Here is a 55,900-nt window from a genome sequence, read left to right as displayed (position 1 = left end):
CCTTGAGCCCGGAGACTCTCACCACGGGCACGGAGTCGCCGCCGTACCCGTGCGCGGAGAGCAGTTCGCGGACCTCGAGCTCGACGAGGTCGGTGAGCTCCTCGTCTCCCGCGTCCGCCTTGTTGAGCGCGACGACGATGTGGTCGACGCCGACCTGGCGGGCGAGCAGGACGTGCTCGGCGGTCTGCGGCATGATCCCGTCCAGCGCGGAGACCACGAGGATCGCCCCGTCGAGCTGCGCGGCCCCGGTGACCATGTTCTTGACGTAGTCGGCGTGGCCTGGCATGTCGACGTGCGCGTAGTGGCGGGTGTCGGTCTCGTACTCGACGTGCGCGATGTTGATGGTGATGCCGCGGGCGGCCTCCTCCGGGGCGCGGTCGATGCGGTCGAAGGGCACGAATGTGCCGGCGCCGCGCTCGGCGAGGACCTTGGTGATGGCGGCGGTGAGGGTCGTCTTGCCGTGGTCGACGTGGCCCATGGTGCCGATGTTGAGGTGCGGCTTGGTGCGCACGTATGCCGTCTTGGGCATGACTGGGTGGTTCCTCCCGGAACGTGTTCCTCAGCGGAACAGGGTGTGATGGCCTCCTTGATGAGGCGGGGACCCCGGATTCCCACCGACCCTCCCCCTGCGGGGTCCGCCGGAATGTCCGGAGAGGGTCAGCTTCGGGCGCCGTCTGCTGCGGCGGCCAGGAAGACGGCAGCCTTCGCAGCGTCCGCGACTGCGGACGTGGCTGCGGGGAAGGCGTACCGGAACATGACGCCGATCATTGCCGAGGAAGCGGCGCAGGTCGAATGGTTTTCCGGCGGCCCGGGCGGCTCGGCGGGTGGCCCGGGTCTCTCTTGGGGCGTAAGGGAGTTCAGGCTCCGATGTTCTTCAGGGCCTCGCGCACCGACAGGGGCGCGAGCCGGTCCCGGTGGGCGGTGACGAAGGAACGTACGGCGTCCGGGTCGGTCTTCGCGTACTCACGCAGGCACCAGCCGATGGCCTTGCGGATGAAGAAGTCGGGGTGCGGCGCCCGGCGCAGGCAGTAGCCGAAGAGGCGCTCCGCGTCGGTCGTCTCCTTGCGGCGGAGTTGGTGCAGGAGCGCGGTGCGGGCGATCCACAGGTCGTCGTCCTCGATCCACGCGTCCATGTCCGTCGCCAGGCGCGGGTCGGCCGCGACGAGCGCGCCGACGACGTGCGCGGCGAGCAGGTCGACGGTGTCCCACCACGGGACCGTCGACACGAGGTGCCGGGCGACGGGCAGGAAGCCGGACGAACAGCGGCCCGCATGCCGGCGCAGGTAGTCGACCGCGAAGTACGCGTACTCGCGCTCGGGCAGCTCCCAGCAGCGCAGCGCGAGCGCCGTGCAGTCGGTCTCGTCGGGGCGCGGGGCACCGGCCAGGACCGTGCGCGAGAGTGCGCGGCGTACGGGGGTGGTGAGACCGAGGAAGGGAGCCACGTCCCTCATGTACGCGCGCATCTGCCCGGCCCGTTCGGGGTCGGCCGCCGTGGGGTACTCGGCGGTGAGCCGCTCCAGCAGGGTGTCGGCCAGCGCGCTGCGCGGGACTGTGACGGTCATGCGACACAACCCTACGGCGAACTTACATCTGGGTCGGTTAGTCTCCCCGGATGCCCGACACCGTCGCGACCCGTCCCGAGGGACTCGCCGCCGCCCGGCCGGCGGGCCTTGCCCTGCGTTGCACGAGAGTTCTGCTGTCACCGTGGTCGCGGCTGTCGCTCCTGGTGGCGCTGCTCGCCGCGGGCGGGGCCATGGTGTTGCTCCTTCAGCCGCAGCGGTTGCTCGCGGACGGCTGGCCGCCCCAGATGAGCGGCGCCGCCGCGGTCGTCCTGTTCGGCGCCGCGTACGGCCTGTGCACGGTGGCCTTCGTTCCGCGGCCGCTGCTGAACCTCGCGGCGGGCGCGCTGTTCGGTTCGCAGCTCGGCACCCTGGCGGCGCTCGGTGGGACGGTGCTCGGCGCCGCGGTGGCGTTCGGGCTCGGCCGGGTGCTCGGGCAGGAGGCGCTGCGACCCCTCGTACGCGGCCGCTGGCTGAAGGCGGCCGACGGGCAGCTCAGCCGGCACGGCTTCCGGGCGATGCTGGCGGCACGGCTGTTTCCGGGGGTGCCGTTCTGGGCGGCCAACTACTGCGCCGCGATCTCGCGCATGCGCTGGGCGCCGTTCCTTCTCGCCACGGCGATCGGCTCGGTCCCCAATACGGCGGCGTACGTCGTCGCCGGGGCCAGGGCCTCGACTCCGACGTCGCCCGCGTTCCTGATCGCGATGGGGTTCATCGCGCTGACCGGCCTCGCGGGTGCGGTGCTCGCGTGGTGCAAGCGCCACCGCCTCCGCGGCTGACGCACCCCCGAAGACTCGGCGCGCCTGCGAAGACTCAGAGCGCTTCGAGGACGGTCGCGTTGGCGAGCCCGCCGGCCTCGCACATCGTCTGGAGTGCGTAGCGTGCGCCGCGGGCGCGCATCGCGTGGACCAGGGTGGTCATCAGGCGGGTGCCGCTGGCGCCGAGTGGGTGGCCGAGTGCGATGGCGCCGCCGTGGACGTTCAGCTTCGCCGGGTCGGCGCCGGTCTCCTGGAGCCAGGCGAGGACGACGGCCGCGAACGCCTCGTTGACCTCGAACAGGTCGATGTCGCCCAGCTCGAGACCCGCCCTGCGCAGCACCTTCTCGGTGGCGGGGATGACGCCCGTGAGCATCAGGAGCGGGTCCGAGCCGGTGACGGCGAAGCTGTGGAGGCGGGCGAGGGGGCGCAGGCCGAGCCGGGCCGCGTTCTCGCTCGTGGTGATGAGGACGGCGGAGGCGCCGTCGTTGATGGGGCTCGCGTTGCCCGCGGTCACCGACCAGTCGATCTGCGGGAAGCGCTCGGCGAAGTGCGGATCGTAGTAGGCGGGTTTGAGCCCGGCGAGGATCTCGGCGGTGGTGCCGGGGCGCACGGACTCGTCTCGGGTGACGCCTTCGAGGGGCGCGACCTCGGCGTCGAAGAGCCCGTCCGCCCAGGCCCGGGCGGCCTTGCGGTGCGACTCGACGGCGTAGGCGTCCATCAGGTCGCGGGACAGCGACCACTTGGCGGCGATCAGCTCGGCGCTGACGCCCTGCGGGACCAGCCCCTCCGGATAGCGCTCGGCCACCCCGGGACCGAAGGGGTCGGCGCCCTCAGGCACGTTCGACCACATCGGCACGCGACTCATGGACTCCACGCCGCCGGCGATCACCATGTCGTATGCGCCGGAGATCACGCCCTGCGCGGCGAAGTGCACGGCCTGCTGGGACGAGCCGCACTGCCGGTCGACGGTCGTGGCGGGCACGGACTCCGGGAAGCCCGCCGACAGGACGGCGTACCGGGTGGTGTTCATGGCCTGCTCGGCGACCTGGTCGACCGTGCCGCCGATGACGTCGTCGATCTGCGCGGGGTCTATTCCGGCGCGCCCGACGAGGGTGCGCAACGTGTGGGCGAGGAGTTCGACGGGGTGGACATGAGCGAGCGTCCCGTTCGCCTTGCCCTTCCCGACGGGGGTGCGTACGGCTTCGACGATGACTGCGTCACGCATGGTGCGGGCCTCCTTGGCCGACGGGTCGGTGCCCGGCGCCGATTACCGGTGAGTAGGAAAACTGAACTCACCATAACCCCGTCGGTTGGAAAAGCAAACCCTCGCCTACACTGATGCGCATGCCAGCCGCCAAGGACCCGCGCCCCTGTTCGATCGCCGACACGCTGGCCGTGGTCGGCGAGAAGTACTCGCTCCTGGTCCTGCGCGAGGCGTGCCTCGGCAACGGTCGCTTCGACCAGCTGGTGCGCAACATCGGGGCGCCGCGCGACATCCTGGCGACGCGTCTGCGCCGCCTCGTCGACGCCGGCGTCCTCAAGAAGGTCGCCTACCAGGAGCGCCCCCAGCGCTTCGAGTACCGGCCCACCACGGCGGGGCTCGAACTGGAGCCGGTCCTCATGACCCTCATGGCGTGGGGCGACCGTCATCTGCGCGACGACGGCGACCGCCCGATGGTGATCGAGCACACCTGCGGCAACGAACTGGTCCCCGTCGTGACCTGCTCCGCATGCGGCGACACCGTCCGCCACGAGGACCTCAGCGCCCATCCGCAGGCCCCGGGCTGGACCACCGCGGGCCCGGCCGCGGCATAGCGCCGTCCGAGTGAAGAGGCCCTGTCATCGTCTCTTCACACAAGGGCGCTACGCTGCCCCACGGCGGGCGCTCTTCCACTTCCGTACCTCTTGACCCGTACGGCCTCGCCCGCCCGTCCGTCCTTCCTCCGTGTCCGCCTCTGGCCTGCGTGTCCGCGGTCAGCTCACGTCAGCACTTGGATCGCGTAACTTCATGTCTTGGTTCGAATCATTCATCCTCGGGCTCGTCCAGGGGCTGACCGAGTTCCTGCCCATCTCGTCGAGCGCGCATCTGCGGCTGACCGCGGCATTCGCGGGCTGGCACGACCCGGGGGCCGCGTTCACGGCGATCACCCAGCTCGGCACGGAGACGGCGGTGGTCATCTACTTCCGCAAGGACATCGCGCGGATCATCTCCGCCTGGTTCCGCTCCCTCACGAACAAGGCGCTGCGCAGCGACCACGACGCGCAGATGGGCTGGCTCGTGATCGTGGGCTCGATTCCGATCGGCGTGCTCGGTGTCGCCTTCAAGGACCAGATCGAGGGCCCGTTCCGCGATCTGCGCCTGACCGCGACGACCCTCATCGTGATGGGCGTCGTCCTCGGTGTCGCCGACCGTCGCGCGGCGCGCGACGAGGTCGGCGGCAAGCACCGCGCGGTGCGGGAGCGCAAGGGACTCAAGGACCTGAGCGTCAAGGACGGGCTGATCTACGGCGTCTGCCAGGCCATGGCCCTGATCCCCGGCGTCTCGCGCTCCGGCGCGACCATCAGCGGCGGCCTCCTCATGGGGTACACCCGTGAGGCCGCGGCCCGTTACTCGTTCCTCCTCGCGATCCCCGCGGTCCTCGCCTCCGGGGTCTTCGAGCTGAAGGACGCCGGGCAGGACGGCTCCGTCTCCTGGGGCCCGACCGCCTTCGCGACGATCATCGCCTTCGGCGTCGGATACGCAGTGATCGCATGGTTCATGAAGTTCATCTCGACGAAGAGCTTCATGCCGTTCGTGTACTACCGGATCCTGCTCGGCATCGTGCTGATCGCGCTGGTGACGGCGGGCGTCCTGAGCCCGCACGCCGGGGAGTCGGCGGGCTGACCCGCCCGGCCCGAGCCGGACGGGACCACCCCTCGCTCGCCTCTCCCGCTACCGGGATTCATTCGCAGTGCATCGGCGTTTACGCCGGTGGTGAAGCGAATCAGGTCGTAGCGACGCGGAGCGTTGCGGTGTTGTTCCTGCGGAGCTGGACATGGCGGCGGTCACCGTACGGTGATGGCTAGTACGGATGTTCTCTCTGGTGAACGGGTGAGCGGTGTTCGTACGATCACTCGCATGCAGCTCCGGTACGCCTTCAGGTTGTACCCGGAGCCCGGCCAGCAGGGTGCGCTGGCGCGGGCGTTCGGGTGTGCGCGGGTCGTGTTCAACGACGCCGTGCGCGCCCGCCGTGACGCCCGTGCCGCCAAGGAGCCGTACCCGACGTCGAAGGTGCTGTCCCGTGCCCTGGTCACGCGGGGCAAGCTGCGCCGGGAGCGGTACTGGCTGGGTGAGGTCTCCTCGGTCGTCCTCCAGCAGGCGCTGCGGGATGCGGATACCGCGTATGCGAACTTCTTCGCCTCCCTCAAGGGCGAGCGCAAGGGCCCGCGGGTGGGCGAGCCGCGGTTCCGGTCCCGCAAGGATGCCCGGCAGGCGATCCGGTTCACCAGCAACGCCCGCTGGAAGATCACCCGAGCGGGGCGGCTGCTCCTGCCGAAGATCGGCGAAGTGCGGGTGAAGTGGTCGCGTTCGTTGCCGGCGGTGCCGTCCTCGGTCACCGTGATCAAGGACTCGGCCGGCCGGTACTACGCGAGCTTCGTCATCGACACCGACCCGGCCGCCGATGCCGCCGTGCTGCCGGACCCCGCGCCCGGCTCGGTGGTCGGCATCGACCTCGGCCTCACCCACTTCGCCGTCCTGGACGACGGCATGAAGATCGACTCTCCGAGGTTCCTGCGCCGCGCGGAGAAGAAACTGAAGAAGGCCCAGCGTGAACTGTCCCGTAAGCAGAAGGGGTCGAAGAACCGGGCCAAGGCCCGCTTGAAGGTTGCCCGCGCCCACGCACAAGTCGCCGACGCGCGCAAGGAGTTCTGCCACCAGCTCTCCACACAGATCGTCCGTGACAACCAAACGGTGATCGTGGAGGACCTGGCGGTCAGCGGACTCGCGCGCACCCGGCTGGCCAAGAGCGTGCATGACGCGGGCTGGTCCATGTTCGTGAACATGCTCAAGTACAAGTGCGAGCGGTACGGGCGCACGTTTGTGCAGATTGACCGGTTCGAGCCGACCAGCCAGGTCTGCTCGGCCTGTGGCCACCGCGACGGGCCCAAGCCCCTGGATGCACGGGCAATGCCGCGTAGTTAAGAAGCCGCGGGTGGCGTCAACTTGATCAGCTCGGTGGGTCTTGCCGGGGCGGGCATGGAGAACGGGACCTCTGCTACAGCGGTGAAGCCGTCCAAGGTCTTCACGCTGAGCAGGGGTCCCGTTGTCCGAGCAGTCTGCCATGACCAGTTTCGTCCGCACCATCACCGTGGCGAGGGGTGTCTTCGCGCCGGGGCATCTCGGGGAGTTGACGCAGTATCTGCCCTTCGAGCTGGTCGATGACGTGCTGGCGAGGTCGCGGGCTGTCCAGGGCAGGTTGCGTCTACTGCCTTCCCGCGTGGGGGTGTACTTCGTGCTGGCCCTGGCCGTCTTCCCGGCCGTCGGCTACCTGGGGGTGTGGGGCAAACTGGTCGCCGGGCTGGGCCCGCTGGCTCCGGTCCGGCCTTGTGAAAAGGCCCTGCGTGACCTGCGCCGCAGGATCGGAGCCGCGCCGCTGAAGATGCTGTTCGAGACCGTGGCCGGCCCGATCGCCCAGCCCCGCACCCCAGGCGTCTGCTACCGGAAGTGGCGCACGGTCGCCTTCGACGGCTGCAGCTCGCTGCGGGCCCCCGACCAGCCACGCGTCCGCGCCTGGCTGGGCAAGATCCTCAACGCCGGTTACGGCCCGGAGGGCTACCCGCATCTGCGACTGATGGCCCTGTGCGAGACCGGCACCCGGGGCCTGCTCGGCGCCGTCTTCGGCCCCACCAACAAGGGCGAGACCCACTACGCCCGCCGACTCCTTCCCCTGCTGAACGACACGATGCTGCTGCTTGCTGACCGCGCCTTCGCCGGGAACGACTTCCTCATCGACACCGCCGACACCGGCGCCCAACTGCTGGTCCGGCTCAACTCCCGCCGTCGGCCGACCGTCTTCACCGCGCTGCCCGACGGCTCGTTCCTGACCCAGCTCCAGGACCGGACGTTCCGCATCATCAACGTCGACATCACAGCCACCTGCGACGACGGCACCCGGATCAGCGACCACTACATGCTGATCACCACGCTGCTCGACCACCGCACCGACCCCGCTGAGCGACTGGCCCGCCTCTATCACGAGCGCTGGGAGGTCGAGTCGGCCTTCCTCGCCCTGCGGCACACCCTGCTCACTGGCCGAGTCCTGCGCTCCTGCGACGCTTGCGGTCTGGAACAGGAACTGTGGGCCTGGCTCACCGTCCACCAGGTCCTGCGTCGAGCGATGTGCGACGCGGCCGAGTCCCGCCCGGGCACCGACCCCGACCGGGCCAGCTTCACCATCGCCCTGCAGGCCGCCGCCGACCAGATCGTCGACGCTTGCGGCATCACCGGCGACGACAGTGACGGCGGCGGCATCGCCCGGGCTGTCCTGGCCGGGCTGCTGCCGGCCCGCCGACCCCGGATCAGTGCCCGCAAGGTGAAGTGTCCGATGTCCCGCTACGGCACCACACAGAACGAGACCCGCCCACTGAGCAGCCATTCCTTCAACCGCCTGGACATCACCGTCCTCGCCGCCACCGAGCAGCCCACAGCCCTGCCACCGTCACCGGCGAACACCGATCGACGCTCCCACGTCTTCCGACTCCTGGTGGCAGCCGATCCCGGCCAGGACTGGACTCCCCGGCAGATCGCTGACGCCCTCAAAATCGACCACATCCGCAGCCTCTCGGCGCAGATGGGGCAATGGATCACGCAGAAATTCCTCATCAGGTCAGGTCATGGCCGCTACCGACTCCATCCCCAATGGGTCAAGACACCCCAGCCACCAGCGGGTTCACGGGACTCGACAGCCGCCATCCCGGCTTAACTACGCGGCATTGGATGCACGGGAGTGGACCTGTCCGGCCTGCGACATCGTCCACGACCGGGACGTCAACGCCGCACGCAACATCAAGGCCGCCGGACTCGCGGCATTAGCCTGTCGAGCGCGGGTAAGACCCCGCCCCTCCCGGGGCGGGGCACAGCGTGAAGAAGCAGGAAGCCACGGAATCCCACCCACGGCCCCTGCCGCGTAGCGGCACAGCACCAGGTAAGGGACGGCCAGAATCCTCGGGCTTCAGCCCGAGGAGCATGTCAATTCTCCCACGGCCAGCGCGCGTCGCCGCCCCGCTCGATGAGCGGGATCAGGCGGAACGCCTGGTCGGTGAGGCCGCCGAAGGCGTGCCGGTTCGCGCCACCCGAAGGGGTCGCGCCCACCTTGTATCCGGCCATGTTCCACATGTAGACGGGCACGTCCCCCGGCACGAGCGCGTCGATCTCGGTCTCGGCCATGCCGCCGTGGTCGCGGGCGTTCGACGGGAACCAGCCGGGCCGGGTCTGCTCGTCGGTGACGACGACCACGCGGTCGTGCCCGGTGAAGTGCTTCTTCACCGCGGTCGGGATGTCGGTGCCGGAGATCTGCCCGAAACTCTCGATGAGCCGCAGAACACTGCCGCCCCTCCGGAAGTTCAGGCGCCGGCTCTCCATCCCGAACTCGACGAGCGTCGGCGCCTCCGCGCGCATGGCGAGCGCGGCGCCGAACACCGCCGCCTGCTCGGCGAGCGGGATGTCCGAGCGGTGCGGCGTCGAGAACCCGTAGCCGGGGAACATCGACGGCGACCGGTCCACCAGGATCAGCGAACGGCCGGGCAGCGCGGGCACACCGGCCAGCGAGTGCGCGAGCGCCCGCTCCAGAGCGTGCCCCCAGCGCAGCGATGGGGCGTGTTTGTACGCGGCCCAGAAGCGGAACGGGAACATGCGTGAGCGACGCACCTCGTCCGCGTCGGCGAACCGCGCCGCCACCCGCTGCGCGATCTCGTCCGAGACACCGGACTCGTCGAAGTTGCGCAGGTTCCGCGCGAGAGCCATCAGGCCCATGGACGGGATGATCGCCTCCCACGCCGCCGCGTCCATCGGCCGCTGGAGCCAGCCCGCAAGCGACTCCCACGTCATGGCCGCCTCGGCGAGCCTGCCGGTGTCCGTGGTGAGCACCGCGTGGCGCTCCTCCACCGGTACGCGCATCAGCCGCTCGCGGGCGCGCAGGGTGCGCAGCCGCTCCGGGATCTCCTCGGCGTTGCCGTGCCGGCGGTCGAGGGCGTGCTGGAACAGTTCGCCCTGCCACGGCTTGTCGGTGGCGGGTGCCGGGTGCGCGAGGTTGAGGACGTCTCCGAACCGGTAGCCCTTGGAGTCGGTGTCGTACTTGAGGAGCGAGCGCTCGTTGTAGAGGCGCTGGACGGCGTCGGCGATGCCGCGCTTCACCGGCTTCGGCAGGCGCCGGCCGTGCCGCGCGGTCCAGTAGCCGAGCAGCTCGCCCGGCTCGTCGGCGCGCTGGAGGACGCTGTCGACGGCCTGACGGGAGTGGCCGGGCTCGCCCGCGTCGATGCGGGCCCTGACGAACTCGGCGGCGCCGACGAGCGCGGCGGTCCGCATGTTCCCCTCGCCGCGCAGCCAGCCGAGCAGGCCCGCCGTCCACTCGGGGTCCTCCACGGCGAGCTGCCGTACGAGGGTGCTGTAGCGGTCGTCGCGGTCGTCCGCGGACTCGTAGAAGGTGTCCGTGGCGACGAGGTTGGAGACGGCGAGCAGGAACAGTTCGCTGCGCGCGTCGCGCAGGTATCCGGTCGCGCCCTCGTGCGTGCGCGCCCGCTCGCCCGTCACGGTGGCGATCGGCGACCGGCCCGACGGGCGGGTGCCGCGGGTGTTGAAGCGTGCCATGAGGCGGCCCCTCTCTGTGGAGGGGAGGCACGGCCGTGCGCGCACGCCGAACCGAGGCGCGGTGCTGCTGGGTGCCTCCCGAGATCGAGTCGGTCCGCGGCGTGCGTTCACCGTAAGAAGGAGCCGCGGACCTGCGCACCGGGAGGTGCGTGAAGTGTGCTGCCCAGAGATCAGAATCGGTGCAGGTACAAGGTGCTCTGCCAACTGAGCTACGCCGACCCGAAGTCGACGACGGGACTCGAACCCGCGACCACCCCATTAACAGTGGAAGTAACCCGCTCCTTCGCACCTGGGCATGCTGCAACTGTAGTGACGGGACGCGACGCTGCCACCTGGTTTTTCACCGGCCGGTCCGAGCACGATCCGCCCCTCCCCGAAGGCTGTTGCCAGGGACTGACAGCCAACTGATCGATGTTTGCGGTCACCTGGCGAATATGTTCCGTCGCTTAGGGTTCCCAGTGGGCGGCACGCACCCTAGCCTTACCGCATGCCGCTTGAGTGTTCGGGTTCCGCGCGGTCTGCCGAGGAAGTGAACGAGCAGATCCGCGGGTTGTGGCTGCGCGCGGGTGGCCGTCTCTCCACCGAGCAGCGCGCACAGTACGCGCTGCTCGTCACCGAGTGGGCGATCGCGGTCCGTACGGAGGTCGTCCAGGCTGCGGCCTGAGGCTCCGTCAATTCTCTGTCGTGCCCGGCCCGGTCGGCCTGTCGGCCCGTCAGCGGACTTCGGCGTTCCAGCGCCAGGCCGTGAGCCGCTCCCTGCCGGGCAGCTCGCCGCGCCCCGTCGCCCACAGCAACGTACGCCAGGGGTCGTCGCCCCGCGGCGCGTCGGGGAACAGCCGGGCGAGAGCCCGGGCGCAGAGGCCGCCGGGCGGGGTCCAGTCGAGGCCGAGACCTTCGGCGATGTCCTGCGTGTGGACGAGGGTCTCCACGACGCCCATCGCACCGAAGCCCGCGGGATCCGAAAGGCCGAACACATGGTGGGCGCGGGTCTCGGGCGCGGCCGTCCGCACCATCGCGACCAGCAGGGCGCCGCTCGCGTCGAGCACCTGGAGCAGCCCCGCCGGGCCCGCGTCGCGGTTCGCGAAGATGACGTTCGCGGGGCCGTCCGGCCTGCGGCGCGTCCAGTCGAACGGCACTTCGGTGTCCAACGGCGGCTTCGACGGCCCGAGTTGGGCCGTGTACGCGAACAGGTCGTCGGCCAGATGCTCGGCCGTCTCCCAGCAGTCCCACTCCAGCGAACCGGCCTTGACGCCCCAGTCGGCACCCAGCGCCCCGCCGAAGGTGTCCACCGCGAGCCGCACGGAGTGCGCGAGGTCGTCGGCGGCGGTCTGTGAGGTGCTCTCTCGGGACATGCCGAGAAGGTACCAATGATCACGCCGCGGGCCTCTCCCCCGTCGCGCCCCTTGGATCTGCGGTTCCGGTGCCCAAGACTGACTCAATGACACAGCGCGTAGAACTCGCCACCGTGATGGACCGACTCGCCATCGAGGAGCTGATCACCGACTACGCGGTGTGCGTGGACGACGGGGACTGGACGGCGTACCGCGGGCTCTTCAGTCCGGACGGGCGTGCCGACTACCGGCGGGCCGGCGGCATCGAGGGCAGCGCGGCCGAGATCACCGAGTGGCTGACCCGGACGATGGAGCTGTTCCCGATGCGCCAGCACCTCATCGTCAACCGGCGCCTGCGCTTCGGCCGCCTCGACAACGACACCGGCGACACGGCCGAAGTGCAGGCCGACTACATCAACCCGATGCGGCTCGCCGGCGACGGCGCGGGCAGCCCCTCCGACGCGCCCTCCCATACGCCCCCCGGCGCGCCCGACTTCGTGTGCGGCGGCCGCTACGCCTTCTCCCTGGTGCGGACGCACTCCGGCTGGCGGCTGCGCGGGGTGACGGTGCACGAGAAGTGGCGGCGCACCGAGGCCGCCGCGGCGGCCACCTCGCCCTGACGCGAGCGCCCCCGATGCCCACTGTCGAAGATCGTCCCGAGCGCGCACACTGAAAGCACGTACCGGGCGTCGGACGACGAGGGAGGCGGCGCATGGACGGGTCGGACGGGAGCGGTCGGGCGCGCTCGTCGAGTACGACGCGGTCGAGGCCGGCCTCGGCGCCAGCGGCGGCGTGGTCGGCGCCCGCCGCGTCGTGGCAGGGCATCGCCCACCGCCTCGCGGTGTCGCCCTGGTGGCGTGGCGCCGCCGCCGTGTGCGCGGGCGCGCTGCCCGCCCTCGCGTTCCCGGCGCCGTCGCTGTGGTGGCTGGCCTACGTCGCGCTGGTGCCATGGATGCTCCTTGCCCGCTCCGCCCGCACACCGCGCCGCGCCACCCTCGACGGCTGGCTCGGCGGGCTCGGGTTCATGTTGGCGGTGCACCAATGGCTGCTGCCGAGTCTGCATGTGTTCACGGTGGTGATCGCGGCGCTGCTCGGCGCACTGTGGGCGCCCTGGGGACGGCTCGTGCGGCGGCTGCTCGGCGGCACGCCCACGCGCGGACAGGCGGCCGCTGCCCTGGTCGCGGTGCCTTCGGCGTGGCTGATGGTCGAACTGGTCAGGTCCTGGCAGGGGCTGGGCGGCCCGTGGGGGCTCATCGGGTCGAGCCAGTGGCAGGTGCAGCCCGCACTGCGCGTCGCGTCGGTAGGTGGGGTGTGGCTGGTCAGTCTGCTCGTCGTGGCGGTCAACACCGCCGTCACGATCCTCCTCGTGGCGCGCAGCGCCCGTACGCCCGCGGTGGCGGGGCTTCTGGTGACGGCCACGGTGACGACGGCCTCCTGGGCCTGGGCCCCGCGCCCCGAGCCGGATGGCCAGGTCAGGGTCGCCGTCGTCCAGCCAGGCCCGATAGGCGGCGCCGAAAGCGGCGAGAAGCGCTTCGACCGGGAGGAGCAGCTGACGCGCGGCCTGACCGGGCAGGGCGTCGACCTGGTGGTCTGGGGCGAGAGCAGCGTCGGCTTCGACTTCTCGCAGCGACCGGACCTCGCGCGCCGGATCGCGGCGCTCTCGCGCGAGGTGGGCGCGGACGTCCTGGTGAACGTGGACGCGCGTCGCGTCTCCCCCGGCGGCGCCCCCGGCATCTTCAAGAGCTCGGTCCTGGTGGGCCCGAACGGTCTCACGGGGCAGCGCTACGACAAGATGCGGCTCGTCCCCTTCGGGGAGTACATCCCGGCGCGCCCGCTGCTCGGCTGGGCCACGTCGGTCGGCAAGGCAGCGGGCGAGGACCGGGTGAGCGGGACCCGGCAGGTCGTGATGAACGTGCGGTCCGCGCGGGGCGGCGACCTGCGGATCGGGCCACTCGTGTGCTTCGAGTCGGCGTTCCCCGACATGACGCGGCACCTCACACGCGACGGTGCGCAGGTGCTGCTCGCGCAGTCCTCGACGTCGACGTTCCAGCACAGCTGGGCGCCCGAGCAGCACGCGTCGCTCGCGGCCTTGCGCGCCGCGGAGACGGGCCGTCCGATGGTGCACGCGACGCTGACCGGGGTGTCGGCCGTGTACGGCCCGGACGGCTCACGCGTCGGTCCCTGGCTCGGCACATCGGCGAGCGCGGCCCGGGTCTACGAGGTGCCGACGGCGCACGGCACGACGCTGTACGTGCGGTTCGGCGACTGGCCCGTGCACGCGGCCGTCGCCGTGCTCGTCCTGCTGGGCGCGGCGGAGGCCGTCCGCCTGTTCAGGCGGCGAACCGCTGCACCTCACGTACGACCTGCTCGCACAGCACATGCGTCTCCAGGGCGTCCTTGGCGCTGAGGACCTTGCCCGCGCGCACGCCGTCGAGGAAACCGAGCACCACCTGCTCGATGCCGCGCTGGCGGGCCACCGGAACCCAGTCGCCGCGGCGGCGCACCGTCGGCTGGCCCTTGTGGTCGATGACTTCGGCGAGGTTGACGACCTGCCGCTTGGTGTCCTGCCCGGAGACCTCGAGGATCTCCTCGGTCGAGCCGCTGAGCCGGTTCATGACGCCGATCGCCGTGAACCCGTCCCCGCCGAGCTGGAGCACCACGTGATGCAGCAGGCCGTCCTCGACCCTGGCACGCACCGACACGTCGTCGATCGGACCGGGCACGAGGTAGCGCAGGGTGTCGACAACGTGGATGAAGTCGTCGAGGACGAGCGTGCGCGGCTCCTCGGGCAGCCCGATGCGGTTCTTCTGCATCAGGATCAGCTCGCGGGGGTGCTCGGCGCACTGCGTGTAGCCGGGCGCGTGACGGCGGTTGAAGCCCACCGTCAGGCTGACCCCGCGCTCCTCGGCGAGCCTCACGAGGCGCTCCGATTCGGCGAGTTCGTAGGCGAGCGGCTTGTCGACATAGGTGGCGACGCCCGCTTCGAGCAGCCGCGTCACGATCTCGGGGTGGACGGCGGTCGGCGCGTGCACGAAAGCCGCGTCGAGCCCCTGCGCGAGCAGCGCGTCCAGGTCGGTGTGCCGGTGTTCGGCGGGGATGTGGTGCGTCTCCCCGACCCACCGGAGCGTCGAAGGTGTGCGGGTCTGCAGGTGCAGCTCGACCCCCGGCAAGGTGGTGAGCACCGGCAGATACGCCTTCTGCGCGATGTCGCCGAGTCCGATGCAGCCGACCTTCACGTCCGTCTTCCCCTCGCCCCGGGCCGTCGGTGTCCGGCTAAGCCCTCTGTGTCTGGGCAGCATACGGCCGCTGCGGGGGCCGCCAGTCCGCGATCTCGTCGAATCCGCGCAGCATGACGGCGGGTCCGGTCTTGTCGAGAGCGGCGATGAGGGTGTTGCGCAGCGCCATCGCGGGCCGGTTCCTGAGCATGTTCACCCGGCCGACCGCGACGGCCTTGCGGGCGATGGCGGTCGTACGGGGCCTGCGTGCGGCGGTGTACGCGGCGAGGCCCAGGGCGTCGGGCCGCGCGGGGTCCGCGTGGTGGGCGAGCACGACGGCGTCCTCGATGGCCTGGTTGCCGCCCTGGCCGAGGGTCGGGGGCATGGCGTGGGCCGCGTCGCCGAGGAGCGCGACCCGGCCGCGGTGGAAGGCCGGCAAGGGTTCGGCGATGTGGTGGACGTCGTGGCGCAGGATCTCCTCGGGCGCGGCCGCGTCGATGATCGCCGGGATCGGGTCGTGCCAGTCGCCGAAGCGGCGCACGAGCTCGGCCTTCTCGTCGTCGGGGGCGTGCTCGCCGGCGGGTGCGATGGCGGCGCCGTAGGCGTAGACCGTGCCGTCCGCGAAGGGGTGCGTGCCCCAGATGCGGCCGCGTCCCCAGGTCTCGTGCTGGGCGAAGGGCCTGCCGAGGGGCGGGACGAGGAGGCGCCAGGTGGTGAAGCCGGCGTAGACCGCGCCCGGGTGGGCGGGGAAGAGCGCCGCGCGCACGGCGGACCTGATGCCGTCGGCGCCGACGACGAGTTCTGCTTCGAATGCGCCTTCCGGAGTGGTCACACGGGCGGGGCGGGCCGGGTCACCCATGACGCCGGGGTCGGTGAGGGCCGCGGCGGACGCGGTGTGGACGACTCCGTCGGGGAGCCGGGACGCCAGCTCGTCGATCAGGGTCGCGCGGTGGAGGAGCACGAGGGAGCCGTCGAAGCGCTGGGCGGCGGCCTTCGCGTCGGAGCGCGAGAGCCAGCGGCCGCTGGGAGTGCGCAGGCCGCCCTCGCCCTCCCATGCGGCGAGGGACCGGACCTCCTCGCCGAGGCCGATGACGTCCAGAGCGCGCTGCGAGTTGGGGGCGAGGGAGATCCCGGAGCCGACGGGCTTCAGCTCGGCGGCCCGCTCGAGGACGGTGACGTGCCAGCCGCGCAGGTCGAGCGCTACGGCGGCGGTGAGGCCGCCTATGCCGCCGCCCACGACGACCGCGCGGGGCCGCCGCCCGCGGCCGCCGACGGTGCGTGCTTCCGGTCGCGCCGGCGTCTTCCCCGTCGTGTCGGTCAGTTCGGTGGGAACCGCTGAATCCATCGGTTCGGCAGTCATGGCTTCGCGCTCCTTACGTCTCACAACGCCCGGTTCGGCCCGTCAAGGCTCACTACACCTGTAGTGAGCCTGCTCTCGAACGTACTACAGGTGTAGTTCCGGCGGTAGGTTGGAACCATGCCCCCCCGCAAGAGCGCCGCCGGCGCCACCGGCGCACCTCGCGCCGAAGCCATCGCCGACGCCGCACTCGATCTGCTCGCCGAGCGCGGGATGCGGGGCCTGACACACCGAGCTGTCGACGAGGCGGCGGGCCTGCCACAGGGGTCGACGTCGAACTACGCACGGACCCGGCTCGCCCTCCTGGAGGCAGCGGTGCGGCGCCTCGCCCTGCGCGAGTCACGGGTGCTCGCCGTGGACGAACTGCCGGATCCGGCCGGCGGGATCCACTCGCTCGTCGACGGCATGGCGCTCGCACTGCACCGCTATCTGACCAAACACCCTCAACTGCTCGTCTGTCGTTACGAGTTGGCACTGGAGGCGACACGGCGGCCGGAGTTGCGGACGTTCTTCGACGAGACGGGCCGGCAGTTCCACGAACCCCTCACCGCGCTGCTGCGGGCCGCGGGGTCCCGGGATCCGGAGCGGCACACGCTGTCGCTGGTGGCCTGGTCCGAGGGAATCATGTTCTCGTGCGTGGCCGGGGCGTTCCACGCGTCGGTCCCGGACCTGGCGGAACTGCGGGCGGGGTTCGGGGAACTGTTGCGCGGGATGCTCGACGCGTCCCCGTCCTGACCTGCGCGTCACCCGTGCGGGGCATCATCCGCCGACGGGCCCGCCACGAGAGTCCGTACCCGACAGAGTTGCGCGGGTGCATCGATCGACGACGTCAGCAGCGTTTCTGCTCACGGTGGCGGCCACGGCCGCCGCGGTGTCCGGTTGCGTGAGCGTACGGCAGCCGGAGCCCCCGGCCACGCCCCCCAGCGCCCCGGCCGTTCCGGCGGCGCCCCGCCCCGACGGGCCGGCGGACCCCCAGGTCGTGCAGGCGCCGGTGCGGGAGGCGCTGGACAGGATGGGCCGCAGGCCACCGGCCACCCACTCGCCCTCACCCGAGCCGACCCGTGCGCCGCGCCCGCCCCAGCCGCCACGCCACGAAGCCCCGCACCGGTCGGGCCCGGGACACGCGGCACGCCCCGCAGCACCTCCGCCGCACCACCCGCACACGGCCGCCCCCGCGGCACCGGGCGTTCCGGGCGATGTGTGCGCCCTGGGCCACCAGTACGGCAAATGGAACCCGGACAGCCCCGAGGCCCGCATCTGCCGGGAGACGTACGGCGGGTGAGGTGGGGCGTAAGGCGAAGGGCAAAGGGCGAAGGGCGACGAAGGGCGAGGCGAAGCGAGCGGCCCATCGAGCGGCGCCAGTGAGAGGGGCCGCCTACGAACTCCGTCTGGGCGGCCCCAGCGGCTCGCCCCCGGCGGAACCGCGGCCCGGGCCCTCGTCCCCTCCGGGCGGCATCGCCGCGACCCGCGTTTCCAGGCGGGCGATGGCCGCCCGTACCCCGTCCCCGTAACCGTCGTCCCCGAGCGCGCCCACCACGGCGCGCGCCTGCGTCAGATGACTGCGGGCCGCTTCGGGGCGGCCGAGCTTCACATAGTCCGCCGCCAGGTTGAGATGCAGCGAGGGGTAGAGCGCGCGGACTGCGAGCGACTGCTCGTGGAGCGCGAGCCGCGCCTCGGTCAGGCCCTCGGCGGCGGTCAGGGCCCGCAGGTCCCACGCCAACTCGTCGTCCGGGTCGTCCTGGGCGTCCGCCATGTAATGCGCGAGCGTGCAGCGGTGGAGGGGGTCGCCGTCCTCGCCGATCTCCGCCCACAGGCCGAGGTACCGGTCCCTGGCCTCCTCGCGGTCACCGGCGTGATGGAGCATGATCACCTGCCCGATCCGGGTCATCATGACGTCGTCCGCCGCCTGCTCCCGCTGCTCAGCCACAGGTCCTCCACGCTCGTATGCCGATCATCCAAGCTGATAACGATTCCGACGCTATAGGCAGCCGCTGACAATCCCGGTCAGGCGCGGGCGGGGGTCCCTCCGGGGGCCGGGCGGTCACCGCGCGCAGAGCTGCGCGCACCCGGAGGGACCCCGGGGCGTCAGCCCAGGTCCGGAATCCGCCAGTCGATCGGCGTGTGCCCCTGCGCGGCCACCGCCTTGTCGATCTGCGTGAAGGGATGCGAGCCGAAGAACTTCTTCGCGGAGAGCGGCGAGGGATGCGCGCCCTTCACGACGACGTGGCGCTCCTCGTCGATGAGGGGGAGCTTCTTCTGCGCGTAGTTCCCCCACAGGACGAACACGGCCGGGTCGGGCCGGTCGGCCACCGCGCGGATCACCGCATCGGTGAACTTCTCCCAGCCCTTGCCCTTGTGCGAGTTGGCCTCGCCGGCCCGCACCGTGAGCACCGCGTTCAGCAGGAGGACGCCCTGCTCGGCCCACGGCATCAGATACCCGTTGTCAGGGACCGGGTGGCCGAGCTCCTCCTTCATCTCCTTGTAGATGTTCCGTAGGGAGGGCGGCGTCTTCACGCCGGGCCGGACGGAGAAGCACAGACCGTGCCCCTGTCCCTCCCCGTGGTACGGGTCCTGGCCGAGGACAAGGACCTTGACCCGGTCGTACGGGGTCGCGTCGAGCGCCGCGAAGACCTCCTCGCGCGGCGGGTAGACGGGACCCTTCGCGCGCTCCTCCTCGACGAACTCCGTGAGCTCCTTGAAGTAGGGCTTCTGCAGCTCCTCGCCGAGGACGCCGCGCCAGGACTCGGGCAGCATCGCGGTGTCGGTCACGTCAACAACCTCCGGGGTACGGTCACTTCACGGCCGTACGAGGCACGGCCGCTGCACACCCCAGAACCTACCCGCGGCCACTGACAACGGCCCCCGGCGGGCCGCCTACCAGCTGGTCTTGCGCTGCAGCTCCCACATCATCATGATCGTCGAAGGGTCGAGGGCCCGCTCGCCGCCCGAGATCTCCTCGCTGGCCGCGATGTACTGCTTGCCCTGCCACAGCGGCAACAGCCTGGCGTCGTCGACGAGTATCTGCTGGGCGCGCTTGAACTGGCCCACCACGGCGGCGCGGTCGCTCTCACGGCGCGACTGCGGCAGCAGATCGTCGGTGATCTCCTTGGACGCGTAGGGCGTTCCGAGCGCGTTCTGCTGGCCGACGAAGGGCGCGATGAAGTTGTCCGCGTCCGGGAAGTCGGGGAACCAGCCGCGTCCGAAGACGGGGTACTCGCCCTTGCGGTATCCGGCCTCGAACGTCTTCCAGGGGCGTCCCTTGATCGTGACGTCGAACAGTCCGGACGCGTCCAGCTGTCGCTTGAGCTCGGTGAACTCGGCGCCGGTCGCGGACCCGTAGCGGTCGGTGGCGTACCAGAGGGTGAGCGGGACCCGGTCCGTGATGCCCGCCCGGGTGAGGATGTCCTTGGCCTTGGCCGTGTTCGGGTCGCCGAAGTCGTCGAAGAAGCCGGTGGTGTGCCCGGTCAGGCCCCTCGGGACCATCGAGTAGAGCGGCTCGACGGTGTCCTGGTAGATCTTGTGGGCGATCGCGCCGCGGTCGACGACCTGGGCGACGGCCTTGCGGACGGCGGACTTGCGCGCCCAGGGATCCTCGGGGTTGAACACCAGGTAGCTGATCTCCATGCCCGCGCCCTCGACGAGCTGGATGCCGTCCTTGGCCTGCTTGCCCTGGAGCCCCACGACGTCCGACGCGGCGAGCCCGCGGTACGTGGCATCGATCTTCTTGGCGCGCAGGGCGCCGACCATCGAGGCGGAGTCCTTGAAGTAGCGGATGGTGACGGCGCTGTTCTTGCGCTCGGCGAACCCGTCGTAGTGGTCGTTCTTGACGAGCTCCGCCTTGTCGCCGTCGGTGTACGCGTCGAGCGCGTACGGCCCGGAGCCGGCGATCTTGCCGTCGTCGCGGACCGCGTCGGCCGGGTACTCGGCGGGGTCCACGATGGACATCGCCGGTGTCGCGAGCACGAAGGGGAAGGTCGCGTCGGGCTTGTTCAGTTTGAAGGTGACGTCACGGTCGCCCTTGACCTCGACCGCCTTCAGGCTGCCGAGGAGCCCCTTGGGGCCACCCTTGACGTCGATCCTGCTGATGCGGTCGATGGAGTACTTCACGGCAGCCGCGTCGAGCTTGTCGCCGTTCGAGAACGCCATGCCCTCGCGCAGCTTGCAGTGGTAGACGCTGTTGGAGGGGTCGGTGAACTCGCAGCGCTCGGCGGCGTCGGGCTTCGGCTCGGAGGCGCCGGAGGGGAAGCTGACGAGGGTCTGGTAGACGTTCCTGAACAGCTCCCAGGAACCGTCCCAGGACGCGGCCGGGTCGAGGGTGCTCGGCGCGCTGGTGGTCCCCACGACGATGGGTTCGGTGTCGTCGGACTCTCCGGACGACATCAGTCCGCATCCGGCAAGGAGCGATATGCACGTTATCGCCGCCAGTTGACGGGGGCCCTGGATCCGGTTGAACACGCGCGCGCTCCTCGATCGGCCATGCCACAGGTCGGCAGACCATACCGCAGTGCCCCGCCGGGCCAACGAGGCACTCCGGCGGGGCACTTGATGCGCACGTACGCGACGTACGCGGGGAACTTCAGTTAAGCGAACTTGGTCCGATTCAGCCTCGCGGAGGCTTTGTCAGCTGACGCCCGCATTGAGGAAAATTCCGCCGTCGACCACGAGGGTCTGACCGGTGATCCAGTCGGACTGTTGCGAGGTCAGGAAGGCGGCGGCGCCGCCGATGTCCTCGGGCACACCGAGCCGGGCCAGCGGGTAGGCGGCCGCGGCCTCGGCCTCCCGGCCCTCGTAGAGAGCCGTCGCGAACTTGGTCTTCACGACCGCCGGGGCGATCGCGTTGACCCGCACCTTGGGCGCGAACTCGTGCGCGAGCTGGACGGTCAGGTTGATCATCGCCGCCTTGCTCATGCCGTACGCGCCGATGAACGGGGACGGGGCGAGACCCGCGACGGAGGCGATATTGACGATCGCCCCGCCGTTCTCGCTCTGCCACGCCTTCCACGTCTGCTGGGCGAAACCGAGCGCGGAGATCACGTTGGTCTCGTAGACCTTGCGGGCGACGCTCAGGTCGAGCTCGGCCATCGGGCCGAACACCGGGTTCGTACCGGCGTTGTTGACCAGGTAGTCGACGCGGCCGAACGCCTCCATGGTGCGCTCGACGGCGGCGGCCTGGTGCGCCTCGTCGTGGGCCTTTCCGGCCACGTACATGACGCGGTCGGAGCCGAGGGCCTCGACGGCCTCCTTGAGCGCGTCCTCACCGCGGCCGGTGATGCACACGCGGTCGCCGCGCGCGACGAAGGCCTCGGCGACGCCGTGGCCGATGCCGCGGCTTCCGCCGGTGACGAGGGCGACCTTGCCGGAGAGCTCCGGGAGCTGGGATGAAGTCATGTCCATTTTCCCCGGCCCTAGTTGAGCGGTCCGCCGGCGACGTACATGACCTGGCCGGAGACGAATCCGGCCGCCTCGCCGGTGAAGAAGGCGATGGCGTTGGCGATGTCGTCGGGCTTGCCCACGCGCTGGACCGGGATCTGCGTGGCGGCGGCGGCCTGGAACTCCTCGAAGCCCATGCCGACGCGGGCGGCGGTGGCGGCCGTCATCTCGGTGACGATGAAGCCGGGGGCGACGGCGTTCGCGGTGACGCCGAACTTGCCGAGCTCCTTGGCGAGGGTCTTGGTGAAGCCCTGGAGGCCGGCCTTGGCCGCCGAGTAGTTGACCTGGCCGCGGTTGCCGAGCGCCGACGACGAGGACAGGTTGACGATGCGGCCGAACTTGGCGTCCACCATGTGCTTCTGCACGGCCTTCGACATCAGGAACGCGCCGCGCAGGTGCACGTTCATGACGGTGTCCCAGTCCAGGGCGCTCATCTTGAACAGCAGGTTGTCGCGGAGCACGCCCGCGTTGTTGACGAGGATCGTCGGCGCGCCGAGCTCCTCGGCGATGCGCGCGACCGCGGCCTCGACCTGCGCCTCGTCGGCGACGTCGCAGCCGACCGCGAGGGCCTTGCCACCGGCGCTGGTGATCTGCTCGACGGTGTCCTTGCAAGCGGCCTCGTCGAGGTCGATCACGGCTACGGCGCGACCCTCGGCGGCCAGACGTACGGCGGTAGCGGCGCCGATGCCGCGTGCGGCACCGGTGACGATCGCGACGCGCTGCTCAGTGGTGGACATGCTCTTCGGTCTCCTCGCCCTAGAGTGCGGCCCTCACGTCCAACTCGGTGAGCGACCGCTTAGTACCCTGTGGACGTGACGCTAGAAGTCCTGGCACCCGGTGTCAACGTACCCATCGGGTGCGCCTGATCACTCACCGCGAAGGGGCCGCCGCGAGGTCACCTCACCAGGAGGTCGAGAAGCCTGTCGGCCTCGGCCTCGGGGTCCTCGGTGAGACCGGTGTGCACGGGCCCCGGCTGCACGACCGTGGAGCGCGGCGCGACCAGCCACCGGAAGCGCCGGCCCGCGTCGTCGTCCGCCGCCTGGCCCGCGTCGCCGCCCCCTCGGCAGTGGCTCTCGACGGCGGCGAGCGAAGCGCGGACGCCGGTCACGTCCGCCTCCGGGTCGAGGGCGCGCAGCTTCGCCTCGTCGAGGTGCGTGAGCGCGCGGACGTAGGACTTGGCGCGGCAGTAGACGACCACGCCTGCGTTGATCTGCTCGCCGCGCTCGACGCGCGGGACGACACGCAGCAGCGCGTATTCGAAGACGTCTCGGGTGGTCGTGGTCACCAGGTGCCGCCCTTCACAGTCGCCGTGCCGGTCAGCCAGCCCGGGGTGCGCGGGACGCGGTCGGGATCCGGCTCGGGCAGGCCGATCCGCTCGTGGACGGTCGCCGCGCGGGGCAGCAGCACGGCGGCGTACGCGCGCCGCACCGCGTCCGGGTCGTCGAAGCCCGGCTCGTCGGCGAGCCAGGCGTCCGGGACGTCGGCGGTGACCTCGGCGAGCAGTTCCTCGGTGAGCCGCGGCGCCAGCTCCGCGGCGGCGGCCGCGACGTCGGGCGCGAAGGGGGCGAGGGCGTGGTCGAAGGCGTCGTACGGCCGGGCCGCCGCGGCCTCGGCGCCGCGCCAGTTGTGGTGCCAGATCATGCTCGCGCCGTGGTCGATGAGCCACAGGTCGCCGTGCCAGACCAGCATGTTGGGGTTGCGCCAGGACCGGTCGACGTTGTTGATCAGGGCGTCGAACCAGATGACGCGGCCCGCCTCCGCGGGATCCACCTCGTAGGCGAGCGGGTCGAAGCCGAGCGCGCCGGAGAGGTACCGCATCCCGAGGTTCACGCCGCCGCTCGACTTGAGGAGGCCCTGCACCTCCTCGTCGGGCTCGCCGAGGCCGATCACGGGGTCGAGTCCGATCCGTACGAGCCCGGGCACCCGGAATCCGAGCCGCCGCGCGAGCCCCCCGCAGATCACCTCCGCGACAAGCGTCTTGCGGCCCTGTCCCGCTCCGGTGAACTTCATGACGTAGGGGGCGAGATCGTCGGCCTCGACGAGCCCGGGGAGCGATCCGCCCTCCCTCATCGGGGTGACATAACGGGTCGCCGTGACTTCGGTGAGCATGGCCCCAGGTTAGGCGAGACATCATCGTCGTACGAAAGTCCGTCCGGTGTTGAACACTCCGGTCCCGCGGCCCGTACGGGAGTGGGCCACCCCCCTCGACCCGAAGGGAAACACCAGTAATGACCGCTTCGCACGAGTCCGTATCCGCCCCGACCCGCCGCACCGTCGTCGCGGCCGTGGGAGCCGCCGGTATCGCCGCCGCGCTCACCGCGTGCGGGAGCTCGGACGATTCGTCGTCCTCCGAGCCGGCTGGAAACACGGCCAAGGACGGCGCGGCCAAGGACGGGGCAGGCAAGGAACTCGCCAAGACCGCCGACATCCCCGTCGGCGGCGGAAAGATCTTCGGTGACGCGGGCGTGGTGGTCACGCAGCCGAAGAAGGGCGAGTTCAAGGCCTTCACGAACATCTGCACCCACAAGCAGTGCCCGGTCACCGCGATCGAGGGCGGCACCATCAACTGTCCGTGCCACGGCAGCAAGTTCTCCATCGAGGACGGCAGCGTGAAGCACCCGCCCGCCGCGCAGCCCCTGGCCGCCAAGGAGATCACCGTCTCCGGCGACTCGATCACGCTCGCGTAGCGGCGCGGGTCAGCGGCCTCGGCGCGGGCGCTTCCAGCAGGTGAGCACGTCGTGTGTGGACGTCACGGTGGCCACGAGGGCGAGGGTGTTGCGGATCATCGCGGGGGTGTAGTCGGACGGCACCCCCGCGACGGCGTCGGCGGGCACGGCGACGGTGTAGCCGCGGTTCACCGCGTCGAAGACGGCGTTCGGTATGGCGACGTTCGCCGAGACGCCGACGATGATCAGCGTTCGGCAGCCGAGGTTGCGCAGCAGGGCGTCCACGTCGGTGCCGGCGATGGGCGAGAGGCCGTGCAGCCGGCGTACGACGATGTCCTCGTCCGCCACCTCGACGGGCGGCGCGATCCTGACCGCCTCGGTGCCGGAGATCTGCTGTACGGGCAGGCGCGCGGCGGCACGGAACAGGCGTCCGTTGTGGTTGGCGCCGCGCCCGTCGGGCCGCCGCTCCGCCACGGCGTGCAGCACCTGTACTCCGTTCTCGTGGGCGCCCGAGACGAGTCGCGCCACATTGCCGAGCGCCCCGGACGACCTGGCCTCCTGGGCGAGTTCGGGCAGGGCGCTGTCGGGGCCGACGACCCCCTGCTGGCACTCCACGGTCAGCAGCACGGTGGTGGCCGGATCGAGCAGTTCGGCGAGCTCTTCGTACGACGGCACGGGGTCCCCCTGTCGCAGGCGTCCTGAGCGGCGAGAGATTAACCACCATTGCGCCATGGGGGAAGACGCCGCATGCTTCTGATCTGACACACCGTCAGCGAGAAGCCCGCGAAGGGGAGTACGCATGGCTGTCACACAGCGCCGGGGCCGCAGGATCATGATGACACCGGCCGAGCTGGACGAGTTCCTGACATCCCAGCGCACCTGCCGCGTCGCCACGGTCTCGTCCGACGGCTCCCCGCACGCCAGCACCCTGTGGTTCGTCTGGGACGGCACCTGTCTGTGGCTGTACTCGATCACGCGCAGCCGCCGGTGGGCCGACCTCCTCAAGGACCCGCGCATCGCTGTCGTGATCGACGCGGGCGAGGAGTACGGGGAGCTGCGCGGCGCCGAGCTGTCGGGCACGGTGGAGTTCGTCGGGGAGAGCCCGCGCACCGGCGAGCCCGTACCCGAACTGGACGCCCCCGAGCGGCTGTTCGCCCGCAAGAACTTCGCGATGGACGAGATGGTGCACGACGGCCGGCACGCCTGGGCCCGGCTCACGCCCGACAAGATCGCGTCGTGGGACTTCAGGAAGCTGGCGTCGCTCTAGCACTCACTTGGGGAGCCATCTCCCGCGGAGCCCTCTCCCGGGGCGGCGTCCCCTCCCAGACTCGCGCCCACGCTCCGGAGCGCCTTCACCGCCGCCCTGATCGACGGCCGCCGGTCCGCGTCGGCCCGCCACACGACGTAGACGTGCCGGCGTACGCGCCGACGCACCGGCACGGTCACCACCCCGTCCGGCACCGGATCCCGCCCGAGGAGCGGCGCCACGCACACACCGAGCCCGGCGGCGACGAGGCCGAGCTGGGTGTGGGTCTCGGCGGCGCGATGGCCGATGCGGGGCTCGACGCCCTTGGCGCGCAGCGTGAAGAGCAGCCACTCGTGGCAGAACTCGCCCTCGCCCCACGTGATCCACTCGTCGTCGGCGAAGTCCTCCAGGCCCACCTCGCGGCGACCGGCGAGGGGGTGGTCCGCCGGCATCGCGACATCGGCGGGATCGTCGAGGATCGCCGCCTTGACGAGGCCGTCGGGGAGCGGCATCGGCTTGTTGTACCAGTCGAGCACGACCGCCAGGTCCAGGTCGCCGCGCACGACCCCGGCGACCCCCAGCTCGGGCTCCAGCTCCTGCGAGCGCAGCCGCAGGCCCGGGTGCTCCGCGCGCAGGGCCGCGAGGGCGCGCGGGAAGAGGCCGCGGGCGGCGGTCGGGAACGCGGAGATCCGCAGCTCCCCCACGACCTGCCCCCGGTGCGCCTCCAGGTCCGACTGCGCGAGCTCGGCCTGGGACAGGATCCGCCCCGCATGCTCGGCGAGCAGCCGCCCGGCGTCGGTGAGGCGCACTCCCCTGCCGTTCTTGGCGAGAAGCTGCTGGCCGACCTCGCGTTCCAGCTTGGCCATCTGCTGCGAGACGGCGGACGTCGTGACGTGCAGCCCTGCCGCGGCGCCGCTGACGGACCCGTGGCGGGCGAGTGCGTCGAGGGTGCGCAGGCGCTCCAGGTTCAACATGTAAGCGATGCTAAGCGATACCAGGGATCAAGTCTCGCTTGTGCTAAGAGGTTGTGGGGCGGCATCGTTACGCCCATGAGCACCGTCGCCTCCTCGTCGCCCCCGGCGACTCCGGCCCCCGCGCCTTCCGGCATCCCTATGGAAACACCTGCCTCCGCACGGCCCCGCCGCGCCCTCGACTGGCGTGTCCGCTTCGGCGTCCTGTCGCTGATCTGGGGCTTCAGCTTTCTCCTCATCAAGGTCGGCACCGACGGCTACGCACCGTTCCAGGTGACGCTGGGGCGGCTCGCGTTCGGTACGGCGGTGCTCGCCGTGGCCATGGCCGTGAAGCGTGAGCGGCTGCCGAGGGGCCTGCGGACCTGGGGGCACATCGCGGTGGCGGCGCTGCTGCTCAACTCCCTGCCGTTCTCGCTGTTCGCGTTCTCCGAGCAGACGATCCCGTCGACGCTCGCCGGTATCTGCAACGCGACGTCTCCGCTGTGGGGCATGGCCCTGTCGCTGGTGGCGCTCTCCGAGGACCGGCCCACGCGCCGCCGGGTGGCGGGGCTCGGCATCGGCTTCCTCGGGGTGCTCACGGTCCTCGGCGTGTGGCAGGGCTTCCACGGCCTGGACCTGGCCGGCACGGCGATGGCGCTGCTCGCCTCATTGAGCTACCCGGTGGGCTGGATCTATCTGCGCCGTACGCTGGCCGGGACCGGCCACTCGAACCTGTCGCTCTCCGGCGCGCAACTCCTGATGGCCACGGTCCAACTGGCCGTCGTCACCCCGTTGTTCACGACACTCCCGGCCCACCTCCCGGTCGTGCCCCTGCTCGCGATCGTCGCCCTGGGCGCGCTCGGCACCGGCCTCGCCTTCCTCATCCAGTACGGCCTGGTGGCGGAGGTCGGTCCGACCACGGCGCAGATGGTCACCTACTTCATCCCGGTGATCGCGACGGCAGCGGGGGTCGCCCTGCTCGGCGAGTCCCTGACCTGGTCCACCCCGATCGGCGCGGTGATCGTGCTGGCGGGCGCGGCGCTCACACAGTCCAGGGCGCGGACCCCTCGGCGTAGCGCTCAGCCGTAACGGCGCGCGGGGGCCGGCCCGGTGGCGGACGCGACGGCGTCGGCCACCGGGCCGATGTCGTCCGTGCCGAGCGTCGACACGGTGATACGCACCCCGGGCGCCGCGCCCATCCGGAAGCGCGCCCCGGGCGCGACGGCCCACCCGGCGTGCAGCAGCCGCGCGACCGCCCCCGTCTCGTCCGGTACGGGCACCCACACGTTCATGCCGCTGCGCCCGTACGCCTCGACCCCGCGCTCGGCGAGGGCCGCGATGAGCGCGTCGCGGCGCTGCCCGTACGACGCGGCGACGGCGCGCGTGTCCACCGCGCCTTCGGTCCACAGTCGGGCGACGGCCCGCTGAAGGATGCGGCTCACCCAGCCGGGGCCGAGGCGCTGCCGCCCCTGCACCCGGTCGACCGTGACCGCGTCGCCCGTCAGCACGGCGAGCCTCAGGTCGGGCCCATAGGCCTTGGCGGCGGAGCGGACGAACGCCCAGTGCCGCGTCACACCGGCCAGCGGATACAGCGGCAGGTCGACGATCCCGTGCCCGTGGTCGTCCTCGATGAGCAGTACGTCCTTGTGGGCCGCCAGGACTTTGCGCAGCGCACGCGCGCGTGGCGCGGTGACGGCGGCGCCGGTGGGGTTCTGCGCGCGGTCGGTGACCACCAGGGCCCGCGCCCCCGCGCTCAGGGCCCGCTCCACCTCGTCGGCCAGCGGCCCGTCGTCGTCCACGCCGACGGGCACCAGGCGCAGCCCGAGCGCCGGGACCAGGTCGAGGAGGCTGCCCCAGCCCGGGTCCTCGACGGCGACGGCGTCGCCGGGCTTGAGGTGTGCGGCGAGCACCCGCTCGATGGCGTCGAGCGAGCCCGACGTGACGGCGACGGGGCCCTCCGGGATCCCGTCCTTGTCGAAGGCGACGCGCGCGTGCCGTTCCAGTTCCGGCTCCAGGGGCCCGTCGCCGTAGAGGACGGGCGCCTTGTCGCCCTGCGCGGCCGCCCAGGCGAAGGCCTCGGCGAGCGGGGGCAGCAGGGCCGTATCGGGGTTGCCGTTCGAGACGTCGCGCACCCCGGCCGGTACGTCGACGCGGATCAGCTCGCGCGCCGTCGTGGCCGGCTTGGACCGCACGCGGCTGCCGCGGCGCCCCGCGGTCTCGATCACTCCCCGCTCACGGAGCGTGCGATAGGCGGCCGCGACCGTATTGGGATTGACCCCGAGATGCTGGGCCAACTCCCTCATCGGCGGCAGAAGTTGACCCGGCTGCAGGCCACCCACGCCCACCGCGCGCTCCACGCTGGCCGCGATCTCAGCTGCGCGCCGTCCTTCGATCGGATACTCTCCTAGCACAAAGCAGATTATGCACTAGTGCAATGGAGTTTGCAATGAGCGTGGCATCCGAGCCCGGCACCGTCGCTTCCGGGGACGCCTCCGCCTCCTACCCGGCGACCGACCGCACCGTCCCGGCCCGCATGCGCGAGCGGACGCACTACGACCGCGAGCTGGTCCACTCGATACTCGACGAGGCGTACATCTGCCATCTCGGGTTCGTCCGCGACGGCTCCCCCGTCGTGCTGCCGACCCTGTACGGACGCGTCGGCGAGACCCTCTACGTGCACGGTTCGACGGGCGCGCGCGTCCAGCGCATGGCGGGCGCGGCCGACCCCGGACTGCAGGTCTGCCTGACGGTGACCCATGTCGACGGTCTCGTGCTCGCTCGCTCCGCCTTCCACCACTCGCTCAACTACCGCTCCGTGGTGGTGCACGGCCTCGCCCACCAGGTGACCGACCCCGACGAGAAGCGCACGGCGCTCGACGCGCTCGTCGACCACGTGGTGCCGGGCCGTTCCCAGGACTCGCGCCCCGGGAACGACAAGGAGCTCGCGGCGACGTCCGTCCTGCGCCTCGATCTCGCGGAGGTCTCCGCGCGGGTCCGCGCCGGCGGCCCGAACGACGACGAAGAGGACCTCGGCCTGCCGTACTGGACCGGCGTCGTCCCGCTCACCAAGGGCCACGGCGCGCCGATCCCGGCCGACGACCTCGCGCCGGGCATCGCAGTGCCGGACTACCTGACGGTTCCGTAGGGCGCTTCCATGGCGCCTCTTGGGGCGAGCCCGCCCCGGTGAGCGGCGGTACGCACACCGGGGAGCCCTCGCCGGCCACCTCGCGCGCGCCTCGGCGACGGCGAGCCCGGTCACCGCGGCCGGCATCAGGAATGGCCTCCGCGCCGCACGGGTGGGGGCGGGGCTGGGACACGGACTGTCGTCTGTGGGCAGCCATGACCCGCTCGGGTCGTCCCGAGCCGGATCTTCGTCAGACGGGCCGCCGGAGCGCGATGCTCCGGACGGCCGCCGCCCGCGTCAAGCAGCCGGGGGCGGAAGCACGCGTGCGCGTGCATGCATGATCAACGCCCTAGTTCGCACTGCCGCGGCCGGACAACGTCTTGTCCGGCGACTCCGGGGACGCCTCGTTCGGAGCGGCCCCGTCCGGGGCGGCCTCGACCGCAACGGCGACGATCTCGGGCTTCGCCGGAGCCGAGGACTGCGCGATGAACGCCCCGACCAGGACGACCGCGCCGCCGACGATCTGCGGTGCCGACAGGTGCTCGCCCAGGAGCACCCAGGCCAGCACGGTCGCGATGACCGCTTCCAGGCAGGCCACGACTCCGGCCACCTGGGGCGAGAGCCGGCGCACCGACAGGACTCCGGTGACGTAGGCGACGACCGTGGCGATCAGCACGATCCAGCAGAGCAGCAGCCACGCGGGCACGGAGGTGCCGTTCATCGAGGCGCTGCCGCCGAGCACCGACCAGTCCACGCCCCAGGGGCGCGCCACGACCGTCAGGACGAAGGCGCCGACGAGCAGCCCGTACGCGATCACGCCGAGCGGGTCCGGCGCCCGGTCCCCCGCGTCGCTGCCCTGGTCGGACAGGACGAAGTAGCCGACCTGGCAGCAGGCGGCGGCGAGGGCGAGCAGCAGGCCGATCAGGTCGACACTGAGGCCCGCCCACACCTCGACGACACAGGCGAGGCCGCCGACGGCGAGGACCACGCCGAGCGCGGCGGCGCGCGTCACGGGCCTGCGCTGCACGAAGCGCACCCAGCCGAGGACGAGCGCGGGAGCGAGGTACTCGATGAGGAGCGCGACGCCGACGGGGATACGGGAGATCGCGGCGAAGTAGCAGGCCTGCACACCGGCGACGGCGAGGAGTCCGAAACCGGCAAGCAGCGCGGGCCGCCGGACGACCAGCAAGCGGTGCCGCCAGGCGACGGGCAGCATGACGAGCGCGGCGCCGGCGACGCGCAGCCATACCACGTGGAGCGGGTCGAGACCCGCCTCGATCAGCGGCTTCGCCGCCACACCGGAACCGCCGAAGGCGAGCGCCGAGACAAGGGCGAGCCCCAGTCCGACACCTCGCCCGCGGTTCGCCTGAATCCCCTGAGACGCATGCACCGGCACATCATGACAGCCGGCGTCATGACCGTCACCCCCGATGACCCCTGTCTCACGTGCCGGACGCGCCGGGCATGACGAACGGGGGCACGGCCTCAGGAGCCGCCGCACCCTCAAACAGAACCGAGCCTCGACAGGAAGCCAGGCCTCAGCCCACAACCGCTCGCCTCAGCACCCGGCCTCGACATGCCGCCGCAGGCTCTCCGCGTCGACCCCGGCCCGCCCGAGCACCTCGACGGCGCGGCACTCCCGGTCCGCCGCGAGCGAGGTGAGGAGGTCGACGCCGCACGCACGCGGGTCGCCGCGGCGCCCGGCGCGGTCGAGCGCGGCTTCCATCGCGGCGGCCGCGGCGGGCGACCAGCCGAGCCCCGTCACGACGGGCACGGCTCCGGAGTCCTCGACCGTGCCCTGCCACTGGAGGCCGTAACCGATGCTCCGCTGCACGAGGTAGCCGAGGAGGCGGGCGAGCTGCGGTCCGCCGCCGAAGGCCTCGCGCACCTGTGGGTCGGTCTCGAGGAGCGAGTGCAGGAGATGCGCGGTGTCGATCTGGCGGTCCCCGTCACGGACGGCTCTGCGGCGCGCGCCGGCCACCACAGAGGCGAGCTCGGGACTGAGCCTGGCGTCAACATCTGCACGGCTGTGGCCGCTTGCGGCGGCCTCGGACGGGGTAGGGCTTTGCACGTCTCCCACCTCATCAGCCCCTGGCCGGCCGGACATCCCCGGCGGGAAGCATTTCCACGTCCGACACAAGGTGGGCACGCATGAGCGGGTCCTCCTCCTTACGGATGAGATCGCGCCTTTTTACCCCGAGGGGCGCGCGCCGCCTTGCATCGCGCCCCTCACGCAACCGCAGACGTACCGGAACTCGTCCTTCACGAGTATGAAGGGGAGGTGCTGGCTCGTGGCCCTGCCGGCGATCGACGGCAGACAGTACGTGTACCGGGTGTACGCACCTGACGACGCGCTGCTCGCCGACCTGTTCTGGGACGCCTGGCACTGCCACGACGAGGGGCCGTTCCCGCGCGCCTCGGACCTCTTCGACGCCGCGGTCATCGAGAAGCTCGGCTGACCGCGGCTCCTCCCCCATCCGTTTCTGACGCTTCATCAGTATTGAATGTTCGAGGCCCTGCGGCTACTTTCCGCGACACCACGGCTGCGTCCGCCGCAGCTCTCGTCGAGAAGGGGTGGTCGCATGGCCGAAGTCAGCGCGGAAGCACGGATCGGGGCGCCCGCGGAGAAGGTCTGGGCCCAGCTCACCGACTTCACCGCGTACGGGGAGTGGAACGCCACACACACGAGCTTCCCGAAGGGCGCCCCCACGTCGCTCGAAGTGGGCGGCACCTTCGAGGAGAACATGAAGCTCATGGGCTTCCCGGCGGAGGTGACCTGGACCGTCGAGGACCTGGAGACCACCCGCACCCTCGCCATCAGGGGCAAGGGTCCGATGGGCGTCAACGTCGGCACGCGCTACACCCTGACCGCGGACGGCGACGGCACGACGGTCCGCATCGACGGCGAGTTCACCGGCGCCGCGGTGTCCCTGATGGCGGGCAAGCTCAAGGACTCGGCAACGGCCGCGCTCAACGAGTCGCTGCGCAAACTGGCCGGACTCGTCGCCTGAGCCGGACGCGTCGGCGAACACGCGAAGGCGCCCCGCACACTCGGTGCGGGGCGCCTTCGTCTGTCGGTACGGGGCATCACCCCGAGGACGTCAGTCCTCGTCGGCGAGGATCAGGTACAGCTTCTTGCGGGCGTCGTTGATGACGGTCAGCGCCTTCTCGCGCTGCTCCTTGCTGCCGGTCTTCCAGACCTGCCCGAACGCCTCCATCAGGCCGAAGCCGGCCTGCCGGATCTCGTTCAGGGTGTCCCAGTCGACCCCGCGCCCGGCCTCTTCCCAGGGGGCGTCGGGTCCCTCGTCGGCCGCGGAACGGCCCGACTCGGTGAGCGCGAACAGCTTCTTGCCGCCCTCGCTCTCGCTGGCGATCAGACCCTCGTCCTCCAGCAGCTGGAGGGTCGGGTACACCGAACCCGGGCTGGGCTTCCACGCCCCGCCGCTGCGCTCGGCGATCTCCTGGATCATCTCGTAGCCGTGCATCGGACGGTCCTTCAGGAGGGCCAGGATCGACGCGCGTACGTCACCGCGCCGTGCCCGTCCACGAGGTCCGCCCCGGCCGCCGCGCCCGCCGCCACCCCAGGGTCCCGGGCCGAAGCCCGGCCCGAAGGGGCCGAAGGCGGCGCGCCGCCCTTCGAAGCCGCCCCGACCGGGATGGCCGGGCCCGCACTGTCCATGTCCGTGTCCGTGCTCATGCTCGTGGCCATGGGAACGCATCGCAATTATTCCTTCCATCGTTGATCGGTCGCGATGCGTCAACGATATATCGGAACCGTTCGGCTGACAACCCTCGGCCGGTCCAGCTCTTGCGAATTGGCCTTGGCCTGCGCTTTCGCCGTCCCCGTAGCGTCGGCCCCATGCGCATTCGAATCGTGGACGCCTTCACCGACCGCCCCTTCGCCGGCAATCCGGCCGGCGTACTGCTCCTCGACGCCTTTCCCGACGACGCCCGGCTCCTGGACATCGCCACCGAGGTCAACCACGCCGAGACGGCCTTCGCCCACCCGCTGCCCGCCGGCGGCGGCGCCGACTGGGCGCTGCGCTGGTTCACCCCCGCCACCGAGGTCGACATGTGCGGCCACGCCACCCTGGCCACCGCGCACGTACTGCACAGCACCGGCGCCACCCACGGCCCGGTCCGCTTCGCCACCCGCAGCGGCGTGCTCGTCGCGACCCCGCGCGAGGACGGCACGATCACGCTCGACTTCCCGACCGCGCCCCTGACCCGTATCGACAGCCCCGAAGGGGTCGCTGCGGCCCTGGGCGCCGAGCCGCTCTCGGTGCACGACACCGGCCGCCAGGTGGGCGACCTCCTCGTCGAGCTCGCGGACGAGAAGACCGTGCACGCCCTCGCACCCGACCTCAAGGCACTCGCCGCCCATTCGGAGCGCGGCGTGATCGCCACCGCCCGCGCCGCGGACCCCGACGGCGCCTACGACTTCGTCTCCCGCTGCTTCTTCCCGCGCGTCGGCATCGACGAGGACCCGGTCACCGGCAGCGCCCACACGGCCCTCGCGCCGTTCTGGTCCGCGCGCCTCGGCCGCGCCGAACTCACCGGCCTCCAGGCCTCCGCCCGCACGGGCTTCGTACGCACCGAACTGCGCGGCGCCCGCACCCTGCTGACCGGCCGCGCCGTCACGGTCATCGAGGGCGACCTGCTCGCCTAGGGCCTTTCGCCCGACCCGAAGGAAAGTCCCTGGCACGCCGCAGGGGGCGTACGAAGATCTCGTACGCCCCCTGACTCCGGCACCCGCCCCGGCCTCACGCCGTGGGCAGCCACCCGACCTTCCCCGCGAGCAGCGCGTATCCGACGAACGCGCCGATGTCGAGCAGCGAGTGCGCCATCACCAGCGGTCCGACCCGCCCCCACCGCCGGTACAGATACGCGAAGACCAGGCCCATCGCGAGGTTCCCGAAGAAGCCGCCGATGCCCTGGTAGAGGTGGTACGAGCCGCGCAGCACCGAGCTGGCCACGATCGCCGTGCCGGGCGTCCAGCCCAACTGCCCCAGCCTGCGCAGCAGATACCCGACGACGATCACTTCTTCCAGGACGGCGTTCTGGATCGCCGACATGATCAGGACCGGGAACTTCCACCACACGTCGGGCAGCGCCTCCGGCACCACCGTGAGGTTGAAGCCGAGGCCACGGGCCGCCAGGTAGAAAGCGATGCCCGTGCTGCCGATGACCGCCGCGATCACCGCGCCGCGGGTCGCGTCGAAGAGCGGTCTCGTACGGTCGAAGCCGATCGTCCGCATCCCGACACCCTCGCGCAGCAGCAGGTGCGCGACGAGCGCGACCGGGACGAGCGCGCTCGCGATCCCGAACAACTGCCACGCCAGATCGAGCCACGGCCGCCCGGGAGCCGCCGAGGCGTTCAGGGTCGCCGCCTGGTCCTTCAGACCCCCCGGTTTGGTGACCGATCCGACAAAGCTGATCAGCGCGGACACTCCGCTCGCACCGAGCGAGAGCGCCAGGACGAGCAGTGTCTCGTTCCGAAGAATCTGTCGCGAGAGCCGCTCGTTCGGAAAAGAATCGGCCACCGCACCCGCCTCCGCCTGCACACCTGCCTCCAGTTGAGTAATCCCGTCTCATCCCCCACCTAGCCCCGCTAGGGTCTCGAATACAGGTACGAAGATCGCGCGCGACAGGCCGGGGGGACGAAGGCCGTTCTTTGGTGTACCTCTCCCTTTCCGTCGGGCCGGGACCCGAGGAAGGGCACCACCGCATGGGACGTCACAGCTTGCCCGACGAGTATGGGACGGACGCGGTCGCCCCCCGCCGCCGCACGCGCGGCCGGACCGTCGCCATCGCCACGGCCCTCGTCCTCGTGGTGGCCGGGGGCACGGCTCTGGCGGCCAGGAGCGGCCTGCTCTCCTTCGGCGGGACCTGCGACGGCAAGACGGTCCACCTCGACATCGCCGCCTCGCCCGACATCGCCCCCGCACTGCGCGACGCCGCTGACCTCGCCCGCAAGAACCACCTGACCTCCGACGGACAGTGCCTCGACACCCGCGTGCAGGCGGGCGACTCGTACAAGATCGCCGATACCCTGCGCAAGGGCCGGAAGGGCACCGGGGACTACGAGGCGTGGGTGCCGGATTCGAGTCTGTGGATCCAGCGCGCCGGCCTCGGCGGGAACGCCACTCCGGTCACCGCGATGGGCAACATAGCCTCGTCCCCCATCGGCATCAGCATGGTGCCCTCGGCCGCGAAGAGCCTGGGCTGGCCCGCGAAGAAGTACACCTGGGCGCAGTTGACCGGCGCGGCCATGGAGGGCGACAAGCTGCGGCTCGGGACCGCGGACCCCGCGCGCAGCGCGACCGGTCTCCTCGCCCTGACCCAGCTGGGTGCCTCCACCAAGAAGTCCGGGCCGGAGGGCGACACCCAGGCCGCCGCCATGGCCAAGGCGCTCTCGCAGCGCACCACCGACAGCGACGGCCGGCTGACCGACACCCTGGCGCGCGACGCCTCCGGCACCGAGCAGGGCAATCCGCGCCGCAATCAGGCGCTGATCCTCTCCGAACAGTCCTCGTACCGGTACAACGCCACCGCCGGCGACAAGGACGGGCTCGAACTCTTCTACCCGAAGGACGGCTCGCCGCAGCTGGACTACCCGTTCGCGCTGGTCGACGAGGGCGTCAAGTCCACGGACGAGCGACGGGCCGCGATCCGCTTCATGACCCTGCTCGGAGAGGACGCCGGCGTCAGGATCCTGGACAAGCACGGGTTCAGGACGGACGACGAGGAGCCCTCGGACGCGCTGGTCGCCGGGGCGGGAGGCCGCAGCCCGCAGCCGTACGCGGCGCCGGAGTCCGACCCGCCGACGGACAAGCAGCTCCAGGAGACCCTCGGCATGTGGACGATCACGGTACAGAGCGCCCGGATCACCGTCGTCGTGGACGCCTCCGCCTCCATGGCGAACTATGTGCCGGGCCGCGACCAGTCCCGCATGGAGGTCACGAAGGCCTCGATGCTCCAGGCGCTCGCCACGTTCACGCCCGAGGACGAGATCGGCCTGTGGGAGTTCGCCACGCTCCTCGACGGGAACCGCGACTACCGCAAGCTCGTACCCACCGAGCGTCTCGGCGACCGCAAGGGCGGCGGCACCCAGCGCGACAAGCTGTCCGAGGCCTTCAGCGGTCTGCAGCCCGTGCCGGGCGGCGCCACGGGTCTTTACGACACCACGCTCGCGGCCTACGAGGAGGCCACGTCCTCCTACCGGAACGGCAAGTTCAACGCCCTCGTGGTCGTGACCGACGGCGCGAACCAGGACCCCGGATCCATCTCGCGCAGCAGCCTCGTCTCACGGCTGCAGAGCCTCGCCGACCCGCAGCACCCGGTGCCGCTCATCGCCATCGCGGTCGGCCCGGACGCGGACAAGGACGAGGTCGAACAGATCGCCGGGGCCACCGGCGGCTCCGGGCACCAGGTCAGCGACCCGGCCGAGATCCACGCGGTGATCCTCAAGGCGATCGTGGAGGCGGGCGCCAAGGGCTGAGCGAGCCGAACCGCCGCGCCGGTCAGTCCAGTTGCACCGCCGGTGCCGGGAGCCCCACCGGCCATGTGTGCACCGGTTCGCCCGCGTGCATCAGCTCGCAGTAGCGCCGGGTGGTCGCCGCGAGCGCCGCGTCGCGCTCCAGGCCGCTCTCCAGCGCGCGGTGGAACGTGGCCGCCTGCCACGAGGCCCCGTTGACCCGCCGCCGGCAGCGCTCCTCGATCACCCCGAGGTAGAAGTCACGGTCGGCCGCCTCGACCCCCCAGGCGTCGAGCCCGGCAGCGGCCAGCGGCAGCAGCTCGTCCCGAACGAGCGTGACGGCGGCCACCTTCTCCACCCCGCCGAAGCGGCCCCGGCGCGGCCAGTCCAGGCGCGCCTCGATCCCGTACCGGCAGGCCTCGTCGAAGTTGCGGGCCGCCGCGTCGAAGGGCAGGCGGGTCCAGACGGGGCGGGTGTCCTCGGCCAGGGCGCGTACGACGCCGTAGTAGAAGGCGACGTTCGCGATGACGTCGGTGACAGTGGGGCCCGCGGGCAGGACGCGGTTCTCCACGCGCAGGTGCGGCCTGCCGTCGGCTATGCCATACACGGGCCGGTTCCAGCGGTAGACGGTGCCGTTGTGCAGGACGAGCTCGCCGAGCGCCGGCACTCCGTCGTCGTCGATGACGCGCAGCGGCTCCTCGTCGTCGCACAGGGGCAGCAGCGGGGGGAAGTAGCGCAGGTTCTCCTCGAAGAGGTCGTACGCGCTGCTGATCCAGCGCTCGCCGAACCAGGTGCGCGGCCGGACCCCTTGGGCCTGGAGCTCGGGCGGGCGGGTGTCGGTCGACTGCTGGAACAGGGGCGGCCGCGATTCGCGCCACAGCTCATGTCCGAACAGGAACGGCGAGTTGGCGCCGACCGCCACCTGCACGGCCGCGACGGCCTGCGCCGCGTTCCACACGTCGGCGAAGCGGGCGGGCGTGACCTGGAGGTGCAACTGCACGGAGGTGCACGCCGCTTCGGTCGCAATGGACTCCGAGCTGCAGCGCAGGTGCTCCACCCCGTCGATGTCGACCACGAAGTCCTCGCCGCGCGCGGCCACCATCTGGTCGTTGAGAAGGCTGTAGCGGTCCACGTCCGACAAGTTCGCGGAGACGAGATCATCGGGCACGAGCGTCGGGAGAATGCCGATCATCACGATCCCGGCGTCCACCTCGTTCGCTTTCCGGTGAGCATAGGCGAGGCCGGTCCTGAGCTCCTCGGCGAGCCGGTCGAGAACGCGGCCTTCCAATCGATGAGGGGCAATGTTCACTTCCAGATTGAACATTCCGAGTTCGGTCTGGAAATCACGGCTCGCGATGCGCTCGAGAACTTGCGCATTCATCATTTTCGGCATGCCGTCGGGTCCCGCGAGATTCAACTCGATCTCCAGGCCCATCAGATTCCTCGGACGATCGAACCTCTCCTCCTCCAGGAGCCTCGCGAGCCCCGCCAGACACTGCTGCAGCTTCCTGCGGTAGTGCCGCCGATCGGACAGGTCGAACGCGCCCGCCACGACCTTCTCCCCCATGGAAGCGTCCCTCCTCACATGGACGACACGGCCACCCGGCCGCTGTGTCACGGTGGATGATGCCCAGGCAATGTGATCGATAACGCCCCGCCTCCCGCCGCGGGCGAGTAGGCTCCCAGCAGTTGTCACGGGGCACATTCACTAGGCATGCAGCATGTCGAAGAGTCCATTCCACCTGGCCTGGTGATAAACGCCGACGAGAATCGGCCGTCCGCTCGCCGTGAAGATTACGAGGTCACCGACCCGACCCCGCTGAAAATCGGGAGATTCCCCTCATGTCGGCGACCGAATAACGCCTTGCCGAGCATTTTCGCGACGGCTAGCCGAAACACTGCGTGAACACGTGTCGTATAAACTTCGCGAACGAGGCAGAGAGTCGGCGCTCGCGGTACCTGCCCCGCCCCCTCTGGCCCGGTCAGCAGACAGCGCCGTCCGCTCGTCCCGCCACGCCCTCGATCCACCGTGCCTGTCGAATGAGAGGCGACCCACCATGCCGCTGCACGTCCCTCCGGCTCCCGCGCCCGCCCTGCGCACCGTCCTCACGGCCCTCGGTTCCCCCACCGCAGTCCGTGAGGCCCGCACCCCTTCCCTGCGCTCCGCCCAAGGACCGGCGAGCCCCGAACTCCCGTTGCCCGTCCACGTACTGGACCGGGTCACGGGCAGCGCGGGCCCCTCGCCGACCCGACTCGCCGGCTGGCGGTTCCTGATCCGCTGCGGGGAGCGCGCGGTCGCCGCCGCCGACACGATGCTGACCGCCGACGGCTGGGCGTTCTCGCACTTCTTCGAGGGCCCGTACGTCGCGGCCACCGAACGCGCGCTGCGCCAGGCCGAGTCCCTGCCCGCGGCCTACCAACCGCGCCTGCTCTCGGTCCCGGAGCTGTACATGCTCACCCTCTGGCTGCACGGGGACTGCAACGCCGACGCCGCCACGGGACATCCCGCGGCCAGTGACCTCCTGGTCCCGCTCGCGCCCGCGCCGCCCGGCATCGCCGCCCACCGCCCCCACCGGGTCGCCGAACTGCTGCCCGTCCTCACCCATCGACTGACCCCCGCGCCACTTCTGGGCTCACCCGCCTGACGCGACCGGGCCGTCCGACGCGCCCGCGCCCCGCTGCCGATGCCGACCGGTCGCGGGGCGCAGCCGTGCTCTCGCGGGCCCGTCCGGACTAGCCCGGTCAGGCCACCCCGAACCACCCGAAGGGACAGTGCAGTTGGGGTGAACCGTCCGCACGGGTGACGCGTCCTCATCCAGTGAGGACCGCTGCGACGAAATCCCTGCGGATTGACGCCCGTAGGGCAACACTGGGTTCCGGACCGACCGACAAACGGGGGGCGGCCATGAACAACGCTTCGAGCCGCAGGACAGACAGCGACATCGCACCCATCACCGACATCACTTCACAGGGAAAGATCCCATCCATGTGCCAGCACCAGCCACCGTGCCCGTCCGCAGACTCCGCCGACCGGGAGGCCGCGCTCCCTGTGGCCCACCACCCCGAACAGGGCTGGAGTCTGCTCTGCAACGGCGTCCTGCTCTTCGAGGACACCGGTGAGCTGCTGCCCAACGGCCAGATCATCGCTCCGCACCGCCCTGCGCACGTCATGACCGCGGCCTGAGCGCATCCGGACGCCGACGGCGCCCCCAGTACGAAAGGGCCGGCCCCGGGAAACCCCGGAACCGGCCCTGACGCATGTCAGCGTGAGTATCAGTCCTCGTACGCGTCCATGGGCGGGCACGAGCAGACGAGATTCCGGTCGCCGTACGCCTGGTCGATGCGTCGGACCGGCGGCCAGTACTTGTCGGCGGCCACGACACCGGCGGGGAAGACGGCCTCCTCGCGGCTGTACGCGTGCTCCCACTCGCCGCCGAGCGCGGCCGCGGTGTGCGGCGCGTTGCGCAGCGGGTTGTCCTCGGCGGGCCACCGGCCCGAACCGACCTTTTCGATCTCACCGCGAATGGCGATCATCGCCTCGCAGAACCGGTCGAGCTCGGTCAGGTCCTCGCTCTCGGTCGGCTCGATCATCAGCGTCCCGGCAACGGGGAACGACATGGTCGGCGCGTGGAACCCGTAGTCGATGAGCCGCTTGGCGATGTCGTCGACGCTGACGCCGGTCGCCTTCGAGATCGGGCGCAGATCGATGATGCACTCGTGCGCGACCAGGCCGGCGGGGCCCGTGTACAGCACCGGGAAGTGCGGCTCGAGCCGCTTGGCGATGTAGTTGGCGCTGAGCACCGCGACCTGCGTGGCCCGCTTGAGGCCCTCGCCGCCCATGAGACGCACGTACGCCCACGAGATCGGCAGGATGCCCGCGGAGCCCCACGGCGCCGCCGAGATCGGGCCGACGCCGGTCTCGGGTCCGGCGGCGGGCTGCATCGGGTGGTTGGGCAGGTACGGCGCGAGGTGCGCGCGGACACCGACCGGCCCGACGCCCGGGCCGCCGCCGCCGTGCGGGATGCAGAACGTCTTGTGCAGGTTGAGGTGGGAGACGTCGCCGCCGAAGTGGCCCGGCTTGGCGAGGCCCACCAGGGCGTTCAGGTTGGCGCCGTCGACGTAGACCTGACCACCGGCGTCGTGCACCTGCGCGCAGATGTCGGCGACGTGCTCCTCGAACACTCCGTGCGTGGACGGGTAGGTGATCATCAGGACGGAGAGCTCGTCGGCGTACTGCTCGATCTTTGCGCGGAGGTCCGCGACGTCGATCTCGCCGTCGTCGGCCGTCTTCACGACGACGACCTTCATACCGGCCATCACGGCGCTCGCGGCGTTCGTGCCGTGCGCGGAGGACGGGATGAGGCAGACGGTGCGCTGGTCGTCGCCGTTGGCGCGGTGGTAGCCGCGGACGGCGAGCAGACCGGCCAGCTCGCCCTGCGAACCGGCGTTCGGCTGGAGCGACACGTTGTCGTAGCCGGTGACCTCCGCGAGGCGCTCCTCCAGCTCACGGATGAGCGTGAGGTAGCCCTGCGCCTGCTCGGCGGGCGCGAAGGGGTGCAGCTGGCCGAACTCGGGCCAGGTGACCGGCTCCATCTCCGTCGTCGCGTTGAGCTTCATCGTGCAGGAGCCCAGCGGGATCATGCCGCGGTCGAGCGCGTAGTCACGGTCGGCCAGCTTGCGCAGGTAGCGCAGCATCGAGGTCTCGGAGCGGTACGCGTGGAACACGGGGTGCGTCAGGTAGTCGTCGCCGCGCAGGAGGCCCGCCGGCAGCGTGTCCACGGCCGCCGCGTCGAGCGCGTCGACATCGGCCTCGACACCGAACGCGGTCCAGACGGCGCCCAGTTGGGTACGCGTCGTGGTCTCGTCGCACGAGATCGACACATGGTCGGCGTCCACGAGGTGGAGGTTGACGCCACCTTCGCGCGCGGCGCTCACGACGTCGGCGGCCCGGCCCGCGGCCTTCACGGTCAGGGTGTCGAAGTACGCGCCGTGCACGACCTCCACGCCGCCGGCCTTGAGGCCCTCGGCGAGCAGCGTCGCGAACCGGTGCGTGCGCCGCGCGATGCCCTTGAGGCCGTCGGGCCCGTGGTAGACGGCGTACATGCCGGCCATGACGGCGAGCAGCACCTGAGCGGTACAGATGTTGCTGGTGGCCTTCTCGCGCCGGATGTGCTGCTCACGGGTCTGCAGCGCGAGGCGGTACGCCTTGTTGCCGTCCGCGTCGACGGAGACGCCCACGAGGCGGCCGGGCAGGCTGCGCGCGAACTTCTCACGGACGGCCATGTAGCCGGCGTGCGGACCGCCGAAGCCCATGGGGACACCGAAGCGCTGGGTCGTACCGACGGCGATGTCGGCGCCGAGCTCACCGGGCGAGGTCAGCAGCGTGAGGGCGAGCAGATCGGCGGCGACCGTGACGACGGCGCCCAGCTCGTGGGCCTGCTCGATGACGGGCTTGATGTCGCGGACGGCACCGGAGGCGCCCGGGTACTGGATCAGGACGCCGACGACGCCCCGCTCGGCGACCTCGGCCGGGATGCCCTCGGACAGGTCCGCGACGACGACCTCGACACCGGTCGGCTCGGCACGCGTCTGGATCACGGCGATGGTCTGCGGCAGCGCGTCCGCGTCGACCACGAAGGCGCCGTTCTTGACCTTGCCCATGCGCCGGGACAGCGCCATGGCCTCGGCCGCGGCCGTGCCCTCGTCGAGCAGCGAGGCGCCCGAGGTGGGCAGGCCGGTCAGCTCGGCGACCATCGTCTGGAAGTTGAGCAGCGCCTCGAGCCGACCCTGCGAGATCTCCGGCTGGTAGGGCGTGTACGCCGTGTACCAGGCCGGGTTCTCCATGACGTTGCGCAGGATGACGGGCGGCGTGAACGTGCCGTAGTAGCCCAGTCCGACCATCGAGTCGAGGACCTGGTTGCGGTCGGCGAGGGAGCGGAGCTCTGCGAGCACCTCGGCCTCGGTGCGGGCCCCGGGAAGATCGAGCGCCTCGGCGCTCTTGATCACGTCCGGGACCGCGGCCGCCGTCAGCTCGTCGAGCGAGCCGTACCCGACCTGCGCGAGCATCTTGGCCTGCGCTGCTTCATCCGGACCGATATGGCGCTGCTCGAAGGGGATTCCCTGCTCCAGCTGGGAGAGCGGAATACGGTTGGCGGTCATTGCGGAGGCCTCCTGGTCATTGCGACCTGCGAGGGGCACCACGGCGCGGGTGCCCGGACGGCCTCCCCCTCTGTCATCTCAACCTGAGAGTTTCACCGGCACACCCCACATCACGAAGGGCATGACGACTTTCACCGTCGGTGAGAGCGGAGGCCTGAACGCCCGCCCTGCTTTCCAGAGTGACCTCGTCCGTGCGGTACAGGGGCCTGAGAGATTCCGGGGAGGAGTTGCTCCTTCGGCGCCTCCGGTGTCATCCGGAGGACTCTCCCGCACGGGGTCAGCAGCCATCGCAAGCCTACCAGCGGCAACAACACCCCCGGCCTCGAGTGGCCGCCTTCCCCAATGTGCACTTTGGTAGTGCTTACGGATGAGTTGCGAGCAGCTGGAGGGCCCCGTGCAGACCGATGTCGATCCGCGCAACCTGATCGGCCGCAAGGCGTTCGACCGTAACGGAGCCAAGATCGGGACCGTCGACGAGGTCTACCTCGACGACGCGACCGGCGTCCCCGAGTGGGCGGCGATACGCACAGGCCTGTTCAGCCGGGACGCCTTCGTCCCCCTGGAGCCGAGCGAGCTGGTGGAGGGCACCCTGCGCATCCCCTTCGAACGCTCCCTGATCAAGGACGCCCCCGACTTCGGCGTCGGCCGTCACCTCTCCCCCGAACAGGAGCTCCAGCTCTACCACCACTACGGTCTCGACATCTCGGCCCCGCACGACCCCGAGCCCCCTGAGGACCGCGACTTCGGCAAGATCGCCCGCCCGTCAGACGACACCTGACCCGGCATCCGGCTCCCGCGCCGCAAACCGCCCGGCCCCGCCCTCCACCAGCGGCAGCGGCTCCCCCGGTACGAGCGCAGGGTCGTCGGTCCGGAACGTACGCACCCGCCCCGGCTCCGAGTACGGCGTCTCGAAGCGCACGGTCACCCGCCCGAGCCCGCTGCCCTGCACCCAACCGTGCCCGAACTGCTCGTGCCGCACGTCATGCCCGGCCACCCAGCGCCGGTCCGCGGCCTCGACGACCTCTCCGGCCGCCGCCTGCCCCTCGTCCCCCGCACCCCCCGCCCCTTCCGCCTCGCCCTCATGCTCCCCCTCGGACGCGTGTGCATCGGCCTCGGCCTGCGCCTGCGCGAACAGGTCCTCCTGCGTGTAGTCGGCCAGGCCTGTCACCCCCACGCCGAGCAGCCGCACCCCACCCGTCGTGTCCACGGACTCCAGGAGCCGGGCGGCCGCCTCCCGCACCACGGCGGGGTCGTCGGTGGGTCCGCGCAGCGTCTCGGATCTCGTCAGCGTGGAGAAGTCGTAGCGCCGCACCTTGAGGACCACCGTCCGCCCGGACCGCTCCGCCCCCCGCAGCCGCTGCACGCACCGCTCCGCAAGCCGCTGCACCTCGGTCCGCACCCGCACCCGGTCATGGATGTCCACGTCGTACGTGTCCTCGACCGACACCGACTTGGCGTCACGCTCGGCCACCACGGGCCTGTCGTCGTGCGCGAGGGCCATGGCGTACAGCGACACCCCGTGCGACTTCCCCAGCAGTCGCACGAGCTCGTCCTCGCCCGCCTCGGCGATCTCCTCAACCGTGGTGATCCCGGCACGTCTCAGATGGTCCCCGGTCGCCGGCCCCACGCCGGGCAGCGTGCGCACCGACATGGGCCCGAGCATGGCGCGCTCGGTGCCGGGCACGATCAGCACCAGACCGTCCGGCTTCGCCTCCTCGGAGGCGATCTTCGCCAGCATCTTCGACGCCGCGAGCCCCACCGACCCGGTCAGGCCGGTCACCGCCTTGATCTCGTCCCGCAGCCGCGCACCGACGAGCCGCGCCGACGCGGCGTCCCAGGCCGCCTCACCGGCCTCCAGATCGACGAACGCCTCATCGAGGCTCAGCGGCTCCACGAGCGGCGACAACTCCCGCAGCAGACCCATCACCTGCTCGCTGACCTCCCGGTACAGCCGGAAGCGCGGCACGAGATACGCGGCATTGGGCGCGAGCCTGCGCGCCTGGCCTATCGGCATCGCCGAGTGCACCCCGAACACCCGGGCCTCGTACGAGGCGGTGGCCACCACCCCACGAGGCCCGATCCCACCCACGACCACGGCTTTCCCGCGCAGACTCGGCTTCGACGCCTGCTCCGCCGAGGCGTAGAAGGCATCCATGTCGAGATGCAGGATCGTGGGCGCGGTTCTCACATGTCCGATGCTGCCCTACGGCACTGACAATGCTCCAGTTGACGCATCGGCCCCGCTCACACCGCGCGGTGGCGCCGTCTCGCCAGCTCGTCCGCCGGGTTGTTCCCGAGGAGCGTCTCGCCGGTGTCGATGCGCTCCCCGTGCAGCTGCGACAGCGCGCTCTCGACGTCCCGCCACACCACACCGACAGCGATACCGAAGATTCCCTGACCGCCCTGGAGCAGATCGTGGACCTCCGTCGGCGAACTGCACTCGTAGACCGTGGCGCCGTCGCTCATGAGGGTCAGCCGCTCCAGATCGCTGAAGCCGCGCTCCCGCAGATGCTGCACCGCGGTGCGGATGTTCTGCAGTGAGACACCGGTGTCCAGGAACCGCTTCACGATCTTCAGGACGACGACGTCCCGGAAGCTGTAGAGCCGCTGGGTCCCCGACCCGTGGGCCGGTCGCACACTCGGCTCGACCAGTCCGGTCCTCGCCCAGTAGTCCAGTTGCCGATAGGTGATACCGGCCGCCGCGCACGCGGTGGGTCCTCGGTATCCGACCTGCTCGGGCGTCGCGTCGTCATCCCTCTGAGCGACCACCGGCAACACCGTCGGCCGACGCGGAATGTGATCGGCCGCGTGGCCGTGAAGCGAGTACGGGCCGCTCTCCGCCGGACTGTGTCCGCCGCCCCCAGCCGTACCGTCGCCGCTGCTTCTCACGCCGACCTCCTCTTTGACCTGCCTTCTCGACGGTAGGCAGTCACCAGGGGTGCGTCAACGATCGCCACACTCGGCACGCCGAGTGATAATCACCCTACGAGTGGTTTCCCGTGCCTCACCGCGGGGAAAGGCTAGCCGAATGGTCCGGCCGGGCCCCGGCGCGGCAGCGGCCGCCTCACGACGGCCGCTCGCGTCACTGACTGTTGGTTCCGAAATCCTCGGGCGAGATCTGGTCGAGGAACTCGCGGAACTTCTCCACCTCGTCCTCCTGCTCATCCGGGATCGCGATCCCGGCATCATCGAGCACACCGTCACTGCCGTAGATCGGCGTACCGGTGCGCAGCGCGAGCGCTATGGCGTCCGACGGGCGCGCACTGACCTCGACCCCGCTCGAGAACACCAGTTCCGCGTAGAAGACGCCTTCGCGCAGGTCCGTGATGCGTACTTCCGTGAGCTCCTGCCCGACCGCTTCCAGCACGTCCTTGAAAAGGTCGTGCGTAAGCGGGCGTGCGGGGGCCATGCCCTGCTGTGCGAAGGCGATGGCCGTCGCCTCCCCCGGTCCGATCCAGATGGGGAGGTAGCGGTCGCCTCCCACTTCACGCAGGAGCACGATCGGTTGGTTGGAGGGCATTTCGACCCGGACACCTACGACGTCGAGCTCGTTCACACAGCAACCCTAGGACGTGCCCGGCAGGTTTGGGTAGTCGGGCACCCGTCGATCGCCGGACGCACACCGCGCGAGCACCCCTCGGATCAGGGCAGACGCACGCCGAGCGCGGTCTGCACAAGCGCGCCGTGAAGCTTCACCGTCAGCCCCGCCAGCTCCTTCGCGCGGGCCTGCGCATGCGCCCTGGTCTGGGGATTGCGGTGCCGTCGCAGCGGCGCGACAACCTGCTCGACCAGACCGGCCTCCCGGTCGGCCGCGGCCTTCATCGCCCGCAGATGCCGCGGCTCGATCCCGAAGCGGCCCAGTTCCATGACCAGCTCGGCGACGGTGACCGCCTCCGCGTCGTATCCGCCGTCGGGCAGCGGCGCGATGAGGCCGTACGACTCCCACTCGTCGAGCTCGGGGGACTCGATGCCGGCGGCGGCAAGCAGCTCGTCACGGCCCACACGGGCCACTGTCGGCCCTTCGCCGCGCTCCGGGGCCCTGCCGTCCTCGCCGTCGCCCGAGAGGCCCGGAGAGGGCAGCGTGATCGCTTCGCCCCGCTCCAGTGCGTCGAGCTGTTCCTTGATGACCTTCAGCGGCAGGTAGTGGTCCCGCTGCATCCGCAGTACGTGGGCGAGTCGCTCGACGTCGTCAGGGCTGAACTTGCGGTACCCCGAGGGGGTCCGCTGCGGCTCGATCAGCCCCTCCGACTCCAGGAACCTGATCTTGGAGATGGTGACTTCGGGGAACTCGTCGCGCAGCACGTTCAGCACGGTGCCGATGCTCATCAGCCGACTGTCCGTGAGGGCGATGCCGTGACCGGCACCGCCCTTCGGTGTTTGAAGCATGGACCTTCCTGACAGGTCAGATGCCCCGCTGGCTCGCGTAGAAGACCAGCCGGTACTTGCCGATCTGCACCTCGTCGCCGTTCGACAGCGTGACCGAGTCGATCCGCTCCCGATTGACGTACGTGCCGTTGAGGCTGCCCACGTCGCTGACGGTGAAGGCACCGTCTGCGCCGCGACGGAACTCCACGTGGCGGCGCGAGACGGTCACGTCGTCAAGGAAGATGTCGCTCTGCGGGTGCCGTCCCGCCGTGGTCAGTTCGCCGTCGAGGAGGAAGCGGCTGCCCGAGTTCGGACCGCGTCGCACCACCAGGAGCGCCGAGCCGAGTGGCAGGGCGTCGACGGCGGCCTGGGCCTCCGGGGAGAGCGCCGGCGACAGCGTCTGACCGGTGACTTCGGCGTCGTAGGCCTCAAGGCCCGAAATGGAAATCGTCGAGGTCGTCTCGGACGGACGCTCGGCCGTGGCGCGCAGAGGCGCCCCACAGTTGGAGCAGAACCGGCTCGCCTCGGCGTTGCGGTTTCCGCACCTCGTACACACCAGTGCCGACATGGACGGATCCTCCTGCCGCGGCTGCCCCGCGGGGGCATGGGACGCATACGGATCGGGGGTAAACCCTCCACCCGCACTTGAGGTTGACGGTTCCCCGAAACCTATGCGGCCGGACGCGGCAGGGTCAACAGACGACGCGCCCTGTCCGCCCGAAATGTCACCACCCTGAGGACCGACCTGATCACGGAACAGCGGACGCTCCGCCCCCTGCACCTCCGCGTCCTGGGTGCGCGGTGCACGGTGGCGGGCAGTGGCATTGGCGTTGCCACTGTCCTCACGTGCGCTCTTGCCGAACAACTTCGCAAACAACTTCACGGGCGATTCCCCTTGACCGAAACAGACCCGCCCGTGGGGCAGGACGAACCCTGACTGCACACACCGCCGTACATCGGCGACACAGACATCCTCACAACGTCCGTATCCGCCAAACAGTTTCCACCACGCACCCCACTTACGGTGCGCCGACCCCCCGCAACCTCATGCCCTGGCCTGAACGCCCCCATGCGCCCCCGCCTCACTGGGACGACGACTGAGCGTAGTCAGGCCGCTTCGCCGGTCGCAAGGCGTCCACAACGATCTTCTGCGCCTGTGTCACGGTAACGGTGGCCTGCTCCTTTTCCAGAGTCTGAACCACCCCACCAGGGATGTTGAGCGCCGGCTCCAGGTCCTGCGGCTTGCCGATGACCTTGAAGACGAAAGGCTCGCCGATCTTGTGACCGTCCACACTCACCTTCCCGCCGCTCGCATCCGTCAAATACGTGTCGGCCACGACCCGGACGTCGTTCACCTGGATCGCCTCGGCACCCGCCGCGCGTAGCTCCTGGATCGCATCGAGCAGCATGTCGGCCTGCACCGCGCCCTTCTTGTCGGTGATCGTCAGCGTGATCCCGGGGCCCTGCGCCGCCACGGTGCCCGCCAGAATGCCGAGTTGCCGTTCCCTCTCGACCGTCTGCTTGCGGGCCTCCTCGGCCTGGTCCGAGCTGTTCTCCAGCTCGGTGCGCTGCCCCTCGAGACGCTGCTTCTCATCTCCCAGACGCTGAGTACGGTCATCCAGTTCATCGAGGATGCGTACGAGATCTTCCTGACGCGCGCCGCGCAGCGCGCTGCTGTCGCTGTTGGACCGCACCTGGATGGCCAGACCCAGGCCGAGCACGAACAGCAGGACGGCGACGATGAGTTGCGCACGGGAGACCCTCGGCGGCCACAGCCCCTTGGCCAGCCGCTGGCGTCCGGTCAGTGACGGCTTCTTCGTCTCCGCGGCCGGCGTTTCTGCATCGTCCGCGCCGTCTGCCTGGTCCGCGCCGTCCGCCGCTTCGGGAGCGACTTCGTCCGGCAGTTCCTTGCGCAGGCGGTGCTGCTCGTTGTTCTTGTTCTTGTTCTCGTCCTCGGACATCGGCCTCACGCCCGGAAGATGTGCCGCCGGATGGCGGCCGCGTTGGAGAAGATGCGGATTCCCAGCACCACGACGACGCCGGTGGACAGCTGCGCGCCCACGCCCAGCTTGTCGCCCAGGAACACGATCAGGGCCGCCACGACGACGTTCGACAGGAACGACACGACGAAGACCTTGTCGTCGAAGATCCCGTCGAGCATCGCCCGCAGGCCGCCGAACACCGCGTCGAGGGCCGCCACCACGGCGATCGGAAGATAGGGCTCGACCACCGCCGGAACCTCGGGCCGGACGAACAGTCCGACCACAACTCCCACGACGAGGCCCAGTACGGCGATCACGATGTGCCCTTCTCTGTTCTCGGCTGTGCTGTACGTACGGTCACGCTCGGCGCTGCGGGCAGGCGGACGTCGTCCTGGGCGGAAATGCTGGTCCGGATCCCGAAGTTCTCCTGCAGGGCGTGCAGGTACAGGCCGTCAGGGCTGTTCTGGAACCGGGTGCTCAGCCGTTGGCCGTCCCCCACCGCGAGCACCGTGTACGGCGGCACGAGCGGTCTGTTGTCGACCAGTATCGCGTCACCCGCCGCGCGGATCGCGGACAGGGCCGTCAGCCGCTGTCCGTTGATGGCGACCGCTTCGGCACCGGACTGCCAGAGCCCGTTGACGACCCGCTGCATGTCCCGGTCGCGCACCCGCCCGGTGTCCGAGAAGCCGGCGCTCTCGCGCGGCCCCCCTCCGCCCTGGTCGGCCTCCTTGGCGTCGTCGACGACCAGCTTCACTCCCGGGCCGTGCACTGCCGTGGCACCGGAGAGCAGACCGACCAACTCGCCTTTGTCGCCGCCGTGTTTCTTCAGCGCCTCACGCTGACGGTCACTCACGTCGTTACGGAGCGTGTCCACCTTGCGCTCCAGCTTGTCCGCGGCCGCCGTCTCCCGGTCGATACGGGCGATGAGCTCCTCGCGCTCCTTCGCCACGACCGGCGCCGCGACCCGCGCCTGCGCCGCCCCCACCGTCACCACGAGCGCCGCGAGGACGAGGCCTGCCGCGAGGCCGAGCTTGGCCCGCAGGGTGCGCGGCATGCCTCCGCTGCCCTCGGCCTTCCTACGGGCGGCCGCCTCCGCGTATCCGTCGTCGAGGCTGTGGTCCATCACGTTCGTCAGCAGCGACATGGAGGCGTCAGGACGCCTGGGGCTCACGGGGCGTGAGGGACTGCTCCGATCGGGGGGCTGCTGCGGCATGCCGCACATCGTCGCACGTGCCGGCCCGTACCTCCGAATGGCCCCACCGGCGTACCGGTCGGCGCCCGTGACAGGCGCCGACCGGACCGCACGGCGGCTCAGTGACCAGCGCTGTCCACGACGGCCGCCCACTCGTCGAGCAGCTGCTGCGCCGACGCGTCGTCGGGCCCCTCGGCCCACAGATGCGTGACGGCCTCGGCCGGGTCGGGCAGCACCATGACCCAGCGCCCGTCCGCCTCGACGACCCGCACGCCGTCCGTCGTGTCGACGGACCGGTCGCCGGCCTCCTCGACGACCCGCCGCATCACGAGCCCCTTCACCGCCCACGGAGTCGCAAGGTCCCGCTTGAGCACGTGCGCCCGCGGGATCCGCGCGTCGATCTGGCTCAAGGTCAGCTGCGTCCGTGCCACGAGCCCGATCAGCCGGACAAAGGCGGCCGCGCCGTCGAAGACGGAGCTGAACTCCGGAATGATGAACCCGCCGCGACCGTCACCGCCGAAGATGGTCCCCTCGTCCCGTCCGACCCGCGTGAGGTCGTCGGGCGACGTGGTCGTCCACTCCACCTGCGTCCCGTGGTACGCGGCCACCTGCTCGGCGATACGGGTCGTGGTCACCGGCAGCGCGACCCGGCCGCTGCGCCGCTCGGCGGCCACCAGGTCCAGCATGACCAGCAGAGCACGGTCGTCCTCGACGATGCGACCCTTCTCGTCGACCAGCGAGAGCCGCTCGCCGACCGGGTCGAACCGGACGCCGAACGCGGCCCGCGCGGACGCCACGATCTCACCGAGGCGCACGAGCCCGGACCGGCGCGCGTCCCGCGTCTCCGTAGGCCTGGACTCGTCGAGCCCCGGGTTGATCGTCAGCGAGTCGACACCGAGCCGTCCGAGCAGGCTGGGCAGCACCAGACCGGCACTGCCGTTCGACGCGTCGACGACGACCTTGAGCCCCGCCTCGGCAATCCCCGTCGTATCGACATTCCGCAGCAGGGAACCGGTGTACGAGTCGAAGACACTCGACGGGAAGTGCAGATCGCCGATCTCTCCGGGGAACGCCCGCCGGTACTCCTGTCGCGCGTACACCCGGTCCAGCTTCCGCTGACTGGCCTGCGAGAGATCCGCTCCCCGCTCGTCGAAGAACATGATGTCGACGGAGTCCGGCACGCCAGGCGTCGTACGGATCATGATCCCGCCGGCGCTGCCCCGCGCGGTCTGCTGACGCGCGACGGGCAGCGGCACGTTCTCCAGGTCGCGCACGTCGATGGCGCTCGCCTGCAGTGCGGAGATGACCGCCCGCTTCAAGGCTCGCGCACCACGCGAGTGGTCACGGGCCGTGGTGACGGTGGAGCCCTTCTTGAGCGTCGTGGCGTACGCCCCCGCGAGCCGCACGGCGAGCTCCGGGGTGATCTCCACGTTGATGATGCCGGAGACGCCGCGGGCGCCGAAGAGATGCGCCTGCCCCCTGGACTCCCAGATCACCGAGGTGTTGACGAAGGCGCCTGCCTCGATGGTCTTGAACGGATAGACCCGGACGTTGCCCTGGATAATCGATTCCTCGCCGACGAGGCACTCGTCGCCGATGACGGCGCCGTCCTCGACGCGGGCGGCCCGCATGATGTCGGTGTTCTTGCCGATGACGCAGCCGCGGAGATTGCTGTGCTGCCCGATGTACACGTTGTCGTGGACGACGGCCTTGTGCAGGAAAGCCCCGCTCTTCACGACGACGTTCGAGCCGATCACGGTGTGCTCGCGCATCTCGACGTCGGCTTCGACCTTGGCGTAGTCGCCGATGTACAGCGGACCGCGGAGCACGGCGTCCGGATGGACCTCGGCACCTTCGGCGACCCACACTCCGGGCGAGATCTCGAATCCGTCGATCTCGACATCGACCTTGCCTTCGAGCACGTCGGCCTGCGCCTTGACGTAGCTCTCGTGCGTGCCGACGTCCTCCCAGTAGCCCTCGGCGATATAGCCGTAGACCGGCTTGCCTTCCTTCATCAGCTGCGGGAAGACATCGCCGGACCAGTCGACCGACACATCGGCCTCGACGTAGTCGAATACCTCGGGCTCCATGACGTAGATGCCCGTGTTCACGGTGTCGGAGAAAACCTGGCCCCAGGTGGGCTTCTCGAGGAAGCGCTCGACCTTGCCCTGTTCATCGACAATGGTGATGCCGAATTCAAGGGGGTTGGGCACGCGGGTCAGGCAGACCGTGACGAGCGCGCCCTTTTCCTTGTGGAAATTGATGAGGTCAGTGAGGTCGAAATCGGTCAGAGCGTCACCGGAGATCACAACGAAAGCGTCGTCCTTGAGCGCTTCCTCTGCGTTCTTCACGCTGCCGGCTGTGCCGAGTGGCTTCTCCTCATTGGCATAGGTGAGCTCCATTCCGAGCTCTTCGCCGTCCCCGAAGTAGTTCCTGACGAGAGATGCCAGGAACTGCACGGTGACGACGGTCTCGGTGAGCCCATGCCGCTTGAGCAACCGCAGCACATGCTCCATGATCGGCCGGTTCACAACCGGCAGGAGCGGCTTGGGCATACTCGAGGTCATGGGGCGCAGGCGTGTGCCTTCGCCTCCAGCCATTACGACGGCCTTCATGTCGGAAGCGTCCTCCTTGAAGAGACGACTGTCTAGCCGACTTCGCCCGTCCGGATGGACCCGCAGATCTCAGACTGCGGGCCGACCTGGCCTCGAATACCGCCATATGGAGAGCTCAATCGGCCGTGGAGTCCGCCCTGACCAGTCGGCGGACCTGTACTACGTAGAGGATCCCTGCCCACCAGTAGAGCGTTGTACCCCATCCTGCGAACGCCCATCCGAAAATAGCAGCGAGTGTGCTGATCCAGCCACTTCCGTCACTGAGGAGCAACAGGGGGAACGCATACATGAGGTTGAACGTGGCGGCCTTGCCGAGGAAGTTCACCTGCGGCGGCGGATAGCCGTGCCGGCGGAGGATACCCACCATCACCAGGAGAACCAGTTCCCGGGCAAGCAGTACGGCCGTCAGCCAGATCGGCAGAATCTCGCGCCAGGTGAGTCCTACCAGCGTGGACAGAATGTAGAGCCGGTCGGCAGCAGGGTCGAGCAGCCGGCCGAGGTTACTGATCTGATTCCAGCGCCGGGCGAGCTTCCCGTCGAGATAGTCGCTGACACCGCTGAGCATCAGGACCAGGAGGGCCCAGCCATCGCTTTTGGGCCCGCCGAACTCGGGCCTGAGGATGAGCCACAGGAAGAGGGGTACGCCAAGGAGACGCGCCATGCTGAGGATGTTCGGGATGGTGAGCACCCGGTCCGTCTGGACACGGGTCTCCTGGACCTCCACCCGGGGGCCTCCTGTGGGAAACGAGCCAACGATGCCCCCTGACCCTACCCTCAGCTCACATGAGGCCGTGCAGAGGGGTGCGCAAGAAATCGCTGCGCACTGCTTGGCGTACAACGCAGAAAACCCCCGTAACAGGATTCTCATCCGTTACGGGGGTTTTCTTCAAAAATAGTTCGGCGGCGTCCTACTCTCCCACAGGGTCCCCCCTGCAGTACCATCGGCGCTGTGAGGCTTAGCTTCCGGGTTCGGAATGTAACCGGGCGTTTCCCTCACGCTATGACCACCGAAACACTATGAAACTGTCAACCGCACCACGCTCTGTGACAAACGTGGGGTTGTTCGTGGTTTCAGAACCAACACAGTGGACGCGAGCAACTGAGGACAAGCCCTCGGCCTATTAGTACCAGTCACCTCCACCCGTTACCGGGCTTCCAGATCTGGCCTATCAACCCAGTCGTCTACTGGGAGCCTTAACCCCTCAAGGGGGTGGGAATACTCATCTCGAAGCAGGCTTCCCGCTTAGATGCTTTCAGCGGTTATCCTTTCCGAACGTAGCCAACCAGCCATGCCCTTGGCAGGACAACTGGCACACCAGAGGTTCGTCCGTCCCGGTCCTCTCGTACTAGGGACAGCCCTTCTCAATATTCCTGCGCGCGCAGCGGATAGGGACCGAACTGTCTCACGACGTTCTAAACCCAGCTCGCGTACCGCTTTAATGGGCGAACAGCCCAACCCTTGGGACCGACTCCAGCCCCAGGATGCGACGAGCCGACATCGAGGTGCCAAACCATCCCGTCGATATGGACTCTTGGGGAAGATCAGCCTGTTATCCCCGGGGTACCTTTTATCCGTTGAGCGACGGCGCTTCCACAAGCCACCGCCGGATCACTAGTCCCGACTTTCGTCCCTGCTCGACCCGTCGGTCTCACAGTCAAGCTCCCTTGTGCACTTACACTCAACACCTGATTACCAACCAGGCTGAGGGAACCTTTGGGCGCCTCCGTTACTCTTTAGGAGGCAACCGCCCCAGTTAAACTACCCATCAGACACTGTCCCTGATCCGGATCACGGACCCAGGTTAGACATCCAGCACGACCAGAGTGGTATTTCAACGACGACTCCCCCTGAACTGGCGTCCAGAGTTCAAAGTCTCCCACCTATCCTACACAAGCCGAACCGAACACCAATATCAAACTGTAGTAAAGGTCCCGGGGTCTTTCCGTCCTGCTGCGCGAAACGAGCATCTTTACTCGTAGTGCAATTTCACCGGGCCTATGGTTGAGACAGTCGAGAAGTCGTTACGCCATTCGTGCAGGTCGGAACTTACCCGACAAGGAATTTCGCTACCTTAGGATGGTTATAGTTACCACCGCCGTTTACTGGCGCTTAAGTTCTCAGCTTCGCACACCCGAAAGTGCACTAACCGGTCCCCTTAACGTTCCAGCACCGGGCAGGCGTCAGTCCGTATACATCGCCTTACGGCTTCGCACGGACCTGTGTTTTTAGTAAACAGTCGCTTCTCGCTGGTCTCTGCGGCCACCCCCAGCTCGAGGAGCAAGTCCTCTCACCAGTGATGGCCCCCCTTCTCCCGAAGTTACGGGGGCATTTTGCCGAGTTCCTTAACCATAGTTCACCCGAACGCCTCGGTATTCTCTACCTGACCACCTGAGTCGGTTTAGGGTACGGGCCGCCATGAAACTCGCTAGAGGCTTTTCTCGACAGCATAGGATCATCCACTTCACCACAATCGGCTCGGCATCAGGTCTCAGGCACAAGCTGTCCGGATTTACCTGGACAGCGCCCTACACCCTTACCCCGGGACAACCACCGCCCGGGCTGGACTACCTTCCTGCGTCACCCCATCACTCACCTACTACAAGTCTGGTCCGTCGGCTCCACCACTT

At 70.1% G+C, this 55,900-nt stretch carries 54 protein-coding genes, 2 rRNA genes, 1 pseudogene and 1 riboswitch (2 of these 58 cut by a window edge); of the genes and pseudogenes, 22 read left to right on the top strand and 35 right to left on the bottom strand.

What is annotated here, in order from left to right; genetic code table 11:
- Both tuf and OG456_RS31295 read right to left on the bottom strand, forming a co-directional pair.
- A protein-coding gene (tuf, locus tag OG456_RS31300) for an elongation factor Tu (protein WP_266566861.1) crosses the window boundary here: on the bottom strand, positions 1 to 529 show its beginning. 650 nt of this gene lie to the left of the window's left edge; 529 of the gene's 1,179 nt are visible here — the first part of the coding sequence; the start codon lies at positions 527 to 529; the stop codon falls past the left edge of the window.
- A 328-nt stretch (positions 530 to 857) separates the two neighbouring features.
- Positions 858 to 1,562: a DNA alkylation repair protein gene (locus OG456_RS31295; RefSeq protein ID WP_266566859.1), complete on the bottom strand. Its 705-nt coding sequence runs from the start codon at positions 1,560 to 1,562 to the stop codon at positions 858 to 860.
- Between the two features lie 50 nt (positions 1,563 to 1,612).
- On the opposite strand from OG456_RS31295, the gene OG456_RS31290 reads away from it, so the two are divergent.
- A complete protein-coding gene (locus OG456_RS31290; protein WP_266566857.1) occupies positions 1,613 to 2,338 on the top strand; it encodes a TVP38/TMEM64 family protein in 726 nt (241 codons plus the stop codon).
- Between the two features lie 34 nt (positions 2,339 to 2,372).
- On the opposite strand, the gene OG456_RS31285 is transcribed toward OG456_RS31290, so the two are convergent.
- Complete coding sequence (locus tag OG456_RS31285) at positions 2,373 to 3,542, bottom strand: thiolase family protein (RefSeq protein WP_266566855.1); 1,170 nt, start codon at positions 3,540 to 3,542, stop codon at positions 2,373 to 2,375.
- Positions 3,543 to 3,661: 119 nt separating this feature from the next.
- Between OG456_RS31285 and OG456_RS31280 the strand changes: the two genes are divergently transcribed.
- From OG456_RS31280 to OG456_RS31260, 5 genes and pseudogenes are all read left to right on the top strand, one after another.
- Positions 3,662 to 4,132, top strand: a complete 471-nt coding sequence (locus tag OG456_RS31280) for a helix-turn-helix domain-containing protein (protein ID WP_266566853.1) — start codon at positions 3,662 to 3,664, stop codon at positions 4,130 to 4,132.
- Between the two features lie 193 nt (positions 4,133 to 4,325).
- Positions 4,326 to 5,201 carry an undecaprenyl-diphosphate phosphatase gene (locus tag OG456_RS31275; RefSeq protein ID WP_266566851.1) on the top strand — a complete coding sequence of 292 codons (876 nt, stop codon included), beginning with the start codon at positions 4,326 to 4,328 and terminating at the stop codon, positions 5,199 to 5,201.
- A gap of 234 nt (positions 5,202 to 5,435) precedes the next feature.
- Entirely contained in the window at positions 5,436 to 6,500 is a 1,065-nt protein-coding gene (locus tag OG456_RS31270) for a transposase (RefSeq protein WP_266566849.1), read from the top strand.
- Between the two features lie 139 nt (positions 6,501 to 6,639).
- Entirely contained in the window at positions 6,640 to 8,280 is a 1,641-nt protein-coding gene (locus OG456_RS31265) for an IS4 family transposase (RefSeq protein ID WP_266566847.1), read from the top strand.
- Positions 8,281 to 8,299: 19 nt separating this feature from the next.
- A pseudogene (locus OG456_RS31260) lies at positions 8,300 to 8,488 on the top strand (zinc ribbon domain-containing protein); the annotation flags it as partial.
- Positions 8,489 to 8,546: 58 nt separating this feature from the next.
- Here the strand turns inward: OG456_RS31260 and OG456_RS31255 are convergent.
- Complete coding sequence (locus OG456_RS31255; protein WP_266566845.1) at positions 8,547 to 10,163, bottom strand: TROVE domain-containing protein; 1,617 nt, start codon at positions 10,161 to 10,163, stop codon at positions 8,547 to 8,549.
- A gap of 487 nt (positions 10,164 to 10,650) precedes the next feature.
- On the opposite strand from OG456_RS31255, the gene OG456_RS31250 reads away from it, so the two are divergent.
- On the top strand, positions 10,651 to 10,827 hold the full coding sequence (locus tag OG456_RS31250; protein ID WP_266566843.1) for a hypothetical protein: 177 nt from the start codon (positions 10,651 to 10,653) through the stop codon (positions 10,825 to 10,827).
- A gap of 49 nt (positions 10,828 to 10,876) precedes the next feature.
- Here the strand turns inward: OG456_RS31250 and OG456_RS31245 are convergent, their stop codons facing one another.
- Positions 10,877 to 11,515, bottom strand: coding sequence for a hypothetical protein (locus OG456_RS31245; protein ID WP_266566841.1), 639 nt, complete (start codon positions 11,513 to 11,515; stop codon positions 10,877 to 10,879).
- Positions 11,516 to 11,601: 86 nt separating this feature from the next.
- Between OG456_RS31245 and OG456_RS31240 the strand changes: the two genes are divergently transcribed.
- Positions 11,602 to 12,114, top strand: coding sequence for a nuclear transport factor 2 family protein (locus OG456_RS31240; protein ID WP_266566839.1), 513 nt, complete (start codon positions 11,602 to 11,604; stop codon positions 12,112 to 12,114).
- Between the two features lie 92 nt (positions 12,115 to 12,206).
- Positions 12,207 to 13,901: an apolipoprotein N-acyltransferase gene (gene lnt, locus OG456_RS31235; protein WP_266566837.1), complete on the top strand. Its 1,695-nt coding sequence runs from the start codon at positions 12,207 to 12,209 to the stop codon at positions 13,899 to 13,901.
- On the opposite strand, the gene OG456_RS31230 is transcribed toward lnt, so the two are convergent.
- Together OG456_RS31230 and OG456_RS31225 are read right to left on the bottom strand one after the other, a co-directional pair.
- Complete coding sequence (locus OG456_RS31230) at positions 13,825 to 14,730, bottom strand: Gfo/Idh/MocA family protein (RefSeq protein WP_266566835.1); 906 nt, start codon at positions 14,728 to 14,730, stop codon at positions 13,825 to 13,827. The two genes, lnt and OG456_RS31230, sit on opposite strands and share 77 nt — an antisense overlap.
- A gap of 37 nt (positions 14,731 to 14,767) precedes the next feature.
- The gene (locus OG456_RS31225) at positions 14,768 to 16,030 is read right to left on the bottom strand and encodes an FAD-dependent monooxygenase (protein WP_266569494.1); all 1,263 of its coding nucleotides are present in this window, start codon (positions 16,028 to 16,030) and stop codon (positions 14,768 to 14,770) included.
- A 156-nt stretch (positions 16,031 to 16,186) separates the two neighbouring features.
- On the opposite strand from OG456_RS31225, the gene OG456_RS31220 reads away from it, so the two are divergent.
- Positions 16,187 to 16,801: a TetR/AcrR family transcriptional regulator gene (locus OG456_RS31220; RefSeq protein ID WP_266566833.1), complete on the top strand. Its 615-nt coding sequence runs from the start codon at positions 16,187 to 16,189 to the stop codon at positions 16,799 to 16,801.
- Positions 16,802 to 16,949: 148 nt separating this feature from the next.
- Positions 16,950 to 17,348 carry a hypothetical protein gene (locus tag OG456_RS31215; RefSeq protein WP_266566831.1) on the top strand — a complete coding sequence of 133 codons (399 nt, stop codon included), beginning with the start codon at positions 16,950 to 16,952 and terminating at the stop codon, positions 17,346 to 17,348.
- A 93-nt stretch (positions 17,349 to 17,441) separates the two neighbouring features.
- Here OG456_RS31215 and OG456_RS31210 read toward each other — a convergent pair whose 3' ends face one another.
- The 7 genes from OG456_RS31210 to OG456_RS31180 all read right to left on the bottom strand — a co-directional run bounded on the left by OG456_RS31210 (position 17,442) and on the right by OG456_RS31180 (position 23,605).
- The gene (locus OG456_RS31210) at positions 17,442 to 17,993 is read right to left on the bottom strand and encodes a hypothetical protein (RefSeq protein WP_266566829.1); all 552 of its coding nucleotides are present in this window, start codon (positions 17,991 to 17,993) and stop codon (positions 17,442 to 17,444) included.
- Between the two features lie 158 nt (positions 17,994 to 18,151).
- A complete protein-coding gene (ung, locus tag OG456_RS31205) occupies positions 18,152 to 18,835 on the bottom strand; it encodes a uracil-DNA glycosylase (protein ID WP_266566828.1) in 684 nt (227 codons plus the stop codon).
- Positions 18,836 to 18,940: 105 nt separating this feature from the next.
- A complete protein-coding gene (locus OG456_RS31200; protein ID WP_266566826.1) occupies positions 18,941 to 20,521 on the bottom strand; it encodes an ABC transporter substrate-binding protein in 1,581 nt (526 codons plus the stop codon).
- A 165-nt stretch (positions 20,522 to 20,686) separates the two neighbouring features.
- The gene (locus OG456_RS31195; RefSeq protein ID WP_266566825.1) at positions 20,687 to 21,454 is read right to left on the bottom strand and encodes an SDR family oxidoreductase; all 768 of its coding nucleotides are present in this window, start codon (positions 21,452 to 21,454) and stop codon (positions 20,687 to 20,689) included.
- A 17-nt stretch (positions 21,455 to 21,471) separates the two neighbouring features.
- The gene (fabG, locus tag OG456_RS31190) at positions 21,472 to 22,233 is read right to left on the bottom strand and encodes a 3-oxoacyl-ACP reductase FabG (RefSeq protein ID WP_266566823.1); all 762 of its coding nucleotides are present in this window, start codon (positions 22,231 to 22,233) and stop codon (positions 21,472 to 21,474) included.
- Between the two features lie 158 nt (positions 22,234 to 22,391).
- Positions 22,392 to 22,781 (bottom strand): DUF3037 domain-containing protein, encoded by a 390-nt coding sequence (locus OG456_RS31185; RefSeq protein ID WP_266566821.1) that lies wholly within the window; start codon positions 22,779 to 22,781, stop codon positions 22,392 to 22,394.
- Positions 22,778 to 23,605 (bottom strand): HipA family kinase, encoded by an 828-nt coding sequence (locus OG456_RS31180; protein WP_266566819.1) that lies wholly within the window; start codon positions 23,603 to 23,605, stop codon positions 22,778 to 22,780. Before OG456_RS31180 ends, OG456_RS31185 begins: the two co-directional genes overlap by 4 nt.
- 119 nt (positions 23,606 to 23,724) lie before the next feature.
- Here OG456_RS31180 and OG456_RS31175 point away from each other — a divergent pair, with 119 nt between their 5' ends.
- Entirely contained in the window at positions 23,725 to 24,183 is a 459-nt protein-coding gene (locus OG456_RS31175; RefSeq protein WP_266566817.1) for a Rieske (2Fe-2S) protein, read from the top strand.
- A 9-nt stretch (positions 24,184 to 24,192) separates the two neighbouring features.
- Here the strand turns inward: OG456_RS31175 and OG456_RS31170 are convergent, their stop codons facing one another.
- Positions 24,193 to 24,837 carry a cysteine hydrolase gene (locus OG456_RS31170; protein ID WP_266566815.1) on the bottom strand — a complete coding sequence of 215 codons (645 nt, stop codon included), beginning with the start codon at positions 24,835 to 24,837 and terminating at the stop codon, positions 24,193 to 24,195.
- 124 nt (positions 24,838 to 24,961) lie between these two features.
- On the opposite strand from OG456_RS31170, the gene OG456_RS31165 reads away from it, so the two are divergent.
- Positions 24,962 to 25,429, top strand: a complete 468-nt coding sequence (locus OG456_RS31165; protein WP_266566813.1) for a pyridoxamine 5'-phosphate oxidase family protein — start codon at positions 24,962 to 24,964, stop codon at positions 25,427 to 25,429.
- Here OG456_RS31165 and OG456_RS31160 read toward each other — a convergent pair.
- A complete protein-coding gene (locus OG456_RS31160) occupies positions 25,426 to 26,382 on the bottom strand; it encodes a LysR family transcriptional regulator (protein ID WP_266566810.1) in 957 nt (318 codons plus the stop codon). The genes OG456_RS31165 and OG456_RS31160 overlap by 4 nt on opposite strands.
- 75 nt (positions 26,383 to 26,457) lie before the next feature.
- On the opposite strand from OG456_RS31160, the gene OG456_RS31155 reads away from it, so the two are divergent.
- The gene (locus tag OG456_RS31155) at positions 26,458 to 27,447 is read left to right on the top strand and encodes a DMT family transporter (protein WP_266566805.1); all 990 of its coding nucleotides are present in this window, start codon (positions 26,458 to 26,460) and stop codon (positions 27,445 to 27,447) included.
- On the opposite strand, the gene OG456_RS31150 is transcribed toward OG456_RS31155, so the two are convergent.
- Entirely contained in the window at positions 27,438 to 28,769 is a 1,332-nt protein-coding gene (locus OG456_RS31150; protein WP_266566803.1) for an aminotransferase class I/II-fold pyridoxal phosphate-dependent enzyme, read from the bottom strand. The two genes, OG456_RS31155 and OG456_RS31150, sit on opposite strands and share 10 nt — an antisense overlap.
- Before the next feature lie 35 nt (positions 28,770 to 28,804).
- Here OG456_RS31150 and OG456_RS31145 point away from each other — a divergent pair, with 35 nt between their 5' ends.
- On the top strand, positions 28,805 to 29,503 hold the full coding sequence (locus tag OG456_RS31145) for a pyridoxamine 5'-phosphate oxidase family protein (RefSeq protein ID WP_266566801.1): 699 nt from the start codon (positions 28,805 to 28,807) through the stop codon (positions 29,501 to 29,503).
- 328 nt (positions 29,504 to 29,831) lie between these two features.
- On the opposite strand, the gene OG456_RS31140 is transcribed toward OG456_RS31145, so the two are convergent.
- Entirely contained in the window at positions 29,832 to 30,878 is a 1,047-nt protein-coding gene (locus OG456_RS31140; protein WP_266566799.1) for a DMT family transporter, read from the bottom strand.
- 162 nt (positions 30,879 to 31,040) lie between these two features.
- On the bottom strand, positions 31,041 to 31,562 hold the full coding sequence (locus OG456_RS31135; RefSeq protein WP_266566797.1) for a Clp protease N-terminal domain-containing protein: 522 nt from the start codon (positions 31,560 to 31,562) through the stop codon (positions 31,041 to 31,043).
- A 211-nt stretch (positions 31,563 to 31,773) separates the two neighbouring features.
- On the opposite strand from OG456_RS31135, the gene OG456_RS31130 reads away from it, so the two are divergent.
- Positions 31,774 to 31,941 carry a hypothetical protein gene (locus tag OG456_RS31130; RefSeq protein ID WP_165914282.1) on the top strand — a complete coding sequence of 56 codons (168 nt, stop codon included), beginning with the start codon at positions 31,774 to 31,776 and terminating at the stop codon, positions 31,939 to 31,941.
- A 123-nt stretch (positions 31,942 to 32,064) separates the two neighbouring features.
- Positions 32,065 to 32,493: an SRPBCC family protein gene (locus OG456_RS31125; RefSeq protein ID WP_266566793.1), complete on the top strand. Its 429-nt coding sequence runs from the start codon at positions 32,065 to 32,067 to the stop codon at positions 32,491 to 32,493.
- A gap of 90 nt (positions 32,494 to 32,583) precedes the next feature.
- Here the strand turns inward: OG456_RS31125 and OG456_RS31120 are convergent, their stop codons facing one another.
- Positions 32,584 to 33,201, bottom strand: coding sequence for a PadR family transcriptional regulator (locus tag OG456_RS31120; protein WP_266566791.1), 618 nt, complete (start codon positions 33,199 to 33,201; stop codon positions 32,584 to 32,586).
- Positions 33,202 to 33,341: 140 nt separating this feature from the next.
- Here OG456_RS31120 and OG456_RS31115 point away from each other — a divergent pair, with 140 nt between their 5' ends.
- A complete protein-coding gene (locus OG456_RS31115) occupies positions 33,342 to 34,151 on the top strand; it encodes a PhzF family phenazine biosynthesis protein (RefSeq protein ID WP_266566789.1) in 810 nt (269 codons plus the stop codon).
- A 94-nt stretch (positions 34,152 to 34,245) separates the two neighbouring features.
- Here the strand turns inward: OG456_RS31115 and OG456_RS31110 are convergent, their stop codons facing one another.
- Complete coding sequence (locus tag OG456_RS31110) at positions 34,246 to 35,046, bottom strand: CPBP family intramembrane glutamic endopeptidase (protein WP_266566787.1); 801 nt, start codon at positions 35,044 to 35,046, stop codon at positions 34,246 to 34,248.
- Between the two features lie 164 nt (positions 35,047 to 35,210).
- On the opposite strand from OG456_RS31110, the gene OG456_RS31105 reads away from it, so the two are divergent.
- Complete coding sequence (locus tag OG456_RS31105) at positions 35,211 to 36,983, top strand: substrate-binding and VWA domain-containing protein (protein ID WP_266566785.1); 1,773 nt, start codon at positions 35,211 to 35,213, stop codon at positions 36,981 to 36,983.
- 22 nt (positions 36,984 to 37,005) lie between these two features.
- Here OG456_RS31105 and OG456_RS31100 read toward each other — a convergent pair whose 3' ends face one another.
- Positions 37,006 to 38,526, bottom strand: a complete 1,521-nt coding sequence (locus tag OG456_RS31100; RefSeq protein WP_266566783.1) for a glutamate-cysteine ligase family protein — start codon at positions 38,524 to 38,526, stop codon at positions 37,006 to 37,008.
- Positions 38,527 to 39,016: 490 nt separating this feature from the next.
- Here OG456_RS31100 and OG456_RS31095 point away from each other — a divergent pair, with 490 nt between their 5' ends.
- Both OG456_RS31095 and OG456_RS31090 read left to right on the top strand, forming a co-directional pair.
- Complete coding sequence (locus tag OG456_RS31095) at positions 39,017 to 39,604, top strand: hypothetical protein (protein ID WP_266566781.1); 588 nt, start codon at positions 39,017 to 39,019, stop codon at positions 39,602 to 39,604.
- 341 nt (positions 39,605 to 39,945) lie between these two features.
- Positions 39,946 to 40,143 carry a DUF5999 family protein gene (locus OG456_RS31090; RefSeq protein WP_323136414.1) on the top strand — a complete coding sequence of 66 codons (198 nt, stop codon included), beginning with the start codon at positions 39,946 to 39,948 and terminating at the stop codon, positions 40,141 to 40,143.
- Between the two features lie 89 nt (positions 40,144 to 40,232).
- On the opposite strand, the gene gcvP is transcribed toward OG456_RS31090, so the two are convergent.
- Entirely contained in the window at positions 40,233 to 43,118 is a 2,886-nt protein-coding gene (gene gcvP, locus OG456_RS31085; RefSeq protein WP_266566777.1) for an aminomethyl-transferring glycine dehydrogenase, read from the bottom strand.
- A 184-nt stretch (positions 43,119 to 43,302) separates the two neighbouring features.
- Positions 43,303 to 43,398: riboswitch (glycine riboswitch) on the bottom strand.
- A gap of 114 nt (positions 43,399 to 43,512) precedes the next feature.
- Between gcvP and OG456_RS31080 the strand changes: the two genes are divergently transcribed.
- Complete coding sequence (locus tag OG456_RS31080; protein ID WP_266566775.1) at positions 43,513 to 43,896, top strand: PRC-barrel domain-containing protein; 384 nt, start codon at positions 43,513 to 43,515, stop codon at positions 43,894 to 43,896.
- On the opposite strand, the gene OG456_RS31075 is transcribed toward OG456_RS31080, so the two are convergent.
- The 12 genes from OG456_RS31075 to OG456_RS31020 form a co-directional block, all read right to left on the bottom strand.
- Complete coding sequence (locus tag OG456_RS31075; RefSeq protein ID WP_266566773.1) at positions 43,882 to 45,306, bottom strand: DNA polymerase IV; 1,425 nt, start codon at positions 45,304 to 45,306, stop codon at positions 43,882 to 43,884. The two genes, OG456_RS31080 and OG456_RS31075, sit on opposite strands and share 15 nt — an antisense overlap.
- Positions 45,307 to 45,362: 56 nt before the next feature.
- Positions 45,363 to 46,007, bottom strand: a complete 645-nt coding sequence (locus OG456_RS31070; protein ID WP_116500030.1) for a MerR family transcriptional regulator — start codon at positions 46,005 to 46,007, stop codon at positions 45,363 to 45,365.
- 193 nt (positions 46,008 to 46,200) lie between these two features.
- Positions 46,201 to 46,674 carry a bifunctional nuclease family protein gene (locus OG456_RS31065; protein WP_100597640.1) on the bottom strand — a complete coding sequence of 158 codons (474 nt, stop codon included), beginning with the start codon at positions 46,672 to 46,674 and terminating at the stop codon, positions 46,201 to 46,203.
- Between the two features lie 86 nt (positions 46,675 to 46,760).
- Positions 46,761 to 47,504, bottom strand: coding sequence for a MerR family transcriptional regulator (locus OG456_RS31060; RefSeq protein ID WP_266566770.1), 744 nt, complete (start codon positions 47,502 to 47,504; stop codon positions 46,761 to 46,763).
- A gap of 16 nt (positions 47,505 to 47,520) precedes the next feature.
- Positions 47,521 to 48,483, bottom strand: coding sequence for an FHA domain-containing protein (locus tag OG456_RS31055; RefSeq protein ID WP_266569493.1), 963 nt, complete (start codon positions 48,481 to 48,483; stop codon positions 47,521 to 47,523).
- Between the two features lie 82 nt (positions 48,484 to 48,565).
- Entirely contained in the window at positions 48,566 to 49,444 is an 879-nt protein-coding gene (locus OG456_RS31050; protein WP_266566768.1) for a DUF881 domain-containing protein, read from the bottom strand.
- Between the two features lie 5 nt (positions 49,445 to 49,449).
- On the bottom strand, positions 49,450 to 49,782 hold the full coding sequence (locus OG456_RS31045; RefSeq protein ID WP_100597644.1) for a small basic family protein: 333 nt from the start codon (positions 49,780 to 49,782) through the stop codon (positions 49,450 to 49,452).
- Complete coding sequence (locus OG456_RS31040; RefSeq protein WP_266566765.1) at positions 49,779 to 50,687, bottom strand: DUF881 domain-containing protein; 909 nt, start codon at positions 50,685 to 50,687, stop codon at positions 49,779 to 49,781. The genes OG456_RS31045 and OG456_RS31040 overlap by 4 nt, the downstream gene beginning before the upstream one ends.
- A gap of 89 nt (positions 50,688 to 50,776) precedes the next feature.
- Positions 50,777 to 53,272: a mannose-1-phosphate guanyltransferase gene (locus tag OG456_RS31035; RefSeq protein WP_266566763.1), complete on the bottom strand. Its 2,496-nt coding sequence runs from the start codon at positions 53,270 to 53,272 to the stop codon at positions 50,777 to 50,779.
- Positions 53,273 to 53,387: 115 nt separating this feature from the next.
- Positions 53,388 to 53,996, bottom strand: a complete 609-nt coding sequence (locus OG456_RS31030; RefSeq protein WP_266566761.1) for a CDP-alcohol phosphatidyltransferase family protein — start codon at positions 53,994 to 53,996, stop codon at positions 53,388 to 53,390.
- 171 nt (positions 53,997 to 54,167) lie between these two features.
- Positions 54,168 to 54,284, bottom strand: a 5S ribosomal RNA gene (rrf, locus tag OG456_RS31025).
- An 89-nt stretch (positions 54,285 to 54,373) separates the two neighbouring features.
- A 23S ribosomal RNA gene (locus OG456_RS31020) occupies positions 54,374 to 55,900 on the bottom strand; it runs 1,596 nt beyond the window's last position.

The organism is Streptomyces sp. NBC_01446 (genome assembly GCF_026340095.1).
In the GTDB taxonomy this organism is placed as follows: Bacteria; Actinomycetota; Actinomycetes; order Streptomycetales; family Streptomycetaceae; genus Streptomyces; species Streptomyces aureus.
Note: the sequence above shows the minus strand (reverse complement) of the source record. Positions and strands in the feature narration are given on the sequence as shown.

Bases quoted from the DNA above. Each gene is read 5' to 3' on its own strand.
- OG456_RS31295 (WP_266566859.1), bottom strand. From the start codon at position 1,562: ATGACCGTCACAGTCCCGCGCAGCGCGCTGGCCGACACCCTGCTGGAG.
- OG456_RS31290 (WP_266566857.1), top strand. From the start codon at position 1,613: ATGCCCGACACCGTCGCGACCCGTCCCGAGGGACTCGCCGCCGCCCGG.
- OG456_RS31285 (WP_266566855.1), bottom strand. From the start codon at position 3,542: ATGCGTGACGCAGTCATCGTCGAAGCCGTACGCACCCCCGTCGGGAAG.
- OG456_RS31280 (WP_266566853.1), top strand. From the start codon at position 3,662: ATGCCAGCCGCCAAGGACCCGCGCCCCTGTTCGATCGCCGACACGCTG.
- OG456_RS31275 (WP_266566851.1), top strand. From the start codon at position 4,326: ATGTCTTGGTTCGAATCATTCATCCTCGGGCTCGTCCAGGGGCTGACC.
- OG456_RS31270 (WP_266566849.1), top strand. From the start codon at position 5,436: ATGCAGCTCCGGTACGCCTTCAGGTTGTACCCGGAGCCCGGCCAGCAG.
- OG456_RS31265 (WP_266566847.1), top strand. From the start codon at position 6,640: ATGACCAGTTTCGTCCGCACCATCACCGTGGCGAGGGGTGTCTTCGCG.
- OG456_RS31255 (WP_266566845.1), bottom strand. From the start codon at position 10,163: ATGGCACGCTTCAACACCCGCGGCACCCGCCCGTCGGGCCGGTCGCCG.
- OG456_RS31250 (WP_266566843.1), top strand. From the start codon at position 10,651: ATGCCGCTTGAGTGTTCGGGTTCCGCGCGGTCTGCCGAGGAAGTGAAC.
- OG456_RS31245 (WP_266566841.1), bottom strand. From the start codon at position 11,515: ATGTCCCGAGAGAGCACCTCACAGACCGCCGCCGACGACCTCGCGCAC.
- OG456_RS31240 (WP_266566839.1), top strand. From the start codon at position 11,602: ATGACACAGCGCGTAGAACTCGCCACCGTGATGGACCGACTCGCCATC.
- lnt (WP_266566837.1), top strand. From the start codon at position 12,207: ATGGACGGGTCGGACGGGAGCGGTCGGGCGCGCTCGTCGAGTACGACG.
- OG456_RS31220 (WP_266566833.1), top strand. From the start codon at position 16,187: ATGCCCCCCCGCAAGAGCGCCGCCGGCGCCACCGGCGCACCTCGCGCC.
- OG456_RS31195 (WP_266566825.1), bottom strand. From the start codon at position 21,454: ATGACTTCATCCCAGCTCCCGGAGCTCTCCGGCAAGGTCGCCCTCGTC.
- fabG (WP_266566823.1), bottom strand. From the start codon at position 22,233: ATGTCCACCACTGAGCAGCGCGTCGCGATCGTCACCGGTGCCGCACGC.
- OG456_RS31180 (WP_266566819.1), bottom strand. From the start codon at position 23,605: ATGCTCACCGAAGTCACGGCGACCCGTTATGTCACCCCGATGAGGGAG.
- OG456_RS31175 (WP_266566817.1), top strand. From the start codon at position 23,725: ATGACCGCTTCGCACGAGTCCGTATCCGCCCCGACCCGCCGCACCGTC.
- OG456_RS31165 (WP_266566813.1), top strand. From the start codon at position 24,962: ATGGCTGTCACACAGCGCCGGGGCCGCAGGATCATGATGACACCGGCC.
- OG456_RS31160 (WP_266566810.1), bottom strand. From the start codon at position 26,382: ATGTTGAACCTGGAGCGCCTGCGCACCCTCGACGCACTCGCCCGCCAC.
- OG456_RS31155 (WP_266566805.1), top strand. From the start codon at position 26,458: ATGAGCACCGTCGCCTCCTCGTCGCCCCCGGCGACTCCGGCCCCCGCG.
- OG456_RS31145 (WP_266566801.1), top strand. From the start codon at position 28,805: ATGAGCGTGGCATCCGAGCCCGGCACCGTCGCTTCCGGGGACGCCTCC.
- OG456_RS31125 (WP_266566793.1), top strand. From the start codon at position 32,065: ATGGCCGAAGTCAGCGCGGAAGCACGGATCGGGGCGCCCGCGGAGAAG.
- OG456_RS31120 (WP_266566791.1), bottom strand. From the start codon at position 33,201: ATGCGTTCCCATGGCCACGAGCATGAGCACGGACACGGACATGGACAG.
- OG456_RS31115 (WP_266566789.1), top strand. From the start codon at position 33,342: ATGCGCATTCGAATCGTGGACGCCTTCACCGACCGCCCCTTCGCCGGC.
- OG456_RS31105 (WP_266566785.1), top strand. From the start codon at position 35,211: ATGGGACGTCACAGCTTGCCCGACGAGTATGGGACGGACGCGGTCGCC.
- OG456_RS31100 (WP_266566783.1), bottom strand. From the start codon at position 38,526: ATGGGGGAGAAGGTCGTGGCGGGCGCGTTCGACCTGTCCGATCGGCGG.
- OG456_RS31095 (WP_266566781.1), top strand. From the start codon at position 39,017: ATGCCGCTGCACGTCCCTCCGGCTCCCGCGCCCGCCCTGCGCACCGTC.
- OG456_RS31090 (WP_323136414.1), top strand. From the start codon at position 39,946: ATGTGCCAGCACCAGCCACCGTGCCCGTCCGCAGACTCCGCCGACCGG.
- gcvP (WP_266566777.1), bottom strand. From the start codon at position 43,118: ATGACCGCCAACCGTATTCCGCTCTCCCAGCTGGAGCAGGGAATCCCC.
- OG456_RS31060 (WP_266566770.1), bottom strand. From the start codon at position 47,504: ATGCTTCAAACACCGAAGGGCGGTGCCGGTCACGGCATCGCCCTCACG.
- OG456_RS31050 (WP_266566768.1), bottom strand. From the start codon at position 49,444: ATGTCCGAGGACGAGAACAAGAACAAGAACAACGAGCAGCACCGCCTG.
- OG456_RS31040 (WP_266566765.1), bottom strand. From the start codon at position 50,687: ATGTGCGGCATGCCGCAGCAGCCCCCCGATCGGAGCAGTCCCTCACGC.
- OG456_RS31035 (WP_266566763.1), bottom strand. From the start codon at position 53,272: ATGAAGGCCGTCGTAATGGCTGGAGGCGAAGGCACACGCCTGCGCCCC.